Origin of the sequence: Roseixanthobacter glucoisosaccharinicivorans, from assembly GCF_043195095.2 — a bacterium.
In the GTDB taxonomy this organism is placed as follows: domain Bacteria; phylum Pseudomonadota; class Alphaproteobacteria; order Rhizobiales; family Xanthobacteraceae; genus NCEH01.
Window position 1 is genome coordinate 2,046,041 of record NZ_CM195538.1, and the last position, 56,061, is coordinate 2,102,101.

Annotated in this window: 53 protein-coding genes, 3 tRNA genes and 2 pseudogenes (2 of these 58 only partly in view); 26 read left to right on the plus strand and 32 right to left on the minus strand. The window is 65.8% G+C overall.

The genetic code is table 11. The annotated features are described in order from the left end of the window. The 5 genes from V5F78_RS09175 to V5F78_RS09195 all read right to left on the minus strand — a co-directional run. A protein-coding gene (locus V5F78_RS09175; RefSeq protein ID WP_394071757.1) for a valine--tRNA ligase crosses the window boundary here: on the minus strand, positions 1-362 show its 5' portion. It extends 2,425 nt beyond the left edge of the window; 362 of the gene's 2,787 nt are visible here — the first part of the coding sequence; the start codon lies at positions 360-362; its stop codon lies off the left edge, out of view. Between the two features lie 127 nt (positions 363-489). Beyond that, positions 490-1,083 carry a DUF2497 domain-containing protein gene (locus V5F78_RS09180; RefSeq protein ID WP_394071756.1) on the minus strand — a complete coding sequence of 198 codons (594 nt, stop codon included), beginning with the start codon at positions 1,081-1,083 and terminating at the stop codon, positions 490-492. 482 nt (positions 1,084-1,565) lie between these two features. Beyond that, complete coding sequence (locus V5F78_RS09185; protein ID WP_394071755.1) at positions 1,566-2,960, minus strand: TolC family outer membrane protein; 1,395 nt, start codon at positions 2,958-2,960, stop codon at positions 1,566-1,568. A gap of 160 nt (positions 2,961-3,120) precedes the next feature. After that, positions 3,121-3,792 carry a protein-L-isoaspartate O-methyltransferase family protein gene (locus V5F78_RS09190; protein ID WP_394071754.1) on the minus strand — a complete coding sequence of 224 codons (672 nt, stop codon included), beginning with the start codon at positions 3,790-3,792 and terminating at the stop codon, positions 3,121-3,123. A 145-nt stretch (positions 3,793-3,937) separates the two neighbouring features. Beyond that, entirely contained in the window at positions 3,938-4,501 is a 564-nt protein-coding gene (locus tag V5F78_RS09195; protein WP_394071753.1) for a hypothetical protein, read from the minus strand. A 241-nt stretch (positions 4,502-4,742) separates the two neighbouring features. Here V5F78_RS09195 and V5F78_RS09200 point away from each other — a divergent pair. The 5 genes and pseudogenes from V5F78_RS09200 (at position 4,743) to V5F78_RS09220 (ending at position 7,737) form a co-directional block, all read left to right on the plus strand. Continuing rightward, positions 4,743-4,816 (plus strand) — tRNA-Cys (locus tag V5F78_RS09200). 119 nt (positions 4,817-4,935) lie between these two features. Continuing rightward, positions 4,936-6,777: an ABC transporter ATP-binding protein gene (locus tag V5F78_RS09205; protein WP_394071752.1), complete on the plus strand. Its 1,842-nt coding sequence runs from the start codon at positions 4,936-4,938 to the stop codon at positions 6,775-6,777. A gap of 131 nt (positions 6,778-6,908) precedes the next feature. Next, positions 6,909-6,983: transfer RNA gene (locus tag V5F78_RS09210), tRNA-Asn, on the plus strand. Between the two features lie 206 nt (positions 6,984-7,189). Next, positions 7,190-7,339, plus strand: a pseudogene (locus tag V5F78_RS09215) (IS3 family transposase); the annotation flags it as partial. 74 nt (positions 7,340-7,413) lie between these two features. Continuing rightward, on the plus strand, positions 7,414-7,737 hold the full coding sequence (locus tag V5F78_RS09220; RefSeq protein WP_394071834.1) for an integrase core domain-containing protein: 324 nt from the start codon (positions 7,414-7,416) through the stop codon (positions 7,735-7,737). 47 nt (positions 7,738-7,784) lie between these two features. Here the strand turns inward: V5F78_RS09220 and V5F78_RS09225 are convergent, their stop codons facing one another. Both V5F78_RS09225 and V5F78_RS09230 read right to left on the minus strand, forming a co-directional pair. Further along, entirely contained in the window at positions 7,785-8,210 is a 426-nt protein-coding gene (locus V5F78_RS09225) for a GFA family protein (RefSeq protein ID WP_394071751.1), read from the minus strand. Positions 8,211-8,268: 58 nt separating this feature from the next. Continuing rightward, complete coding sequence (locus tag V5F78_RS09230) at positions 8,269-9,396, minus strand: MFS transporter (protein WP_394071750.1); 1,128 nt, start codon at positions 9,394-9,396, stop codon at positions 8,269-8,271. 151 nt (positions 9,397-9,547) lie between these two features. Here V5F78_RS09230 and V5F78_RS09235 point away from each other — a divergent pair, with 151 nt between their 5' ends. Next, a complete protein-coding gene (locus V5F78_RS09235; RefSeq protein WP_394071749.1) occupies positions 9,548-10,477 on the plus strand; it encodes a LysR substrate-binding domain-containing protein in 930 nt (309 codons plus the stop codon). A 103-nt stretch (positions 10,478-10,580) separates the two neighbouring features. After that, positions 10,581-10,804, plus strand: a pseudogene (locus tag V5F78_RS09240) (UvrD-helicase domain-containing protein); the annotation flags it as partial. A gap of 36 nt (positions 10,805-10,840) precedes the next feature. Here the strand turns inward: V5F78_RS09240 and V5F78_RS09245 are convergent. The 5 genes from V5F78_RS09245 to V5F78_RS09265 form a co-directional block, all read right to left on the minus strand. Further along, positions 10,841-12,313, minus strand: a complete 1,473-nt coding sequence (locus V5F78_RS09245; RefSeq protein ID WP_394071748.1) for a protein adenylyltransferase SelO — start codon at positions 12,311-12,313, stop codon at positions 10,841-10,843. Between the two features lie 887 nt (positions 12,314-13,200). Then, positions 13,201-13,292: transfer RNA gene (locus V5F78_RS09250), tRNA-Ser, on the minus strand. 64 nt (positions 13,293-13,356) lie between these two features. Next, positions 13,357-13,770 (minus strand): DUF6165 family protein, encoded by a 414-nt coding sequence (locus tag V5F78_RS09255; RefSeq protein ID WP_394071747.1) that lies wholly within the window; start codon positions 13,768-13,770, stop codon positions 13,357-13,359. Next, positions 13,757-15,748 (minus strand): tetratricopeptide repeat protein, encoded by a 1,992-nt coding sequence (locus tag V5F78_RS09260; RefSeq protein ID WP_394071746.1) that lies wholly within the window; start codon positions 15,746-15,748, stop codon positions 13,757-13,759. Before V5F78_RS09260 ends, V5F78_RS09255 begins: the two co-directional genes overlap by 14 nt. Before the next feature lie 127 nt (positions 15,749-15,875). Beyond that, entirely contained in the window at positions 15,876-16,580 is a 705-nt protein-coding gene (locus tag V5F78_RS09265) for a glutathione S-transferase N-terminal domain-containing protein (RefSeq protein ID WP_394071745.1), read from the minus strand. A gap of 301 nt (positions 16,581-16,881) precedes the next feature. On the opposite strand from V5F78_RS09265, the gene V5F78_RS09270 reads away from it, so the two are divergent. The 4 genes from V5F78_RS09270 (at position 16,882) to V5F78_RS09285 (ending at position 20,580) form a co-directional block, all read left to right on the plus strand. Next, a complete protein-coding gene (locus tag V5F78_RS09270) occupies positions 16,882-18,012 on the plus strand; it encodes a TRAP transporter substrate-binding protein (RefSeq protein ID WP_394071744.1) in 1,131 nt (376 codons plus the stop codon). Positions 18,013-18,184: 172 nt separating this feature from the next. Next, positions 18,185-18,784, plus strand: a complete 600-nt coding sequence (locus tag V5F78_RS09275; protein ID WP_394071743.1) for a TRAP transporter small permease subunit — start codon at positions 18,185-18,187, stop codon at positions 18,782-18,784. Beyond that, positions 18,784-20,109, plus strand: a complete 1,326-nt coding sequence (locus V5F78_RS09280) for a TRAP transporter large permease (RefSeq protein ID WP_394071742.1) — start codon at positions 18,784-18,786, stop codon at positions 20,107-20,109. Before V5F78_RS09275 ends, V5F78_RS09280 begins: the two co-directional genes overlap by 1 nt. Before the next feature lie 6 nt (positions 20,110-20,115). Beyond that, the gene (locus V5F78_RS09285; protein ID WP_394071741.1) at positions 20,116-20,580 is read left to right on the plus strand and encodes a DUF488 domain-containing protein; all 465 of its coding nucleotides are present in this window, start codon (positions 20,116-20,118) and stop codon (positions 20,578-20,580) included. Between the two features lie 59 nt (positions 20,581-20,639). On the opposite strand, the gene V5F78_RS09290 is transcribed toward V5F78_RS09285, so the two are convergent. The 4 genes from V5F78_RS09290 to V5F78_RS09305 all read right to left on the minus strand — a co-directional run bounded on the left by V5F78_RS09290 (position 20,640) and on the right by V5F78_RS09305 (position 24,696). After that, entirely contained in the window at positions 20,640-21,839 is a 1,200-nt protein-coding gene (locus tag V5F78_RS09290) for an MFS transporter (RefSeq protein WP_394071740.1), read from the minus strand. Between the two features lie 102 nt (positions 21,840-21,941). Continuing rightward, the gene (locus V5F78_RS09295; protein ID WP_394071739.1) at positions 21,942-23,627 is read right to left on the minus strand and encodes an NTP transferase domain-containing protein; all 1,686 of its coding nucleotides are present in this window, start codon (positions 23,625-23,627) and stop codon (positions 21,942-21,944) included. Beyond that, entirely contained in the window at positions 23,624-24,334 is a 711-nt protein-coding gene (locus tag V5F78_RS09300) for an XdhC family protein (RefSeq protein ID WP_394071738.1), read from the minus strand. The genes V5F78_RS09295 and V5F78_RS09300 overlap by 4 nt, the downstream gene beginning before the upstream one ends. Positions 24,335-24,372: 38 nt before the next feature. After that, complete coding sequence (locus tag V5F78_RS09305) at positions 24,373-24,696, minus strand: XdhC family protein (protein WP_394071737.1); 324 nt, start codon at positions 24,694-24,696, stop codon at positions 24,373-24,375. A gap of 117 nt (positions 24,697-24,813) precedes the next feature. Here V5F78_RS09305 and V5F78_RS09310 point away from each other — a divergent pair, with 117 nt between their 5' ends. Further along, complete coding sequence (locus V5F78_RS09310) at positions 24,814-25,860, plus strand: lysine-2,3-aminomutase-like protein (protein ID WP_394071736.1); 1,047 nt, start codon at positions 24,814-24,816, stop codon at positions 25,858-25,860. Here the strand turns inward: V5F78_RS09310 and V5F78_RS09315 are convergent. From V5F78_RS09315 to V5F78_RS09335, 5 genes are all read right to left on the minus strand, one after another. Further along, positions 25,830-27,080 (minus strand): vWA domain-containing protein, encoded by a 1,251-nt coding sequence (locus tag V5F78_RS09315; RefSeq protein WP_394071735.1) that lies wholly within the window; start codon positions 27,078-27,080, stop codon positions 25,830-25,832. The two genes, V5F78_RS09310 and V5F78_RS09315, sit on opposite strands and share 31 nt — an antisense overlap. Continuing rightward, on the minus strand, positions 27,077-27,997 hold the full coding sequence (locus tag V5F78_RS09320; protein ID WP_394071734.1) for an AAA family ATPase: 921 nt from the start codon (positions 27,995-27,997) through the stop codon (positions 27,077-27,079). Before V5F78_RS09320 ends, V5F78_RS09315 begins: the two co-directional genes overlap by 4 nt. A gap of 159 nt (positions 27,998-28,156) precedes the next feature. Next, the gene (locus V5F78_RS09325; RefSeq protein WP_394071733.1) at positions 28,157-28,957 is read right to left on the minus strand and encodes an FAD binding domain-containing protein; all 801 of its coding nucleotides are present in this window, start codon (positions 28,955-28,957) and stop codon (positions 28,157-28,159) included. A gap of 12 nt (positions 28,958-28,969) precedes the next feature. Then, positions 28,970-31,360, minus strand: coding sequence for a xanthine dehydrogenase family protein molybdopterin-binding subunit (locus tag V5F78_RS09330; protein ID WP_394071732.1), 2,391 nt, complete (start codon positions 31,358-31,360; stop codon positions 28,970-28,972). A gap of 123 nt (positions 31,361-31,483) precedes the next feature. Next, entirely contained in the window at positions 31,484-31,975 is a 492-nt protein-coding gene (locus V5F78_RS09335; RefSeq protein ID WP_394071731.1) for a (2Fe-2S)-binding protein, read from the minus strand. Between the two features lie 367 nt (positions 31,976-32,342). On the opposite strand from V5F78_RS09335, the gene V5F78_RS09340 reads away from it, so the two are divergent. From V5F78_RS09340 to V5F78_RS09370, 7 genes are all read left to right on the plus strand, one after another. Continuing rightward, positions 32,343-33,260, plus strand: a complete 918-nt coding sequence (locus V5F78_RS09340; RefSeq protein WP_394071730.1) for a branched-chain amino acid ABC transporter permease — start codon at positions 32,343-32,345, stop codon at positions 33,258-33,260. Beyond that, the gene (livM, locus tag V5F78_RS09345; protein WP_394071729.1) at positions 33,260-34,687 is read left to right on the plus strand and encodes a high-affinity branched-chain amino acid ABC transporter permease LivM; all 1,428 of its coding nucleotides are present in this window, start codon (positions 33,260-33,262) and stop codon (positions 34,685-34,687) included. Before V5F78_RS09340 ends, livM begins: the two co-directional genes overlap by 1 nt. Continuing rightward, positions 34,684-35,592, plus strand: coding sequence for an ABC transporter ATP-binding protein (locus V5F78_RS09350; RefSeq protein ID WP_394071728.1), 909 nt, complete (start codon positions 34,684-34,686; stop codon positions 35,590-35,592). The genes livM and V5F78_RS09350 overlap by 4 nt, the downstream gene beginning before the upstream one ends. Next, positions 35,589-36,308 (plus strand): ABC transporter ATP-binding protein, encoded by a 720-nt coding sequence (locus tag V5F78_RS09355; protein WP_394071727.1) that lies wholly within the window; start codon positions 35,589-35,591, stop codon positions 36,306-36,308. The genes V5F78_RS09350 and V5F78_RS09355 overlap by 4 nt, the downstream gene beginning before the upstream one ends. Positions 36,309-36,311: 3 nt before the next feature. Next, positions 36,312-36,767, plus strand: a complete 456-nt coding sequence (locus V5F78_RS09360; protein ID WP_394071726.1) for a DUF6867 family protein — start codon at positions 36,312-36,314, stop codon at positions 36,765-36,767. Positions 36,768-36,878: 111 nt separating this feature from the next. Further along, on the plus strand, positions 36,879-37,994 hold the full coding sequence (locus V5F78_RS09365) for a branched-chain amino acid ABC transporter substrate-binding protein (RefSeq protein ID WP_394071725.1): 1,116 nt from the start codon (positions 36,879-36,881) through the stop codon (positions 37,992-37,994). Positions 37,995-38,107: 113 nt separating this feature from the next. Beyond that, entirely contained in the window at positions 38,108-38,728 is a 621-nt protein-coding gene (locus V5F78_RS09370) for a glutathione S-transferase (RefSeq protein ID WP_394071724.1), read from the plus strand. A 5-nt stretch (positions 38,729-38,733) separates the two neighbouring features. Here V5F78_RS09370 and V5F78_RS09375 read toward each other — a convergent pair whose 3' ends face one another. Further along, positions 38,734-39,465, minus strand: coding sequence for a cytochrome c biogenesis CcdA family protein (locus V5F78_RS09375; protein ID WP_394071723.1), 732 nt, complete (start codon positions 39,463-39,465; stop codon positions 38,734-38,736). A gap of 312 nt (positions 39,466-39,777) precedes the next feature. Between V5F78_RS09375 and V5F78_RS09380 the strand changes: the two genes are divergently transcribed. Then, positions 39,778-40,770 carry a P1 family peptidase gene (locus tag V5F78_RS09380; RefSeq protein WP_394071722.1) on the plus strand — a complete coding sequence of 331 codons (993 nt, stop codon included), beginning with the start codon at positions 39,778-39,780 and terminating at the stop codon, positions 40,768-40,770. Positions 40,771-40,780: 10 nt separating this feature from the next. After that, positions 40,781-41,290 (plus strand): hypothetical protein, encoded by a 510-nt coding sequence (locus tag V5F78_RS09385; protein WP_394071721.1) that lies wholly within the window; start codon positions 40,781-40,783, stop codon positions 41,288-41,290. A gap of 7 nt (positions 41,291-41,297) precedes the next feature. Here V5F78_RS09385 and V5F78_RS09390 read toward each other — a convergent pair whose 3' ends face one another. From V5F78_RS09390 to coxB, 8 genes are all read right to left on the minus strand, one after another. After that, positions 41,298-42,041, minus strand: a complete 744-nt coding sequence (locus tag V5F78_RS09390; RefSeq protein WP_394071720.1) for an SURF1 family protein — start codon at positions 42,039-42,041, stop codon at positions 41,298-41,300. Continuing rightward, positions 42,038-42,421: a DUF983 domain-containing protein gene (locus tag V5F78_RS09395; RefSeq protein ID WP_394071719.1), complete on the minus strand. Its 384-nt coding sequence runs from the start codon at positions 42,419-42,421 to the stop codon at positions 42,038-42,040. The genes V5F78_RS09390 and V5F78_RS09395 overlap by 4 nt, the downstream gene beginning before the upstream one ends. Positions 42,422-42,520: 99 nt before the next feature. Then, positions 42,521-43,351 carry a cytochrome c oxidase subunit 3 gene (locus V5F78_RS09400; protein ID WP_394071718.1) on the minus strand — a complete coding sequence of 277 codons (831 nt, stop codon included), beginning with the start codon at positions 43,349-43,351 and terminating at the stop codon, positions 42,521-42,523. 150 nt (positions 43,352-43,501) lie between these two features. After that, positions 43,502-44,146 carry a cytochrome c oxidase assembly protein gene (locus V5F78_RS09405; RefSeq protein ID WP_394071717.1) on the minus strand — a complete coding sequence of 215 codons (645 nt, stop codon included), beginning with the start codon at positions 44,144-44,146 and terminating at the stop codon, positions 43,502-43,504. Positions 44,147-44,153: 7 nt separating this feature from the next. After that, positions 44,154-44,336, minus strand: coding sequence for a cytochrome c oxidase system small membrane protein (locus V5F78_RS09410; protein ID WP_394071716.1), 183 nt, complete (start codon positions 44,334-44,336; stop codon positions 44,154-44,156). A 3-nt stretch (positions 44,337-44,339) separates the two neighbouring features. Next, positions 44,340-45,272, minus strand: a complete 933-nt coding sequence (cyoE, locus tag V5F78_RS09415; RefSeq protein ID WP_394071715.1) for a heme o synthase — start codon at positions 45,270-45,272, stop codon at positions 44,340-44,342. 319 nt (positions 45,273-45,591) lie between these two features. Beyond that, on the minus strand, positions 45,592-47,202 hold the full coding sequence (gene ctaD, locus V5F78_RS09420; protein WP_394071714.1) for a cytochrome c oxidase subunit I: 1,611 nt from the start codon (positions 47,200-47,202) through the stop codon (positions 45,592-45,594). 162 nt (positions 47,203-47,364) lie between these two features. Further along, positions 47,365-48,195 carry a cytochrome c oxidase subunit II gene (gene coxB, locus V5F78_RS09425; protein WP_394071833.1) on the minus strand — a complete coding sequence of 277 codons (831 nt, stop codon included), beginning with the start codon at positions 48,193-48,195 and terminating at the stop codon, positions 47,365-47,367. A gap of 493 nt (positions 48,196-48,688) precedes the next feature. Between coxB and V5F78_RS09430 the strand changes: the two genes are divergently transcribed. The 4 genes from V5F78_RS09430 to V5F78_RS09445 all read left to right on the plus strand — a co-directional run bounded on the left by V5F78_RS09430 (position 48,689) and on the right by V5F78_RS09445 (position 54,129). Beyond that, complete coding sequence (locus V5F78_RS09430; RefSeq protein ID WP_394071713.1) at positions 48,689-49,267, plus strand: invasion associated locus B family protein; 579 nt, start codon at positions 48,689-48,691, stop codon at positions 49,265-49,267. Between the two features lie 169 nt (positions 49,268-49,436). Continuing rightward, on the plus strand, positions 49,437-51,272 hold the full coding sequence (locus V5F78_RS09435; RefSeq protein WP_394071712.1) for a monovalent cation:proton antiporter-2 (CPA2) family protein: 1,836 nt from the start codon (positions 49,437-49,439) through the stop codon (positions 51,270-51,272). 263 nt (positions 51,273-51,535) lie between these two features. Then, a complete protein-coding gene (locus tag V5F78_RS09440) occupies positions 51,536-52,963 on the plus strand; it encodes an MATE family efflux transporter (protein ID WP_394071711.1) in 1,428 nt (475 codons plus the stop codon). Positions 52,964-53,010: 47 nt separating this feature from the next. Continuing rightward, the gene (locus V5F78_RS09445) at positions 53,011-54,129 is read left to right on the plus strand and encodes a DUF937 domain-containing protein (protein WP_394071710.1); all 1,119 of its coding nucleotides are present in this window, start codon (positions 53,011-53,013) and stop codon (positions 54,127-54,129) included. 102 nt (positions 54,130-54,231) lie between these two features. On the opposite strand, the gene V5F78_RS09450 is transcribed toward V5F78_RS09445, so the two are convergent. Next, positions 54,232-54,537 carry a DUF1127 domain-containing protein gene (locus V5F78_RS09450; protein WP_394071709.1) on the minus strand — a complete coding sequence of 102 codons (306 nt, stop codon included), beginning with the start codon at positions 54,535-54,537 and terminating at the stop codon, positions 54,232-54,234. 161 nt (positions 54,538-54,698) lie between these two features. Between V5F78_RS09450 and V5F78_RS09455 the strand changes: the two genes are divergently transcribed. Next, entirely contained in the window at positions 54,699-55,580 is an 882-nt protein-coding gene (locus V5F78_RS09455) for a LysR substrate-binding domain-containing protein (RefSeq protein WP_394071708.1), read from the plus strand. Positions 55,581-55,582: 2 nt separating this feature from the next. Here V5F78_RS09455 and V5F78_RS09460 read toward each other — a convergent pair whose 3' ends face one another. Beyond that, positions 55,583-56,061, minus strand: the 3' portion of a protein-coding gene (locus V5F78_RS09460) for a DMT family transporter (protein ID WP_394071707.1). The gene runs 448 nt beyond the window's last position; the window shows 479 of its 927 coding nt (coding positions 449-927); the start codon falls outside the window, past its right edge; its stop codon occupies positions 55,583-55,585.

Sequence of the window (56,061 nt, forward strand, 5' to 3'; positions counted from 1 at the left end):
TTCCAGGCCCACACGCGCTCGATGAAGGCGGCGCGGCCCATCTCGCGGCGGCCCGGCTCCTGGCGCTGGGCCAGCTGGCGCTCCACCACCATCTGGGTGGCGATGCCGGCATGGTCGGTGCCCGGTTGCCAGAGCACATCCTTGCCGCGCATGCGCTCGTAGCGCGCCAGCACGTCCTGCAGCGTGTTGTTGAGCGCATGGCCCATGTGCAGCGAGCCGGTGACGTTCGGCGGGGGAATGACGATGGAAAAGCCGGGCGCGTCCTTGCGCTCGGGCCGCCCGCACCGGAACGCCTGCGCTTCTTCCCAGGCGGCGGAGATGCGTGCTTCCACGGCGGCGGGATCGAACACTTTTTCCAGCATGCGCAAAGCTCCACGGGCGCGTCGCGCCCGGCATCGTGATCTTGAGACGTGCGCCTTAAAGCCGTACGGCGGCCCCGCCGTCAACGGGGCCGCCGCACAAGGGGCAATTTCCGGGTGCGCGTGAGGGTCAGCGCGCGGTGCGCGACACCCGCTCGATTTCCGCGCGAACAAGGCGCTCGACGATGTCCGGAAGATTGGCGTCCAGCCATTCCTTGAGCATCGGCCGCAGGATCTCCTTCACCAGATCCTCCACCGTGCGCTCATGGGTGGGCAGCACCATGTCGCCGAGCGATTCGAAGGCGGCAGCCACCGCCGCATCCACGGCGGGCGAGAGAAGATCCTTGCGGCGTGGGGCATCGCCGAACGGGCGGGTGGACGATTCCGACGCGCGCGGCGCGGCCGGGCGGGCGGCGCCGTCGCCACGAGGCGCTGAGGGCTGCGCGGGCTGGGTGTGGGGCGCGCGAAGCGGGGCGCCGCCTGAAGCGGGATAATCGGCCATGTCCTCATCCTCGCGATACGGTGTGGCGGCCGCCGGGCTGACCCCTTCCCATCCATCGGCCGGATCGTCATAGCGATCCAGGCTGGCCGAGAACGCATCGGCGAACGGATCGGCCTCCAGGGGATGGCGCGCCGCGCTCTCGCGGGCGGTGTCCCGCGGCGGCTGGGGCCGGGCCGGTATTGGCCGGGCATCGTCCGAGTCATAGACGCTGGGGCGGGGCATGTCCTGTCCTGAGGCGTCGGGCCGCAAGGCCTCCTGCCGGGTGGGCGCTGGACGGGCAGGATCTTGCCGGCCTGCCTCCTGCCGCGGAGGCTCTTGGCGCAGAGCTTCTTGCCGTCCCCCATCCGCCCGCGCGGGCTCGGGGCGGAACGCTTCCCCGCGACGCGGCGGTTCGGGACGGGGTGAAGGCGCGAAGCGCGTGTCGTCCCCCAGCCCGCGACGGGGCGGAATGTCCTTTGCAGGCGTCGCGGTGTCGCGGCGGGCGGGCGCATCGTCGTCCGAGATGATCCGGCGAATGGAGGCCAGGATCTCGTCCATGGAGGGTTCTTGCGGCTTCGGGTTTGCGGACATGTCTCGACCTCGGCCGAAGACGTCCTTCAAACCGCGCGCAACGCTACGATTGATCAGGGACGCCAGAATCGCACCTATTTTTCAACATGGCATCACGACGCGCCCCGGCGATCAAGCCCGCTGACGCATCCGGCTCACTTTCCGTCGGGGGTACGCAAGCCGAACCAGCTGTCCCGCACCTGCTGGTAGTGCACCTTCGGGTCGTAGACCGGAACCTTCAGGCCCAGCGACAAGGCATCCAGCTTGCCGACCACCGAGACCAGGGAATAGGCCGCCACGACCCGGTCGCGCTGGGCGATCACCAGCGCCGACTTGGAATTGGTGAGGTCGGTCTGGGCGTTCAAAACGTCGGTGGTGGTGCGCTGGCCGACGCGCCATTCCTCGCGCACGCCTTCCAGGGCGAGCGTATTGGCGGCCACCTGGGATTGCGCCGCCTCGATCTGCGCCTTGGCGGCTTCGAGCGCGCCCCAATATTGCACGCCCTGGGTGCGGACCGCGTCGCGGTTCACATCCACCTCGATGCGGGCCTGGGAGAGATATTCCTTCGCCTGGCGGATGGCGGAATATTCCGCGCCGCCCTGGTAGATCGGCACCGACAGGTTGAGCGTCACCGCCGCGCCGAAGTTCGAATCCACGGCCTGGCTCTGGTCGTAGGATTGCAGCACCTGGCCCTGCACGTTCAGGTTCGGCGCGAGGCCGCCTTCCGCCATGCGGACTTTGAAGTTCGCGGCATCCACAGCGAACTGCGAGGCGAGGATCGCGGGGTTCTGCGCAAGCCCCGCGCCGATCACACCGTCGAGCCTGGGCGGCAGGCGGCGTTCCACGGCGGTGGAGGGCGGCACCAGCTTGCCCGGCTCCACGCCGATCACCTGATGATAGACCGCGCGATAGGAGGAGAGGTTCGCGATCGCCTGCGCCACCTGATATTGCGCGCTGGCGACGCGCGCCTCGGCCTGCGCCACGTCGGTGCGGGTCACTTCACCCACGTTGAAGCGGTCTCGGGTCGCGCGCAATTCCTGGTTGAGGGCGGCGAGATTCTGCTGCTGCAATTCCAGGAGCGCGATGCCCTGGATCACGTCCATGAACGCGGTCACGCCGTTCAGCAGCACGCTCTGCTCGGTGTTGCGCAGCAGCTCGCGCTGGCCCTTCACCTGCGATTCGGCGTTGCGGGTCGTGTTCGCGGTGAGAAAGCCGTTGAAGATGGTCTGCGTCACGGTGAGGTTGGCGGAGCGCGGCACGAGGGAACCCGTGGTGCTCACACCCGCCGCCTTGGAGCGGGCATATTCGCTGCCCGCGCTCACCCCGGCCGTGATGTTCGGCCGATAGCCGGACAGGGCCTGCGGAACGTTTTCGTCGATGGCCCGTGTACCAGCGCGTTGCGAATTCAGGGTCGGGTTATTGATGTAGGCGGCCGCCAGCGCGGCTTCGAGAGTCTGGGCGGACGCAGTGGCAGACCAAGCCGTGGCGCCAAGGGCGGTGGCGGCGGCCAGCACAAGGATGCGTCGGCGAACATGTGTCGCAAGCGACATGAAAATCTCCCCGACCGACGCGAGGCCGCACGACAAAGAGTGCGGCGCCTGACGCGCGGAACTTAAGCTGACCTTAACTGCCTGTCCGATCGGAGGGAACCGATCGGTTCGATCCGTCGGTGCTTTTCCGAACCACCGCGGCAGAAGCGCCACAGGTGGATCAGAAAGTGAAGCGCGGCGGGGCTTCGAAGCCGGCCAGCAGCGGCACGGCGGCGTTGAATACGACCCGCTCGCTCATGGCGCCGTTCACCTTGGTGAACACCGCAGCACGGCCGGCGCCGCCACGGCCCACCACGGTGACGAGCCGGCCACCTTCCTTGAGCTGGGCGAACAGAGCTTCTGGCACGATATCGACCGACCCGTTGATGAAGATCACGTCGTAAGGCGCCTCGGGCGCCCAGCCGGCGGTCAGCGTGCCCTGGAAGGCGGCGACGTTCGCCACCGAGAGATCGGCAAGGATCGCGGTCGATTCGGCGATCAGCTCGGCATCGTCGTCGAGCGCGACCACCTGCCCCGCGAGCCGTCCGAGGATGGCCGCCGAATATCCGGTGCCGACGGCGATATCGAGCACCAGATCGTCCGGCTGCACATCGGCCAGCTGAAGCAGCTTGGCCAGAACCATCGGCTCCACCAGATAGCGCGCGGGCGAGCCGGCGCGGGCCGGGCGGATGACCAAATCGTCGTCGATATAAGCGAGGGACTTCAGATCCGAGGGCACGAAGCGCTCACGCGGGATCTCGAGCATCGCGCTGACGATCCGCGGATCGGTCACATCATTGGCGCGAACCTGGCCGTCCACCATGCCGCGACGCAATTCGGCGAAATCGATCATCTCTGGCCCTCCGACCGCTGCCGTGACGGTTTAACCCTGACCTGCAAGAGCCACAGACCTGCCACTTTTGCAAGTCGCCGGAACGCGAGCTCAGCGGCTCGCGTTCCGGCACCGCGCGGCGTGCGCGCACGGGCCTGTCAGGGCGTCACTTGGCTGCCGTATCGGCAATGCCGGCGATCGTGATCTGGCGGAAGATCACATGATCGCCGACCTTGATCTTCTTGAACTCGTCCTTGCCTTCGGGAATCTGAACCGCGACCGCGTTGCCGCCCGGGCCCTTGACCGTGACGGTGCGGGTGTCGAGGGCGACAGCGGTGACGGTGGCGGCGATTTCGCGGCGGTCGGTGACGATCACGCCCGGGCGTGCGCCTGCGGGGGCGCCGTCCAGCGTCTTCATGTCCACGGGAATCGGCGTGCCGTCGTTGGGATGCACGACCTGGATCTCGGTCGCCTGCTCCATGCCCGCGGTGACGATGTCGCCGACCTTGATCTGCGGGAAGTTCTGCATCTCGTCGCCGGCCTTCAGCGCGATCCAGTTCCCTTCCGGGCCCACGAGCGTGATGACGCGGGTCTTGGTATCCACGGCGGACACCTTGGCCGAGATCGTCGTCTTCACCACGAAGGCGACGGTGAGAATCGGATCGGCGGCAAGGGCGAGCGTCGGCAGCAGCGCAAGCGCGCCGGCGGTGAGGAGTTTGCGCATATTCATGGGCTTGGTCTCCCGAAGCGTCCATCTTCATGCGAGATGGAGCCCGGGTGGCTTGCCGCATGGTCAGGATCTGCGCAAGCGCCAAGCCTGAGCTTTTCCGTCGCGCCCCGCCGATGCTGGCAGGGCCTGCGGCGTGCCCCGGGCCAGGGCCGCGCGGAACCGCGCGAAAGCAGATGAGAGACGGCGGCCCACAGGCCCCCTTGCCCCAGGCGGCCGACTGCTTTAGTTAGCGCCGCTACGAGGCCACGTGGCGGAGTGGTTACGCAGCGGACTGCAAATCCGTGCACCCCGGTTCGATTCCGGGCGTGGCCTCCAGTTTCGTGCGCGGCACTTTCCCCTTGTGCGATGCCCATCTCGCCCGGATGCACGAAACTGAACCGCCGCTCACGCGGCGAAGCATGGGCGTGGCACGCGGATCGTGCCCGGAGATTTTGATGAGCATTTCGCCGCTGAAGCGCCTTGGCGCCTACATGCAAAAAGATGAGACCATGCGGCTCATCAATCGCCTGTTCATCTCCGACGGCCGCCGCCACTGGAAAGGATATGCGACAGCATTCAGCTTCATGGGGCTGATGGCCGCCTCCACCGGCGCCATGGCCTATCTCATGAAATCGGCGGTCGATTCGATTTTCGTCCATCCCACCGCTGAAGCGGTCTGGGCGGTGGCGATCGCGATGATGCTCCTCTCCACCATCAAGGGCGTTTCCGCCTACGCCCAGTCGGTGACCATGGCGCGGGTCGGCAACCGGATCGTCGCCGACAACCAGAAGCGGATCTTCGACCGCCTTCTGGACCAGGACGTGACCTATTATGCGGCGCGCCACACCGCCGACATCACCATGCGCTTTTCCATCGGCGCGAACTCGGCCCGCGACGCGCTGAACCTCGTCATCACCTCCATCGGCCGCGACATGCTCTCGCTGATCGCCCTGGTGACGGTCGCGGTCCTTCAGGACCCGTTCCTCGCCATCGTCGCCCTGGTGGTGATGCCGATCGCGGTCATGGGCACGCGCAAGCTGGTGAAGAAGGCCAAGAACATCTTCAAGCGCGAGTTTGCCAGCGGCATCAAGCTCAACACCACCGCCATGGAGTTCATCCAGGGCGTGCGCACGGTGAAGGCCTATACGCTGGAAACCATCATGCGCGGCCGCGTCTATAGCTATGTGGACGATGTTGAGCGCGCCTCCAACAATCTGATGAAGACCCAGGCCAAGTCGAGCCCGCTGATGGAAACCCTCGGCGGCTTCGCCATCGCGGGCGTGATTCTCTATGCCGGCTACAACGTGGTCGTGCTGAACAAGACGCCCGGCGAATTCTTCTCGGTGCTCACCGCGCTCCTCCTAGCCTATGAGCCCGCCAAGCGCCTCGCCCGCTTCAATGTGGAGCTGGCCGGCATGATGGTTGGCACGAACATGCTGTTCGAGATCCTCGACACGCCGGGCGCCGAACAGGAGCCGGCGGACATGCCGCTGCTTCCGGTCGGCCCTGGCCGGGTGGATTTCAAGGATGTGGAGTTCGCCTACCGCCCCGGCGAGCCGGTTCTGCGCGGCATCTCGCTGACGGCCGAACCGGGCCAGACCACGGCGCTGGTGGGCACGTCCGGCGGCGGCAAGAGCACCATCATCAGCCTGATCGAGCGCTTCTATACGCCCACCTCCGGCGCCGTCACCATCGACGGGCAGGACGTGACGCGGTTCAAGCGGACCTCAGTGCGCGCCGCATCCGCCCTGGTGAGCCAGGATGTCTATCTGTTCTCGGGCACGGTGAAGGAAAACATCGGCTTCGGTCGTCCGGACGCCACCGAGGACGAGATCATCGAGGCGGCCAAGGCGGCCCATGCCCATGACTTCATCATGAGCTTCGAGCACGGCTACGACACCCAGGTGGGCGAGCACGGCGCCCAGCTCTCCGGCGGGCAGCGCCAGCGCATCGCGATTTCCCGCGCCTTCCTCAAGAACGCGCCCATCCTGCTGCTGGACGAGGCCACCGCCGCGCTCGACAGCGAATCCGAGGCGGAAGTGCAGAAGGCGCTGGTGGCGCTGCAGAGCCGGCGCACCACCATCGTCATCGCCCACCGGCTCCAGACCGTGGTGCGCGCCGACAAGATCTGCGTGGTCGACGGCGGCCATGTGGTGGAAAGCGGACGGCACGACGAGCTGATGGCCAAGCGCGGGCGCTATTACAGCTTCTACCAGATGCAGTTCGCCCACGAGAACGAGCACAAGGACGAGCATAAGGACGCCGCCGGCCAGGCGCCGACATTGCTCTCGGCCTGAGGCCTTTTAAAACAATGGCTTGGGGGAGATACCCCCAGGCTTTTCACAAGCCCCGCACAATTATCGCGGTTTATGTCTTCACAAGCCGGCACACGGTTGCTATATCGCCGGCCTCGCAAGTGAGCACCTGTTCCCCGGTAGCTCAGTGGTAGAGCAACCGGCTGTTAACCGGTTGGTCGCTGGTTCGAATCCGGCCCGGGGAGCCACTTCAAATTGAAACTGCGAAGCCGTGCGCCGCAGTTTCCACCCCAGGATTTCTTTAGCGCGTCCGAGGTGATTTCGTTTCGCTCTTGCAGCCTTCCGTCGGCTCGCTCGAAATCCGCCGGGGTGGCATCCCTCGTCCGCTTCAATTCCGCGATTCGTCCCTTCAGGTTGGAATCAGTCAGGTCCGCGAGTCGGTCGCCGCTTCCGCATGCTCACGGTCGTGAAGGACGACACCCGAGAATGCCTTACTCTGGTGGCTGACACATCGCTCTGCGGCGGCTGGGTGGCCAGGGAACTGGATCGCCTGATGGCTGAGCGCGGCCGGCCGAAGATGATCGTCAGCGACAATGGCAGTGAGTTCACCTCCAACGCCATCCTTGCCGAGGCAGACGCGGCACAGGTCGAGTGGCCCACATCGGGCCGCGAAAGCCGATGCAGAGTGCCTTTATCGAATGTTTCAACGGGGCCGCTGCGCGAGGAGCTTCTCAACGAAGCTCTGTTCTCGGCGCTGAGCCAAGCCAGAGTCGCCTTGAGCGTGCGGGGGACAGCTACAATGTATCACGTCCCCACTCCGCAATCGGCTGGCAGACCCCGTCCGCCTTCGCCACCATCTTTCGCCCGCGACGGGATCGACCGCTGCTCCAAGCCGGAAGCTCCGCGCCATCCCACCTCACGCCGCCGAACAGGGCAGATCCAACTGCCGGAGCGAACTCGCCGCTGAATAGAAGGTGGGGGCAACATCACAGACCAAGATAACGGTGCTGGCGCTTTTACGCATCCTTGCGCCTGCGGATCCGTCACGGTCACCCCGCCGGAATGAAACGCAGGGTGCCGGCTCGGCGCGTTGGCTTTCCGGTGTCGCTCGTGTGGTTGACGCCGTCCATGACGGGCACCTCAAGGAAATCGAACGGGCTTGTTCCGTCGAGGCAGGCGACGTTGACAGCGTACAGGCTCTGATCGGATCGTCTTTGATGGTGCGTGTAAATCCCGCAGCGCGAACAGAAGAAGTGCTGCGCGGCTCCACTATGGAAGCGGTAGGTCGTCAGCATCTCCTCGCCCTCGAGGATGCGGACGCCGCCCATTTCGGCCATCACGACGACGGCCCCGCGCATGCGGCAATAAGAGCAGGTGCAGCGTCGGATCGAATTGAAGCCGTCGCTGAGCGCGACCTCGAAGCGCACGGCCCCACAATGGCATTGGCCAGCCCGGGCGTTGGTATCTCTTGCCATGTCGTTCCTTCTCGAAGCCTCACGCGGCGCGGGCCTGCATAGGACTGACGGCCGCCGCTCACCGTCCTGCCAGCCGTGGACCGAGGGCAAGGGCGAGCGGCAGATTGAAGAGCGCCACGGCCGCGGTGCCCAGCGTCGCGATGACGGGGCCAGCCTGGTCGCCGATCGCGCCGAACAGCAGCGGCGACAACGCCCCGGACCCGATCACGCCCGTATAGAAGATGGCGAAGGCGCGCTCGGTCCGGCCAGCGGGCGCCAGTTCCGGCACGGTGCCGTAGAGCACCGAGGAGGTGCCGTTCAAAGTCAGCCCAAGCAGCGGCAGGATCATCAGCAGCGGCAGAAGCGGCAGGACAGCGGCTAGCGCGATCATGAGAGCGGTAAGGCCCTCGGTGGTCAGGGTAACGCCGACGACGCCCCAGCGCTGGGCGAGCCAACCGCAGGCGAGCTTGCCCGCGGCGCCGCCCAGGAAAACCAGGGCGAGCGCCGTCCCGATGAGCGGTTGCGACGCGCCTTTCAGCTGCAGCAGAAACGGCAGGAAGGTGAGGAAGCCCATGCGCACCCCCGTGTCGACCATCCCGATGGAGAGCAGCAGCGGAAAACCACGACCGCTGCGCCCCGACATTCGGGGGAGCGAGGCGGAAGGCGGAGGCGCCGGCTCGATTCTCGGCATGAACAAAGTGAGCAGCACAGCGACGGCAACGCCCGCAAGCGCCAGCAGCCAGAGCGCGGGCCGCCACGGCGCGATGGCAAGGCCGAGGGACAGCGCGGCGGGAATGATGGCCTTGCCCAGGTCGCCCGTGAAATTATAGGTGCCGAGCGGCCCGCGCGCCGCCGTTCCATAGGCGCGCGCCACCGCGCTGGAGGCGATCGGATGCTGGACGCTGGAGCCGGCGCCGGAGACGAGCAGCGCGGCATACAGGCCCATGGCCCCGCCGCTGAAGCCGGCCAGGGCATAGCCGGCCGCGGCGAGCACCGTCCCGAGGATCAACACCCCCCGTCCGCCGACATGGTCGGCGAGCCAGCTCGCCGGCACCTGCAGTGTGGCCATGGCGCCGGCATAGAGACCGCGCAGCAGCGCGAGCGCAACATAATCGAGCCCAAACTCGGCCCGCCACACGGGAAGGAGCACGTAGATGGCGTCGGTGTATCCGTCGTGCAGTGCGTGCGCGAGCCCGGAAAGGGCCAAAGTGCGCCTGCGGGTCGGCGGCGCACAGGGTTGCCCCGGGGAGGTGGTGGTGGAAGCAATGTTGGATGAATTTGTCACCTCACGACTGTGCGCCTGTTAGAATGCGCGGCGCAAACCACTAATTCGCGGCACCGACGTCAGATAAACTCACATGAGAGCCCCCTCCAAAGATCGACCTCTGCCCCCTCTGAACGCCGTGCGCGCGTTCGAGGCTGCAGCGCGCCGGTCGAGCTTCAAGGACGCCGCTGCGGAGCTCGGCGTCACCCATGGCGCGGTCAGCCGGCAGATCCGGCTTCTGGAGGAGTGGCTCGGCCCGCCGGCGCTGTTCCGCCGCCTGAGCCACGGCGTTGCCCTCACAACCGAGGGGCGGGCGCTGCTCGGCGAAATCCAGCCTGCGCTTGAGCGCATCGCCCGGGCGGCGGCGATGCACGGCAGGGAAGCCAGCGGAACGGTGGTGCTCAAGGTCAATGCCCTCGCCACCTTCAGCTTGCGCTGGCTGGTGCCGAAGCTCGGCCGGCTGCGGGAGGCGCATCCCGACATCGCCATCGAGCTGACGACCGGCAGCGAGCCGGTTGACGGGCTGGCCGGCGACTATGACCTGATCATTCGCGGCGGACCGGACGCCTTCCACGGCTTCGAGGCGTGCCTGCTGCTCCCGGAGAGACGGCTCCCCGCTTGCAGCCCCGCGCTATTGCAACGCCAGCCGCTGGACGAGGTGGGGGATTTGGCGCGGCACACGCTTTTCCACGTCGCCAGCATGCCCAGGCTCTGGCGCGACTGGCTGGCGAAGGCCGGGCATGGTTCTCTCGAACCAGAGGCGATGCTGACGCTGGATCATTTCTATCTGTCGATCCAGGCCGCCGTGGACGGCCTCGGGGTGGCAATGGCACCGTCCACCCTGATAGAGGACGACCTGCGCGCCGGGCGGTTGATAACGCCCTTTCCACACCTCTGGCTGCCATCGCGCAGCTACTTCGCCTACACCCCGATCGGCTCGCCACTGCGCGGCGCCAGCGACAGAGTATGCACCTGGATCGAAGCCTTCGATGGCGCTGCCGCCTCGCAAATCGGCGAGCAGTAAAGATCGACCATCTTAATAACCGTTTCTGGCGCGAAAACCCCGTTGCGAGCATAACGGGATCTAGGAACCTCCACGCACCGACGCTGGTGCGGGAAGTGAATCTTTGGCCGCGACCGCTGAGTATCTTGATGCCCTCAATCTGCAGATACGGCAGGCGACCGAACATGTGGCGTCACGCGAGCAGTCTTCTGCCGCGACGCCCTTATTGATCATCGCCGGAGGCGCGTCGGGCAAGACGAATACCCCGGCGCACTATGTCGCCCTCTCATCGTCAAGGGCGCTGACCCGCGTCGCATCCTGCTCGTGATCTTCTCCCACCGAGCCGCCAGAAGGGCGCCGTCTCCTCGCAGGCAGGAAACAGCGTTACGTACCACAGAATGTCCGCAGGACCTGTTCATCCGGACGCGGCGGCGCTTCGTAAACCGCATCTCCGGGCTGGCCCGAATAGGGCGTGGCCAGGACGCGGACGAGATCATGAAATGGCGCATAGTCGCTCTCATCCACGGCCGCGCGGATCACGGATTCGATCTGGTGATTGCGCGGGATGAAACGCGGATTGACCTGAAGCATGGTGCGCGCCCTCTCCTGCGGGGATACAGGGTCCCGCAGCAGACGCGTCTTGTATCGATCGTACCAAGCCTCGAGACGTTTGGGATCGGAGTACAGGTCAGCCAGGCCGAGGGGAGCACTTTCATCTGCGGGCAGCCGTGACAGGCTTCGGAACGTGAGGGTGAAGTCCGCTTGTCCCTCGCGCATTGCCTCCAGGAGATCCTCGATAAGGTCGGCGTCCTCGGGCTTTTCGGTCGAGAGCCCGAGCTTCTCCCGCATCCGGCGCAGGTGGGCCACTTCGAACAATTCCTTGAAACCGCCGAGCATCTCCTGCGCGGCCACGAGCGCTCGGTCCGGGTTCTCATGGATCAGAGGCAACAGGGCTTCGGCCAGCCGCGCCAAGTTCCAGGCTGCGACGCGGGGCTGGTTGCCGAAGGCGTAGCGGCCGAATTCGTCGATCGAACTGAACACCTTTGCCGGATCGTAGGTGTCCAGGAAGGCACAGGGGCCGTAGTCGATGGTCTCGCCCGAAATCGCCATGTTGTCGGTGTTCATCACGCCGTGGATGAAGCCCAGCGACATCCACTGCGCGACGAGGCTTGCCTGTGCGCGGACCACATGATCGAACAGGGCAAGGTATCGATTGTCGGCGTCGGCGGCATCGGGGAAATGCCGTGCGATGACATAGTCCGCCAGACTGTGGAGCGTCGCGGCGTCACCGCGTGCGGCGGCATACTGAAACGTCCCCACCCGGATGTGGCTCGAGGCGACGCGGGTGAGAACAGCGCCCGGAAGCCCGGTCTCGCGCTGTACCCGGTCGCCGGTGGCGACGGCCGCAAGAGCGCGCGTAGTGGGGACGCCGAGGGCGGCCATCGCCTCGCTGACGATGTATTCGCGCAGGACTGACCCCAGGGCCGCGCGCCCGTCGCCCCGTCGCGAATAGGGCGTGCGCCCCGCTCCCTTCAGCTGGATGTCACGCCGCGTGCCGCTCCGGTCCACCACCTCCCCAAGGAGGACGGCGCGACCGTCCCCGAGCCGGGGAACGAAATTGCCGAACTGATGTCCGGCATAGGCGAGCGCGATCGGCATGGACGCGTTCACGACCGTATTTCCAGAGAGCGTTGCGAGGCCGTCTGCGCTCCGCAGCCATTGCGTGTCCAGGCCCAGTTCCTCTGCCAACTCGTCATTCAGCCGGATCAGGACCGGCTGCCGGACGGCGGTCGGGTTGACGGCTGAGTAGAGGCTCTCTGGAAGCGAGCTGAAAGTGCTCTCGAACGCAATCGCCATGACCGGACCAGTCTGCTGTGGCTTTCGTAATCCGCATAGATGGGCACGGGCGGCAAACCGGACAACCACCGGCGCCGCCTCGCAGCCCGTGGGGTCCTTCGGAACCGCAGACATCACCCGCACGAAAAGCGAAGGGCCGACCTTTTCGGGGACGGCCCTTCCATTGTCCTGCCTGGAATGGGCAGCTCAGGCGAACCCGGCCCCCGGGGCGGAGGTCTTGCTCATGAGGACTGCCACGTGCGGCAAGTGACAATGAGACATCTGACCACCTCCTTTCAGTTGTTGAACGATGCTCAGGATGTGGTGACGCGCTTTCCGATGTCAATGGACGCTGCGCAAAGGCTCGAAGCGCGATCCAGCTGGTCTGCGCCTCCCATCCTGTGGTCCGCGCTGGTTGGTAATCCAAGCGCAGGAGAATCGCCTGCCATGTCGCGCGCAACCGCGCTTGCGGACCAAATCGAGGCCGAATTGGCCAAGTGCCTTAAAGAAGCGTTGAAGGACTCCGGCAGCAACTCTGCTATCGCAAAGCTCGCCGACGAGGTTTCGCAGGCCCAGGTCCAGGCAGCGCTGAAGAACACCTCGGGGCTGCCTCCACCCGCAGTGCCTCCGAAGCGGAAGAGCCAACCAAGCCGCTCCGCGCGCTACTCGTCAGTGGCGATGCGACGATTGAAAAGCTCGCGGCCGGAAATCCGCAAAGGAATGGTGATGGCTCGCGACGAGCTGGCGGTGTGGCTTTCACCCTGCCCAGTGCGTGGCCCTCGTTTTGTCGCCGCTCTCGTTCCCACGTGTTCGTGTCTACTCAGACGCACGCGATGGATTGCCTATGGAGCTCAGGTTCACCCAAATCGTATTTTTTTGTTTATACTGAAGGGCTTAGCCAAAATATGTGGCGGAGACGGAGGGATTCGAACCCTCGAGACCCTTTTGGGGGTCTGCTCATTTAGCAAACGAGTGCCTTCAGCCTCTCGGCCACGTCTCCATTGCGCTCACGTATGCCGAACGAAAGACGGCTTTGCAAGCCGCCGCCGCCCTTGTCCTCGCAATTAAGTGCCGGCGTAGGATTTCTCTTCCACGAACAGCGAGCCGGAACGAGTGTTGATTTCCTTCTTGATCGCCGCCCGCCGATCATTGGTCACATAGACCGCGCGCGCCAGTTCCACGAACTTGGCGTCAAAGCGTTTTTCCGCTTCGAGCTCGCGCAGCGCGTCCTCGATCTCCCACAGCGTCTCGTTCACGCGCTTGATTTCGGCGCTCAGCGCCTCGAACCCGGCGCTCAACGCATGCATGTCCCGCAGCCGCGCCAGCGCGGTCAGCTCCCGCACCACATTGGCGCGCTTCGCCGGATCGGAGATGCGTTCCGCCTTGATTTCCAGAATGGTGATCTTGTCGATCAGCTCGCCTGCGGACACCGGGGCGAGAATCTCTACCGGCGCCGGCACAGCTTCACTTGGGCTCATGATTTTCCGCCTTACCCATCTCCACCCCAGCCGCGATCGCGGTGAACACGCCGCCCCACTGTCCCGGCTGCTCCTGGCGCACGACACGCACCGAGGGATAGAATACGTTTTCCGCGCCGTCGCCAGAAAAGGCAAAATGGGTTGCTCCGCTCGCCGCGAGCAGCACCGGGCGGTTCATTGCGGCCGCAAGGTGCGCCAGCGGCGCGTCGACACTGACGAGCAGGTCCAGGTGATGGAGCAGCGCAGCGCTGTCGAGGAACGTGCCATCCGCGTCAAAATCGCTCTCAAGGCGCAGAATGCGCCCGCGGAACGGCACGCGATCCATCTGCGCCGCCGACGGGCCCTGCTGAAGCCCCACAAGTCGCACACCCTCGATCGCGGCGAGCGGCGCAAACGCGTCCAGCTGAGCGCTGCGCAGAGGCTCGACGCGGCCAGCATCCTCGCTTTGCCAATGGATTCCGATCACGAGATCGCCGGCGGAACGCGCATGGCTCCAGGCTGAAAGGCGCTCCGGCGCCGCATGGAGATAGGGCACGCGCGGCCACAGAGCCGGATCGGGCGCAATAAGCTGAGGCAAGCTTGCCAGGGCGACCCCCAAGAGCCCCTCTTCCGCCGGATCAATCTGCGCCGCCTCGGGCAAGACCACGACACGGGGATCAAGGGACGCGAACAGTGCGGCATCAGCCGGTTCGGCAACCAGAAGGCGCGGCTCGATGCCTCGGTCGGCCAGCAGAGGCAGCAGGCGAGCCAGGGCGATCGTATCGGAAAGCCGTTCGCCGGCGGCGACAACGAGGACGCGCGGGCTCCCCGTGCCATCCCAGATCCCGACGTTGCGCGCCGCGAGACGGGCACGCGCCGACTGCGCCGCGGCATCGAGTGCGGCCCAGACTTCGGCCCAGGCACCGCGCGCCAGCGCCTCGTTCGCGCTGGCATCGAGCGCGTGGGCGTTGTGAGCGTCGAGGTGCAGAGCCTTGTCGACGGCGGCCCGGGCATCGCCGCGCGCGCCGAGATGGGTCAGGAGGCGGGCGCGGGCCAGCAGGGCCTCGGTGAAAGGCTGCTCCTTCGCCAGCAAGGCGTCGAGATCTTCCAGCGCGCCCTCGGCATCGCCCAGGCCCTCGCGCGCCATGCCCCGTTCGAACAAGGCGGCCGAATCGCCCGGCATGGCCTCAAGCACGGCGGCGCTTTGCTGGTGCGCCTCCGCAAAGGCGCCGAGCCGGCGCAGGAGAAAAGCGTAACGCAAACGAAAATCCGGACGCTGCGGGGCGCGTTGCACCGTCTGCTCATAGGCCGCGCACGCGCCCTCCAGATCGCCGAGCAGAAAACAGCACTCGCCCAGCAGATGGTGCGCATCGACGAAGTCGGGGGCCAAGCTTATGGCTTGCTCGGCAGAGGCACGCGCCTCGGCGGCGGCGCCGCGCTCGAGCAGGATGAAGCCCTTGTTGACGGGGTGGACCGGCGACCAGGGCTGCAATTCCAGCAACCGTTCGCAATCGGCGAGCGCCGCCTCGGGATGGCCCGCACGCACCAGGGCGACGGAACGGTTGGCAAGCGCCTCCACCGCCAACGGGTCGAGTTCCAACACCCGCGAATAGGCCTTGGCGGCGGCCTCGTGGCGATCCAGCGCGCCGAGCGCATTGGCCGCCTGGAAATGGGCCTCGCCCAATTGGGGCGCGAGCTTGATGGCGCGCTCGGCAGCGGCAAGCGCCTTCTCGAACTGGCCGACGCCCTGGAGCGCGACAGCCAGCAGAATCGCCGCGTGAGGATCCTTCGGCACGAGATTGGCGGTGCGCCGTGCGCTCGGCAGGGCCTCGTCCGCATGGCCGGCCTGGATCAGCGCCATGGCCAGCATACGATGGGCGTCGACCAGGGCAGGCTGTAGCTGCACCGCGAGGCGGAATCCCTCGATTGCCTTGTCCATTTGCCCCGCCCGGGCGAACGCAGAGGCTTGGCCAAGTATGGTGCGCGGATCGGGCGACATGGAAAAAGCAACTCCTGGACCTTGCTGCCGTGCATGGTCCGAATGCCCGTCCACGGGCGCCGGGGCCACTGGCGACGGTCGCATCTAAGCCGACCCCGCGCAAAAAGCGAGGGGGAGGCTTACGCCTTCATCGTGCGCGCTGCCCGAACAGGATGCTCTGGGCTTCCTTGTCCTTGGAAAGGTCCGGCTTGCGTTCCTCGGCGCTCACCGCAAGGCCGCGCTGAACAGCGGGGCGCATCTTCACGGTTTCAAGCCAGCGCTGGAAATGAGGGAATTCCTCGATCTTCTGGCCCTGGCGTTCCCAGAGCTTCGCCCAGCCGACGCAGGCCATATCGGCGATGGAATAGTCGCCCGCCAGGAATTCGCGATCCTTCAGGCGCGTGTTCATCACGCCATAGAGGCGATGCACCTCATTGGTGTAGCGATCAATGGCATACGGGATCTTCTCGGGCGCATAGATGCGGAAATGGTGAGCCTGCCCGGCCATGGGGCCGAGGCCGCCCATCTGCCAGAACAGCCACTCGTCCACCTCCACCCGCTTGCGCTCCTCGGCGGGATAGAATTTGCCGGTCTTGCGGCCGAGATATTGCAGAATCGCGCCCGACTCGAACACCGAGATCGGCGCGCCGTCCGGGCCGTTGGGATCAAGGATCGCGGGGATCTTGTTGTTGGGTGAAATGGCGAGAAATTCCGGCTTGAACTGATCCCCCTTCCCGATGTTCACCAGCTTCACGGTGTAGGGCAGTTCGCATTCCTCGAGCATGATGGCGATCTTCCACCCGTTGGGGGTGGGCCAGTAATGAAGCTCGATGGGTTGCTGGATTTCGGCCATTTCAATGCTCCCCGCTCGACCGGGCAGACCCGGCGAAGGCGGATACAGGTATTCCGCCGCGCGCCTCGCGGCAAGTATCGCGCGCGCGTCGCACCCCGGTCCGGCAAAAATGCGCCTTGCTGATCCCCGATCCAGGCTGCGCGGGCCGACTTGGGCCGGCGGTCCGAATATTTTTGATCGGACTAGACTAAAGTCTATTGCCGTAACGGCATGACGTAGCGTCTGCTAAGGCGTTCGGGGGAATGGTGCGCCAACACCGCAATGGTTCCAAAGAGAGCCGTACCCCCTTAGGGAGGATACATTGACCGACACTTCCAAAGTGAATGATTCCGCGCGTCCCTCGCGACGCGGCTTTCTCACGGCAGCGGCCGCAACTGCGGCGGGCGCCGCCGTCATCGCAGCCCCGGCCGTCCATGCCCAGGCGCCGATCAAGCTGAAATTCCAATCCACCTGGCCGAACAAGGACATCTTCCACGAATTCGCGGGCGATTTTGTTCGCTATGTGAACCAGATGGCCGGTGGGCGCGTGGAACTGGAGCTGCTCGCCGCTGGCGCGGTGGTTCCCGCATTCCAGGTGCTGGACGCGGTCAGCTCCGGCATCATCGACGGCGGACATGGCGTTTCCGCCTATTGGTACGGGAAGAACAAGGCGTTCTCCTTGTTCGGCACGGCGCCCGCCTTCGGCTGGGATGCCGACGAACTACTCGGCTGGGTGCGGTATGGCGGCGGTCAGCAATTGTACGACGAGCTGACCCAGCAGATCCTCAAGCTGAATGTCGTGGGCATGCTCACAGGGCCGATGCCGACGCAGCCCCTCGGCTGGTTCAAGGCGGAGATCACGAGCCCCGACCAGATGAAGGGCATGAAGTACCGCACCGTGGGCCTGGGCGCCGACCTGTTCAAGGAAATGGGAGTCGCGGTCACCATCGTGCCGGGTGGCGAAATCGTGCCGGCCATGGACCGTGGCCTGCTGGAAGGCGCGGAGTTCAACAATCCCTCCTCCGACACCGTGCTCGGCTTCCCCGACGTGTCCAAGGTCTACATGGTGCAGAGCTATCACCAGGCCCTGGAATGCTTTGAGGTCCTGTTCAACAAGGCCAAGTTCGAGAGCCTGCCCAAAGATGTGCAGGCGATCATCCGCGGCGCTTCGGACGCGGCCTCCTCGGACATGATGTGGAAGGCGCAGGACCGCTATTCCAAGGATCTCGAGGCGCTCAAGGCGCGCGGCGTGAAGGTCATCACGACGCCGAAATCGGTGCTGGAAGCCCAGCTCAACGCCTGGGACAAGGTGATCGCCAATCTCTCCGCGGACCCGTTCTTCAAAAAGGTGGTCGACAGCCAGATGGCGTGGGCCAAGCGCGTGGTCGGCTTCCGCCTGCAATATGAGGCGGATAGCGCTTTCGCCTACAACCACTTCTTCCAGAAGGCCTGACGCCGGCGCGACACCGCGCGCCGGGCGCCCGCGCCGCGCCTGCGAAGCTGCAACCGCCCCTGGCCAGCGCCATGGGCGGTTGCGCGCATGAGGCACGGACAGGCGCGTCGTGGCGCGTGCATCGCGATGACGAGGGGCACCGTCATGGCTGCCGAAGCGGAGAATTCGCGCAATGCAAGCGTTTCTGATCGGTATAGATAAGTTAAATACCTTTGTTGGAAAGCTGTTCGCCTGGGTCATCGTCATCCTGACCGCCGCCATCTGCTACGAAGTCTTTTGCAGATATGTGCTGCGATCCCCCACCTCGTGGGCTTATGACGTCTCCTACATCCTGTACGGCACTTTGTTCATGATGGCGGGCGCCTACACGCTTTCGCGCAACGGCCATGTGCGCGGTGACTTTCTGTATCGCAACTGGCCGCCGAAGCGGCAGGCTGCGGTCGATCTGGTGCTCTATTTCCTGTTCTATTTCCCCGGGATTATCGCGCTCATCTACGCGGGCTGGGGCTATTTCTATCTCTCCTACCTGCTCAACGAACATTCCTCTTTCTCGCCCGACGGCCCGATGATCTGGCCCTTTAAAGGGCTCATTCCCATCACCGGCGTCCTAATGTTCCTGCAGGGCGTGGTCGAGGTGATCCGTTGCATCATCACCTTGCGGACCGGAGTCTGGCCCGATCGACTGCACGATGTCGAGGAGATGGAAAAGCTCATTCTTGAAGACGCGGCCAACAAGACGGATGCCGAAGCCATCGGCAAGGGGGCACTGTGATGTTTTTATCGGATCCCGCCCTCGGCATTTTGATGCTCGTTCTGTTCCTCGTCTTCCTCATGCTCGGCTTTCCCATCGCCTTTACGCTCATGGCGCTCGGCGTTGGATTTGGATACATCACGCGCGGCGATACGGTGTTTCAATTGTTCGTCCAACGCACCTACAGCGTCATGGCGAACGACGTCCTGATCTCGATCCCCCTGTTCCTGTTCATGGGCTATGTGGTGGAACGGGCCAACATCCTCGATCGCCTGTTTCGGGCGATCCAGCTGGCGGCAGGCTGGGTGCCGGGATCGCTCGCGGTTGCGACCCTGATCACCTGCGCCATGTTCGCGACTGCCACCGGCATCGTCGGAGCGGTGGTCACGCTCATGGGCCTGCTGGCCTTTCCGGCCATGCTGCGGGCTGGCTACGACACCAAGATCGCCGCCGGCGTGGTGTGCGCGGGTGGTTGCCTCGGCATTCTGATCCCGCCCAGCGTGATGCTCATTCTCTACGGCGCCACCGCCGGCGTTTCGGTGGTGAAGCTGTATGCCGCCGCGTTTTTGCCCGGCCTCATGCTGACCGGGCTTTACATGGGCTATGTCATCATCCGCGCAATGCTGAACCCGGCGCTCGCGCCGAAGCTTCCGCCGGAAGCGAAGGCGCGCTCGTTCGGAGAGATCGCGTTCGCCCTGGCGAGCTCGTTCTTTCCCCTGGCGATCCTCATCAGTGGCGTGCTCGGGGCGATCATCTTCGGCCTCGCAACGCCGTCCGAGGCAGCGGCCATCGGCGCGGCGGGCGCTGTCCTGCTCGCTCTCGCCTATCGCACCTTCTCCGTGAACAAGCTGAAGGAGAGCGTATTCCTCACTGCGCGCGCCTCGGCCATGGTGTGCTGGCTGTTCGTCGGCTCGGCGGTGTTCTCGGCGGTGTTCGCATTGCTGGGCGGACAGAGGGTGGTCGAGGAATTCATCCTCGCGCTCAACCTCGGGCCCATCGGCTTCCTGCTGCTGACCCAAGCCATCATCTTCGTGCTGGGCTGGCCGCTGGAATGGACCGAGATCATCGTGATCTTCCTGCCCATCTTCCTGCCGCTTCTGGACGACTTCGGCGTGGACCCGATCTTCTTCGGCATCCTGGTCGCGCTTAACCTCCAGACCTCGTTCCTGTCGCCGCCAGTCGCGATGGCACCCTTCTATCTGAAGGGAGTGGCACCGAAGAACGTCTCCATCGACCAGATCTTCTCCGGCGTCATGCCCTTCCTCTATCTCGTCATTTTCGCAATGATCATGCTTTATGTGTTCCCTGGCATCGCGCTGTGGTTGCCGAAGGCGCTCTACGGATGAGGATCAATGGCGAACACCAAGGCGACCGAACTCTTCACCGTCGGCTATGAGCAAACGACGTCCGGCGCGTTTCAGGACACCCTGACCCGCGCCGGCGTCGATCTGCTGGTGGACGTGCGCGCGGTGGCCGCCTCGCGCCGTCTGGGCTTTTCGAAAACCGCGCTGGCCGCAGGTATCGCGGAGCGCGGCATCGCCTATGTGCATTTGCGGCCGCTAGGCACCCCGAAGGAGGGCCGGCTTGCGGCGCGCTCCGGAGACCACGATACGCTGATGCGGATCTATGACGCCCATATCGCCACGGACCAGGGCCGCGCGGCGCTGGAGGAGCTGGCGACGCTCGCCCAGGGCCGCCGCATCTGCCTCATGTGCTATGAGCGCCACGTGGAAGGCTGCCACCGCTTACGCCTCGCGCAATTTCTCTGTGAACGGCTCGACCTGCCCGTGACGCACCTCATACCCGAGCCGTTCTGACCGCCCTGGCAGCTTCCGCCCGACGGCGCTCTGAGACCCGCGGGCTCTGAGCCGTGGTATCAGGCCCGCGTGCGCGGCAAGCTCATCACGAGCCCGAACGAGAGCAGGCAGCCAATCGCACCCGCGAGGAACATGGAGCCATAGCCGAAGGCCGCTACCAGAATCCCCGCGACCGGACCGGTGACGCCGAGGGCGATGTCGAAGAAGGCGAGGAAGCCGCCGACCGCAAGGCCCCGGCTTTCCGCCGGCACGCGCCGCACCGCCTCGACGCCCAAAGCGGGAAAGATCAGCGAGAAGCCGATCCCCGACAGGGCGGCGCCGGCCAGCGCGAGGCCAGGTCCGGAGGCGATCCACAGCATGATCTGCGCCGCAGCCAGGATCAGCAGCGACACCGCGGCCACGCCGCGGCCGCCGATCCGGTCCGGCAGATGCGCCAGGAACAGGCGCACCCCGATATAGGTCCCGCCAAACAGGAACAGCCCCGCCCCGGCATGAGGCCAGCCACGGCTGGCGAACACCAGCGCCAGGAACGTGGCCAGCACCGCGAACGGCGCCGTCGCGAGCGCCAGAGCCACGCCGTGGCGCCAGATCAGCCCCAGCACATGGTGAAAGCCGAGCCTGCGCCCGGGCATCGTGGGCACGGCGGCCACCAGGAACACCATGGGCAGGGCCACCAGCGGCGCTATGGCCGCCACCGCCGCCACGCCGGCAAAGCCATAGACGGCATGGATGGCGAGCCCGATGGGCGCACCCATGCCGATGGCGGCATAGAGCGCGATACCCTGCCAGGCCATGACCCGCCCGGTATTGGCAAGGCCGACGCGGCCGATGCCCCAGGCCATGGTGCCGGTGAGGAACAGGCTTTCCGCAAGGCCGAGGCACAACCTTCCGGCCGTCAGCACGCCGAGGCTTGCAAAGGGCGTCGATATCTGGAGGGAGCCGAGATAGAGCAACCCGGCCACCACGGCGAGCGGCAGGCCCACCACCACGGCCATCTTGGCGCCGTAGCGATCGACCGCTGATCCGGCGAACTGTCGCGTGAGCAAGGTTGCAAAGGACTGGATGCCGACGGCAAGGCCCGCCGTTGCGATGCTGAAGCCAAGCGTGTCGTGCACGTGCAGCGCCAGCACGGGCAAAGGCACCGCGATCGCAAGGGCGCTGAAGAACACGACCCACACCAGCGGCAGCAGGCGCAGCAAAACCGTGCGGGACGACAAGGGCACGAGCTCGGAATCGGGGGAATTGGGAGGATTTAACATCACATCGCGCTTTCAGGCAGGGCGGCCAATGTGGCCGCACCACGTTGCGCGTTGGTTGACGTCAGACGCTTACGGAGGGAATTCACCCTCGTGGCGGGAGGTCTAAGACTTGGCATGGTGCAGGTCAAGAGCATCGGTCCCTTGCGCCGGCAGCTCTCCGGGGGCGTGCTCGGGAACCTGAGCGCGGGCACGCGACAGCGCCTCCGGCGTGTCCACGTCGAGGAATGCGCCGGGCCCCTCGACCTCAATCTCCACCACCGCCTCAGCGTGCGCGGCGATCAGATGTCGGGCACCCACGTCCCCTTCCAGTTTGGCCAGGGCATCGAAAAAACGGCGATCCCACAGCACGGGATTGCCGCGTCGGCCATCGGCGACCGGCAGCACGATCAAGCGACCCGCATCGGGATCGAACGCCTCCACAAGAGTGTCGAGGATCTGCGGCCCCACCAGCGGCATGTCGCCAAGCATCACCAAGGCCGCCCCTGCCCCGTCCGGCACCGCCGAGATGCCGGCGCGCACGGAGGTGGACAAGCCCTCGGCAAAGGCGGGGTTATGGACGAATGTCACTGGCAGGCCGGCGAGGATGCGTTCCACCCGCGCGCGCTCATGCCCGGTCACCACCAGCACCGAGGATGCCCGCGATGCGAGTGCGGCCTCGACCACGCGGCGCACGACCGGCCGGCCGCCCACCTCCTCCAGCAGCTTGTTGGGACCGCCCATGCGCGTGCCCCGGCCCGCCGCCAGCACGATGGCGGCCACGGGCGGCTTTTCCTCCGCCATATCCTCACTCCCGGCTCCACCGCGCGGTTGCGGCCGCGTGATGATTTCGCCCAACAGGCCGCCGACTCCCCAGCCGCCGATGTCCGATGCCGTGAGCGGCACATCCGCGAGGCATCGCATCAGCACCCAGTCGAAGCCGTTTTCCTTCGGGCTGCGCGCGCACCCTGGCGCGCCAAGCACCGGAATGCCGTCGAGGACGCCCAACATCAGGAGATTGCCCGGATCCACGGGCATGCCGAGCCGCTCCACCCGGCCACCAGCCGCTTCGAGGGCGGCGGGAATAACGTCGCGCCGATCGACGATTGCGGATGCGCCGAACACAATGATGCATTCGGCCCCTTCAGCCCGCACCCGCTCGATCGCGACGGCCAGTTCTGGAGCCGCGTGCGGCACGCGCAGATCAGCGCAGAGCGCGGCGCCAGCCGGCGTCAGGCGTTGGCGCGTCACGCGCAGGGTCTTTTCCACCACCTTGTCGGCCAGGCCCGGAAGCAGGGTGGAAATCATCGCCACCCGCCGGCGACGGAACGGAGCGATACGAACCGCCGGCCGCGCCAGCGCCCGCGCCGATTCCATCAATTCCGGGGAGATGGCGTAGGGTATGATCTTCACCGTCGCCACCATGTCGCCCTCGGCGATGGCGCGGAACGGCTCCAGCGTGGCGAAGGTCACCGCTTCGTCCAACGCATTCAGCGCATCGACGATCGCGCGGTCGATTTGCAAGATCCCGGCGTGCGTGGCGAACAGATTGGCGCGGCCGGTGAACGCGGCGGCCGCGCGCAGCCCATCGCCGCCCAGGCATGCGGCAAGGCGATTGGCGGCGGCATCCTCCGAGACGTCTCCCGCCTCAAGCTGGGCCACGACCACTTCGGCCAGCCCCGCCGCCTGGAGTGCCGTAATCTCATCCGGCCCAATCCGCGCGCCCTTTTTCAGGGTGAAATGCTCCGTCCGCACGGAATGGGCGAGGATGGCCCCCTGCGCCAGCGCCGGTGGGACGGGTCCGAATTTCACGCCGCAGCCTCGGTCCTGGCCGGTGCAAGGCTGCCCTTGCGCAGTGCGCCGATGATCTGGGCGAGAACAGAGACCGCGATCTCCTCCGGGCTCGCCGCGCCGATGTCGAGCCCGATGGGGGCATGGATGCGGCCGATCTCCTCTTGCGAGACCCCGAGCGCGGAAAGACGCTCCACGCGCTTGGCATGGGTGCGCCGCGAGCCGAGGGCTCCGACATAAAAACAGCCGGCCTTGAGCGCGGCTTGGAGCGCCGGTTCGTCGATCTTCGGATCATGGGTCAGAGCCGCGACGGCCGTAAAGGCGTCGAGGGTCACTTCCTTCAGCGCCTCATCCGGCCATTTGGCGATCACGGTCGTATCCGGAAAGCGCTCGGGCGTTGCAAAGGCGGTGCGCGGGTCGATGACGGTGAGGTCATAGCCGGCGATCCGGGCGAGCGGCGCCAGCGCCTGGGAGATATGGACTGCCCCGATCGCCACGATGCGCGGGGGCGGCACCTGAACCGTCAGGAAGACCCGGCCATTCGGCGTTTCAAGGATGCCGCTCTTGCCGCTGGCCAGCGCGGCGCGCAGCGACGGTTCAAGCGCATCGCCCGAGACGGCTTCGCCGGCCACCAGCCGCTGCACCCCGGTTTCAAGTTCGGTGACAAGCACGGCGGCGCGGCGAGCGGCGCGCGCGGCGGTGAGCTGGGCGAGGATTTCGAGGTTCATGATCGCGCTTCCTAAGCTGCGGGAGAGGGCGACGGCGCTCAGTCCACCCGCTCGACATAGACGCGGATCGCGCCGCCGCAGGAGAGCCCCACGCGCCACGCTGTTTCGTCGGCAACGCCGAACTCCAGGATGCGCGGCTTGCCGGATTCAATGACGTCCATCGCCTCGCTGACCACCGCGCCTTCCACGCACCCGCCGGAGACGGAGCCGAGGAATCCGCCATCCTGGTCCACGGCCAGATGGCTGCCCACCGGGCGGGGCGCTGAACCCCAGGTCTCCAGGACGGTCGCGAGCGCGACCTTCTTGCCTTCGCGGCGCCAGCGCAGGGCGCCTTCGAGGACATCCTCGTTCGAGCTGGTCATGGAATCCTCCTGCGGAGTACGATTCTGGCAATCAAGCCGCGTTACCTATATAGGGGCGGCCCCCGCGTATTGAGCCTTCAGACGCCACATCACGGAAAATTTCCGTCGGAAACTCTTATGTCCACCCTGCGCACCGCCGACGACATCATCGCGGCCGGCCTCGTCCCGGAGGCGCGGCGGGAGGAGCTGGATCGGGTCGGGGCGCGCTATGCGGTGGCGATCACGCCCGACCTTGCGGCATTGATCGCGCCCGACGATCTCGCGGACCCCATCGCGCGCCAGTTCGTGCCGGACCGGGCCGAACTGGATGTGCAGCCGATGGAATTGGCGGATCCCATTGGCGATGAAGCCCATTCGCCCGTGCCGGGCATCGTGCACCGCTATCCGGACCGGGTCTTGCTGAAACTGGTGAGCGTCTGCGCCGTCTATTGCCGCTTCTGCTTCCGGCGCGAGATGGTGGGGCCGGGCGGGGATGCCGCGCTCAGCCCGGCGCAATTCGATGCGGCCCTCGCCTATATCGCGGCCACCCCGGCGATCTGGGAAGTGATCCTCACAGGGGGCGACCCGTTCATGGTCTCGCCGCGCCGCATGGCCGAGGTGGTGCAGCGCCTCGCTGCCATCAACCACGTGAAGGTGGTGCGCTTCCACACGCGCGTGCCGATCGCCGCGCCCGAGCGGATCAGCGATCCGCTGATCTCTGCCCTGAAGGCTCCGGGCGTCGCCTCCTATGTTGTGGTCCATGCCAATCACGCGCGCGAACTCCAGCCGAGCGCGCGCGCGGCGTTGGCGCAAATCGTGGATGCTGGCATCCCGGTGCTGTCGCAATCGGTGCTGCTCAAGGGCGTGAACGATGACGCGCAGGCATTGACCGACCTGTTTCGCGCCCTCGTGGAATGCCGGGTGAAGCCTTATTACCTGCATCATCCCGATCTTGCGCCCGGCACGGCCCATTTCCGATTGCCGATTGCCACCGGCGCAGAATTGATGCGCGCCCTTCGCGGCCGCGTTTCGGGCGTCGCATTGCCCACTTATGTGCTCGACATCCCCGGCGGCTACGGCAAGGTCCCGCTGACTCCGGGCTATCTTGAGCCCGGCGGGGGGGCGGTGCGCGATCATTGCGGGGACGTGCACGCTTATCCGCCCGCCATGGCGGAGGAAGCGTGAGGCAGGACGCCGCGCGCGTGTGGACGCCGCGCAAGCGCATCCGTCTCCTCGGCGAGCGCCGTTACCAGAGATTCCAGGCTCGCCAGATTATGCACCGGGCGGAAGGCATCCACGTGAGGCAACATGGCCCGGATTCCGCGCGCCTTCGGCTCGAAACGGTCGTAGCGCAGCAAGGGATTGAGCCAGATCAGCCGGTGGCCGGACCGCCGCAGGCGATCCATCTCCACATCGAGCATGGCGTCGGCGTCGCGCTCCAGCCCGTCGGTGATCAGCAGGACGATGGGATTTTGTCCCATGACGCGGCGCGACCAGATCTTGTTGAAGGCCCGCAGCGAGGCGGCAATGCGCGTGCCGCCGGACCAGTCCCGCGCCGCCTGGCCGGCCTTCTCCAGGGCCTCGTCCGGATCGCGATGGCGCAGCACGCGCGTGACATTGGTGAGCCGCGTGCCGAACAGGAACGTGTGAACTCGCCCGCGCCGTTCCGTCAGTGCATGGAGGAAATGCAGCACCGGCCGCGAATAGTCCGCCATCGAGCCTGAAATATCCACCAGCGCCACCACCGGCCGCGGACGCGCCTGCGGCCCGCGCCTGCGTAAGGCCATGAAGGCGCCTCCGCTCGCCAGCGAGGCCCGCAGGGACGCTCTCAGGTCTAACGTCGTGCCTTTTCGGTCCGCCTTCAGGCGGCGGGTCGCGATCTCATTGTCGGGAAGACGCAGGCGAGCGATGCGGCGACGCGCCAGCGCCAGTTCCTCGGCGGTCATCTGGGCGAAATCCTTGGTCCGCAGCACATCCGTGCTGGAGGCGCTGAAATGGGCCTCCACTTCGATCTCGCTCTTCTTGGTGCGGTGCTCGCGGCCGACGCCGGCAAACAGCGCATCCTCCACGCGCTTGCGCACTTTCGGCTTGTCCTTCGCCTCGGCCCCGGGCGCGGGCGGCGAGAGCATGGCGATCAGTCGCTCGGACTGCGCGCGCCGCCGCCAGAACAGCTCGAACGCCTGGTCGAAGATTTCCTGATGCTCGTGGCGGCTGACGAACACCGCCCGCAGCACATTGTAGAAATCCTCCCGCGCACCGACGCCCGCGACACCCACCGCCCGCACCGCATCCAGCACCGTGCCGGGCCCGACCGGAAGACCCGCGGCGCGAAGCGCGCGGCCGAAATAAGCGATATTGTGCGAAAGTCGGCCCTCGCTCCCGGCCGCCGGAGCGGCGCCGCTCATTCGCGCGGCCGCAGGGCCTCGCGCGTTTCCGCGATCAGCCGTTCGATCCGCCCGGCATCGGTGCCGGCGATGTCGTCCTGATATTTTAAGAGCACGCCGAGCGTATCTCCCACCACGGCGGGATCGAGCGCCGCAGCATCAAGTTCCACCAGAGCCGACGCCCAGTCGAGAGTTTCCGCGACACCGGGCACCTTGAACACGTCTTCCTTCCGCAGCGCCTGGACAAACGCCACCACCTCGCGCGACAGGCGCTCGGGCAAGCCCGGCAGGCGCGCCCTCAGGATTGCCAGTTCGCGCTCCGCCGTCGGGTAATCGACCCAATGATAGAGACAGCGGCGCTTCAGGGCGTCATGGATTTCGCGGGTGCGGTTGGAGGTGAGGATGATCAATGGTGGATGGGGTGCCTTGATGGTTCCAAGTTCCGGGATGGTCACCTGAAAATCGGAAAGCACTTCCAGCAGGAACGCCTCGAACGCCTCGTCGGTGCGGTCCAGCTCGTCCACCAGCAGCACCGGCGGGCCGGCGGGATCGGGCATCAACGCATCCAGCAGCGGCCGGCGCAGCAGATAGCGTTCTGAGAACACATCGGAGGCGATAGCGCCCTTGTCGCTCTCCCCGGCGGCTTCCGCGAGGCGGATCGCGATCATCTGCGCGGCATAGTTCCATTCGTAGACGGCGGCGGAAAGATCGAGTCCCTCATAGCATTGCAGACGGATTAGCCGCCGCCCCAATGCCTTCGCAAGCGTACGCGCCACCTCCGTCTTGCCGACGCCAGCCTCGCCCTCCAGGAGCAGCGGGCGGCCCATGCGCAGCGCCAGGAACAAGACCGTCGCAAGCGCCCGGTCGGGCACATAACCGGCGCCTGAGAGAAGGGTTTCTGTCGCATCAATTGAGGAGGGAAGCGCAACAGCGGTCATGGGGCCAGCCTAGGTCTCAGCATTCACTCTTGTCCCGATGCTGTGGCTGGCCTTGCCGATTTTCGCAAGCGTACACCCGCCGATCGACAGCGCCCGAACGGCGCCGAACCGACCAGAATGTAGGTGACCTAGCGGGGAAACGCCGGGCTGGCCGGCGCATCAGCCGGCGATTGCCGCCACCGCGCGCTTGGCCATGACCTTGACGAGTTGCGCGCGATATTCCGCACTGCCGTGAAGGTCCGCCATGACGTCGGACGGATCGAGCGTCAGCGCGTCCAGCGCAGACGGGGAGAAATCCGCCGCCAGGGCCGCTTCCGCATCGCTCCAGCGGAATACGCCGCCCTGCCCGGCTCCGGTCACCGCGACGCGGACGTCGCCCTCACGTGTGGCCACGAACACGCCTGCCATGGCATAGCGCGAGGCGGGATTGCGGAACTTGCGATATGCCGCGCGCGCGCCCACGGGAAATTCCACCGCGAGGATCACCTCATCCTCGGCCAAGGCGGTTTCGAACAGGCCGGTGAAGAAATCCTCGGCGGCAATGCGGCGGGCGCTGGTGACGATGGTGGCGCCGAGCGCGAGGCAGGCGGCGGGATAGTCGGCGGTGGGATCATTATTGGCAATGGACCCGCCGATGGTGCCGCGGTTGCGCACTGCCGGATCGCCGATCAGCCCGGCAAGCTCCGCCAATGCGGGAATGGCTTCCGCCACCATGGGCGACGCCGCCACGTCCGCATGGCGCGTCATGGCCCCGATGGTCAGGAAATACTGGCTTTGCTCGATGCGACTCAGCTCGGGAATGGCCGCAAGATCCACCAGGACCGCCGGCTGGGCGAGCCGCTGCTTGAGGGTCGGCAGCAAGGTCTGGCCACCCGCCAGCAGCTTCACGTCCTCGCCCGCTTGCAGCGCGGCGAGGGCTTCATCGAGGCCGGCGGGGCGCTGATAATCGAAGGCATACATGGTGCGTCTCCCTCACTCGGCCGCGCGGCGGGCGATCTGGCCCTGCGCGATCTTCCACAGCGTCGCGGGCGTCGCCGGCATGGGTATATCCTCCGTGCCGAGCGCATCCGTCAAAGCATTGATGACGGCCGGCGGCGCTGCGATCGCGCCGGCCTCCCCGCAGCCCTTCATGCCGAGCGGATTGGACGGGCAGCGCGTTTCCGTCATGTCGACGACGAACGAGGGCAGATCGCCAGCGCGGGGCATGGTGTAGTCCATGTAGGAGCCGGTCAGCAATTGGCCGTCGGCATCATAGCGCACGCCTTCCAGCAGCGCCTGGCCCACGCCCTGGGCGATGCCGCCGTGGACCTGCCCTTCCACGATCATCGGATTGATGATGGAGCCGAAATCGTCGACCGCCACCCATTTGATGATTTCCGTCGTCCCGGTCTCGGGATCCACCTCGAGTTCGCAGATATGGCAGCCGGCGGGAAAGGTGAAATTGACGGGGTCGTAGAATGCCCCTTCCTTCAGCCCCGGCTCGATCTCCGAGGTGGGGAATTTGTGCGCCACATAAGCGTTCAGCGCCACCGCGGCAAAGGCAAGCGAACGGTCGGTGCCGCTCACGGTGAAATGGCCGTCCTTGAACTCGATGTCGCCTTCCGAGGCCTCGAGGATGTGGGCGGCGATCTTCTTCGCCTTGGCCTCCACCTTGTCCAACGCCTTTGAGATGGCGGACATGCCCACCGCTCCAGAGCGTGAACCATAAGTGCCCATGCCGAACTGCACCTTGTCGGTGTCGCCATGGACGATGGTCACCTGGTCGATGGGAATGCCGAGGCGAGCGGAAACCAGCTGGGCGAAGGTTGTCTCATGGCCTTGGCCGTGGCTGTGAGAGCCGGTGAGCACCTCCACATTCCCGGTGGGATTCACACGCACCTCGGCGCTTTCCCACAGGCCGACGCCCGCACCCAGCGAGCCCACGGCAGCGGAGGGAGCGATGCCGCAGGCTTCGATATAATTGGAAAGCCCGATGCCGCGCAGCTTCCCGCGCCTGGCGGCTTCCGCCTTGCGGGCCGGGAAATTGGCATAGTCCGCCAGTTCCAGCGCCTTATCGAGCGAGGCCGCATAGCCGCCGATATCGTAGGACAGGATCACCGGCGTCTGATGCGGAAAGCTCGTGATGAAATTGCGCCGCCGGAACTCGGCCGAATCCTGCCCGATCTCACGCGCCGCCTTCTCCACGATGCGCTCCACCAGGAAGGTCGCTTCCGGGCGGCCGGCACCACGATAGGCATCCACCGGCGCGGTGTTGGTATAGACCGCGTCGACCTCGCAATAGATGGCCGGGATATCATACTGGCCGGACAGCAGCGTCGCGTAGAGATAGGTCGGCACGCAGGACGCGAAGGTGGAGAGATAGGCCCCCATATTGGCGGTGGTCTTGACCCGGAAGCCGATGATCTTGCCCTCGGCATCGAGCGCCAGTTCGCCATGGGTGATGTGATCGCGCCCATGGGCGTCGCACAGGAAGGCCTCGGAGCGGTCGCAGGTCCATTTCACCGGCCGGCCGACCCGCTTTGAGGCCCAGGCGCAGACCGTCTCTTCCGCATAGATGAAAATCTTTGAGCCGAAGCCGCCGCCCACGTCCGGCGCGATGACCCGCAGCTTGTTCTCGGGCGCAAGACCCACGAAAGCGGACAGCACGAGGCGCGCCACGTGCGGGTTCTGGCTGGTGGTCCACAGCGTGTAGGCTTCATCGCCCGCATCATATTCGCCGATGGCCGCGCGCGGCTCCATGGGATTGGGGGCGAGGCGATTGTTCACCAGGTCGATGGTCGTCACATGCGCAGCGCGGGCGAAGGCGGCCTCCGTGGCCGCCTTGTCGCCCAGTTCCCATTCGAAGGCGGTGTTGTGCGGCGCCTCGTCATGGATCTGCGCCGTGCCGGCGGCCTGCGCCGATCCGAGATCCGCGGCGGCAGGAAGCACCTCGTAGTCCACCTCGATCGCGGCGGCGGCGTCCTTGGCGGCATTCAGTGTCTCGCCGATCACCACCGCCACATGGTCGCCCACGTAGCGCACCTTGTCCTTGGCGAGCGCGGGGTGGTGACCCGCCTTCATGGGCGAACCGTCCTTGGAATGGATCATCCACCCGCAGATCAGGCCGCGAATACCGTCATCCGCCAGATCCTGGCCCGTGAGGATCGCAACCACGCCCGGCATGGCGGCGGCGGCGGTCGTGTCGATGCCGCGAATACCTGCATGCGCATAAGGTGAACGCAGGAAATAGGCGTGGGTCTGCCCGGGCCGGGCGAGATCGTCGGTGTAGCGGCCCTTGCCGGTGATGAAGCGGCGGTCTTCCTTGCGGCGCACCGGCGCGCCGAGCGGCGTCACCTTGCTGGAATCGAAGCTGTTGGCGTTCATGGCGTCCTCCCTGGGGGACTGGCGGAACTTGAACTCCGGGCAGAGCGCTCGCGTCTTGGCGGCCAGCGTCGCGGCACCGGGCATGGACAACCGGGCACAGGCCCGACAACGTCACGTGTGGCGTTACTCGGCGGCGTGCTTCAGCGCGCCACCCATGGACCGGGCGCCTGCTTCCACCGCCTTGACGATATTGTGATAGCCGGTGCAGCGGCACAGGTTGCCGTCCAGATGGGCGCGGATCGTCGGCTCGTCGAGATCGGCGCCGTGGTGGGCCACGAGATCCAGCGCCGTCATGATCATGCCCGGCGTGCAGAAGCCGCATTGCAGGCCATGATGCTCGCGAAAGGCTTCCTGCATGGGATGGAGGGTCGCCCCGTCGGCGATTCCCTCGATGGTGGTGACGGTGTGTCCATCCGCCTGGACGGCAAGCATGGTGCAGGATTTTACGGCCGCACCGTCCAGATGCACCACGCAGGCGCCGCACTGGCTGGTGTCGCAGCCCACATGGGTTCCGGTCAGCAGCAAGTGTTCCCGCAGGAATTGGACCAGCAGGGTCCGCGGCTCAACATCCGCAGAAACCGCCCGGCCGTTCACTGTCATGGCAATTTGCGTCATTCGCGTCCTCCCGCAGCGGGCGAAACGCCCGTGCCCACTCGCGCTTTGGCCCGCCCGCACCTTTTATTTGTTCCAGTGTGGGTCGGCCAAGGCGATGCGGTCAAGGGCGATCGCGAGCGCCCGAACGCGATTCCGGAGCGGCCGCCCTGCCCGCAACATGAGTGGGTCCGGAGAATGAAAATGATGTGACGGGACGCAACCGGCTGTTGCACGATGCTTCGCCTGTGGGAAACTCGCCCGAACGCTCCGGCGGCCACGTGCCGATTTGTTTCCAGCGCCGTGCCGCGCTATGAGTCGAATGGAAAAGCGCCCAAACACCAGGCACGATGAAGAAATAGGCGCACTCCAACACAGGGGCATCGGACGGATGGATATCTTCCTCCAGCAGCTCATCAACGGGCTGACGCTCGGCTCCATCTACGGCCTTATCGCCATCGGCTACACGATGGTCTTCGGCATCATCGGCATGGTGAACTTCGCCCATGGCGACGTGTTCATGGTGTCGAGCTTCATCGGCCTCACCTGTTTCCTACTGCTGACCACGGTGCTCGGGATCACATCCGTCTTTCTGGTGCTGGCGATCGTGCTCGTGGTGGCCATGATCTTCACCGGCCTCGTGAGCTGGACCATCGAGCGCCTCGCCTATCGCCCGCTACGGGGATCGTTCCGCCTCGCGCCCATGATCTCCGCCATCGGCATGTCGATCCTGCTCTCGAACTTCGTGCAGGTGGCGCAGGGTCCGCGCAACAAATCCATTCCACCGCTGGTGACGGACGTGATCGTGCTGATCGACCGGGACGGCTATCAGGTCACCGTGGCCTACAAGCAGTTGATCATCATGGTAGTCACCGCCGTGTGCCTCGGCATCTTCTGGTTCGTGGTGCAGAAAACCTCGCTCGGCCGCGCCCAGCGCGCCTGCGAGCAGGACCGCAAGATGGCGGCCCTGCTGGGCGTGAACGTGGACCGCACGATCTCGCTCACGTTTATCATCGGCGCCGCCCTGGCAGCGGTGGCGGGCACCATGTATCTGATGAATTATGGCGTCGTGAACTTCTCGGACGGGTTCGTTCCTGGGGTTAAGGCGTTCACGGCGGCAGTGCTGGGCGGCATTGGTTCGCTGCCGGGTGCGGTGCTGGGCGGCTTGCTCATCGGCCTCATCGAGACCTTCTGGTCCGCCTATTTCACCATCGAATACAAAGACGTCGCGGCGTTCTCCATCCTCGCGATCACGCTCATCTTCATGCCCCAGGGCCTGCTCGGCCGGCCGGAAGTGGAGAAGGTTTGATGCAGGCCGGCGTGTCTGCGGGAAGCCGCGAGGCCGTGTTGCCGGTCGCGTTGAAGGACGCCGCCATCAGCGCGGTTCTCACATTCCTGGTGCTCACGCCGTTGGTGGGCCTGCGCGCCACGGAGGATTCTGGCGGCCCGCTCATTCTCACCTATCGGTTCGGGCTGGTGCTCATCTTCGCCGCCATCGTCGCGGTGCTGCGCTTCGTGCTGCATCTCACGCTCTGGCGGCCGGGCCGCATCAAGGGCGGACGCGGCAATGCGGCACTCGCGGCCCTCGCCGAAAAGGCGGAACCGCTCGCGAAGCCGGTGTTCTTCGCTTTTGCCATCGCCTTTCCCGCCCTGGCGATTCTGGCCGCCGGCGACCTCGGGTCGAGCCGCTATTATATCGACCTCGGCATCTACATCATGACCTATGTGATGCTCGGCTGGGGCCTGAACATCGTTGTGGGCCTCGCCGGCCTACTGGACCTCGGCTATGTCGCCTTCTATGCCGTCGGCGCCTATGCTTTCGCCCTGCTTTCCACCAGCGTGCCGCTGAACGATTTCCTGGACGGCCATCTGGGAGAGGGATTCTGGGCCGCCTGGTCGTTCTGGCTGTGCCTGCCCATTTCCGGCCTCCTGGCGGGCTTCTGGGGGCTGATCCTCGGCTTTCCGGTCCTGCGGCTGCGGGGCGATTATCTCGCCATCGTCACCTTGGCCTTCGGCGAGATCATCCGCCTCGTGCTGATCAATTGGGTGGATCTGACGAACGGCGGCGCGGGCATTTCCTCCATTCCCGCCATCACGTTCTTCGGCATTCCCTTCACCTCGGGCGACGACGGGTTCGCGGCACTGTTCGGCCTGCCGTTCAATGCGATGCACCGAATCATCTTCCTGTATTTCGTGATTCTCGGCCTTGCCGCCCTCACCGCCCTCGCCACGGTGCGGCTGCGGCGTATGCCCGTGGGGCGCGCCTGGGAGGCGCTGCGCGAGGATGAGATCGCCTGCCGCTCGCTCGGCATCAACACCACGCTCACCAAGCTGACCGCGTTTTCCATCGGCGCCATGTTCGGCGGCTTTGCCGGCGCCTTCTTCGCGGTGCGGGTGCGGTTCGTCTCGCCGGAATCCTTCACCTTTATGGAATCGGCGGTCATTCTGGCGATCGTTGTGCTGGGCGGAATGGGATCTCAGATGGGGGTGGCGGCCTCGGCCATACTTCTGATCGGGGGCATGGAATTGTTGCGCAACCTCACGTTCCTCAAGGACCCCTGGCTGCTCGGCCCCGATTTCGACCCCACCCTCTACCGCATGCTCATCTTTGGCTTTGCCATGGTGGCGGTCATGGTCTGGCGGCCACGCGGGCTGGTGTCCAGCCGGCTCGCCACCATTTTCCTGAAGGAGCGCAAGAAGGTCTCGGGCGATCTGGTGAAGGAGGGCCACGGATGAGGCCCTGGGAGAGCGACCCCATCCTTCTGGTGGACCATCTGAGCATGCGTTTCGGCGGCCTGGTCGCTGTCGGTGACGTGTCGCTGCGCGCCGGGCGGGGGGACATCACCGCCGTGATCGGCCCCAATGGCGCCGGCAAGACGACGGTGTTCAACTGCATCACCGGCTTCTACAAGCCGAGTTCGGGCCGGCTTGCTCTGGCCCATGGCGGGGCGCCCACCGCGGCCGAGATCGACGCCTTGACTCGCAACGGCCTCGCCGCCGCGCGCACCAAGGCCGGCGCCCTGTTCCTGCTGGAGCGTTTGCCGGACTACAAGGTCGCCTCCCAGGCCAAGGTCGCCCGCACGTTCCAGAACATCCGCCTGTTCTCCGGCATGACGGTGCTGGAAAACCTGCTGGTGGCTCAGCACATGAGCTTGACCGAGACCGGGCTTCTCTCGCCGTCGGCGCTTTTCAACCTGCCGAGCTGGCGGAGGCGGGAAAAACGGGCGGTGGACCATGCCCTTCACTGGCTGGAGCGCATCGCCCTGGTGGATCGCGCGGATGATCCGGCCGGAGACCTGCCCTATGGCGACCAACGCCGCCTGGAGATCGCCCGGGCCATGTGCAGCGAACCGGCGCTGCTGTGCCTAGACGAACCGGCCGCGGGCCTGAACCCGCGTGAATCCGCCGCCCTCAACGCCCTGCTCCTGGCGATCCGTGAGGAGAAGACCTCGGTGCTGCTGATCGAGCACGACATGTCGGTGGTGATGGAGATTTCCGACCACGTGATCGTGCTGGAATATGGCCGCAAGATCGCCGATGGCACGCCCGCCGAGGTGCGCTCCGACCCACGCGTCATCGCCGCCTATCTGGGCGTGGACGAGGATGCCGTCGAACAAGTGGAAGCGGAGGTGGGCCCATGAGCGCCCTGCTCTCGCTTGCCGGGGTGAAGACCTTCTACGGCAAGATCATGGCCCTGCGCGGTGTGGATCTGGAGGTGAATGAAGGCGAGATCGTCACGCTCATCGGCGCGAACGGGGCCGGCAAGTCGACGCTCATGATGACCATCTGCGGGTCGCCGCGCGCCCAGGAAGGAACCATCCTATTTGCGGGGCAGGACATCACGCGCATGCCCACCCACGAGATCATGCGCCTGAACATCGCCCAGTCCCCGGAAGGGCGGCGCATCTTTCCGCGCATGAGCGTCTATGAAAATCTGCAAATGGGTGCTGCACTCTCCGGCGGGGTGCATTTCGCGCAGGATCTGGAACGCATGTTCGAGATGTTCCCGCGCCTCAAGGAACGCCTGCACCAACGCGGCGGCACGCTCTCCGGCGGCGAGCAGCAGATGCTGGCGATCGCCCGCGCGCTGATGAGCCGGCCGCGCCTGCTGCTGCTGGACGAACCCTCCCTCGGCCTTGCGCCGCTCGTGGTGCGGCAGATCTTCGATGTGATCCGCGACTTGAACCAGACCGAGGGCCTGACCGTATTCCTGGTGGAGCAGAACGCCTATCACGCGCTCAAGCTCGCCCATCGCGGCTATGTGCTGGTGAACGGTGCCATCACCATGGCCGGCACGGGCCGCGATCTGCTGGAGCGGCCTGAGGTAAAGGCCGCTTATCTGGAAGGAGGCGCGTGAGCCATGGCAGACCTGCCACATCCCGGTCGTCCCACCTCGCCCATGATCCTTCTGCCGATTCTCGCGCTCGTCGCCATTCTGGTGCTCTTCATCGTGCGGCCGAGCGCGGTGGTGGAAGTCTCCACCGGCGATTTCATGCTGGTGACGTTGTTCCTCGGTGGCAGCGCGGCCTGGCTCACGGGGCGGGCGGTGGCAAAGGGATGGAAGCCGTTTGTCCTCGTGCTCGCCTATGCGCTGCTGCTCACGGCGGCGGTGCGCTTCTGCCATTTCGCGCTGTTCCAGGGCACGCTGTTCGCGCTCGACCATTATCTGGTGGAAGCGGTGCTGCTGTTTGCCATCGCCGCGCTCGGCTTTCGATCGGTGCGCAAGCAGCAGATGACCGCGCGCTACGATTGGCTTTACGAATCCGCCGGCCCGCTTTCCTGGCGCAACAAGGCCGGCACGGATGAAACGGCGTGATCCATTTGGCGTGTCGACAGGGAACGGGAAACCGGCACAATGGCTGCCGGACGCACGCTCTGCCGGCGCGGTGAGGGTATTTATCGCCCGGTATAACCAGAGGAGAACAGGATGAGGAAGCTGTTACTTGCCGGCCTCGCGGTCGGTGCCGGCCTCGCCCTTGCGGCGGCCGGATCGGCGGCCTATGCGCAGGCGCCTCTCAAGATGGGCGCGGGCGGTCCAATGACCGGCCCGAATGCCGCCTTCGGCGCGCAGATCAAGACCGGCGTCGAACAGGCGGTGGCGGACATCAACGCCGCCGGCGGCATCAACGGGCAGAAAATCGAGCTCTCGATCGGCGACGACGCTTCCAAGCCCGAGCAGGGCAAGTCGGCGGCGAACAAGTTCATCTCCGACGGCGTGAAATACGTGGTCGGCCACTTCAATTCGGGCGTCTCGATCCCGACCTCGACGGATTACGAGGAAGCCGGCGTTCTCCAGATCAGCCCGGCCTCGACCAACCCGCAGTTCACCGAGCGCAAGATGTGGAACACGTTCCGCACCTGCGGCCGCGACGACCAGCAGGGCGCGGTCGCCGGCGACTACATTGTCGCCAATTTCAAGGACAAGAAGGTCGCCATCGTCCACGACAAGACCCCCTACGGGAAGGGCCTTGCCGACGAAACCCAGAAGGCCATGAACAAGGGCGGCGTCAAGGAAGTGCTCTATGAGGGCATCAATCCTGGCGAGAAGGATTATTCCGCCCTGGTTTCCAAGCTGAAGGCGGCGGGTGTGGACCTCGTCTATTACGGCGGCCTCCACCCCGAAGCCGGCCTGCTGGTGCGGCAGATGCGCGACCAGGGCTTGAAGAGCGTCCTGTTCTCCGGCGACGGCATCACGGACAAGGAGTTCTGGTCGATCGCCGGCCCCGGCGCCGCCGGCACGCTGATGACCTTTGGTCCCGATCCGCGCAAGAATCCCGCTGCGAAGGAAGTGGTGGACAAGTTCAAGGCCAAGGGCATCGACCCGGAAGGCTATGTCCTTTACTCCTACGCTGCGGTGCAGATCATTAAGCAGGCGGCCGAGGCGACCAAGTCCACCGACCCGAAGAAGCTCGCCGACTACATGCATTCCGGCGCGACCTTCCAGACGGTGCTCGGCCCGCTCTCCTTCGACAAGAAGGGCGACATCACCAAGAAGGATTATGTCGTCTATATCTGGAAAGACGGCGCCTATAGCGAAATCTGACCGCGCCGCGGCCAGCCGATGAAAGGCCCGCGCTCCGGCGCGGGCTTTTTTCATGGCACACGCATCTTCGGCGGCGCCTATCGCACGCCGCTGCACTGAAACGAGGACACGCCATGCTGAAGATCTGGGGACGCCTCAACTCCACCAATGTGAAGAAGGTGGTCTGGGCCGCGCGGGAATTGAACCTGCCCTACGAGCACGCCAATGCCGGCGGGCCGTTCGGCATCGTGAACGAACCCACCTATCGTGACCTGAATCCCAACGGCCTCGTCCCCTGCGTCGAGGATCAGGGCCTGGTCGTGTGGGAATCCAATGCGGTGGTGCGTTATCTCGCCGCCCGCTACGGCGCCGGCACGCTGTGGCCGGAGGATCCGGCACTCCGCGCCATCGGCGACAAATGGATGGATTGGACCTCCACCTCATTGGCCGCGCCGTATCGTGATGTGTTCTGGAACATGGTCCGGCTCGGCCCGGAACAGCGCGACCTGGCGGCGGTGGAGGCCGGGATCGCCGCATGCGCCGCACTTCTGGCGCGGGTGGATGCCGCGCTCGCGCACCATCCCTATCTGTCGGGCGACGCGTTCGCCATGGGGGACATTCCGCTCGGCTGCTTCGCCTATGGATGGTTCGAAATGCCGATCGCCCGTCCGCCGATGCCCCATCTGGAAGCCTGGTATGCGCGGCTGAAAGACCGTCCCGCCTATCGCGACACGGTCATGACGCCGCTCACCTGATCGGCTCAGCCGATGGTGGAAAGCGCTGGAAACGTCTCGATCAGCCAATAGGAAACGCTGGCGATCCAGCCGGACATGAAGGCGATGCCGGTGAGCACCAGCATCGCCCCCATCACCTTTTCCATCACCGGCAGAAGGCGACGCATGTGGCGCAGGCCGTCCAGGAACGGCCGCACCGCCACCGCAGCGAGCAGGAACGGCACGCCGAGCCCGGCGGAATAGATCGCCAGCAGGCCCGCGCCCTTTGCGACCGTCGCCTCCGATCCGGCGACCGCGAGGATCGCGCCCAGCACTGGCCCAAGGCAGGGGGTCCAGCCGAAGGCAAACGCGAGGCCCATCACGAACGCGCCCCACAGGCCGGCGGGTTGGTTCACGTGCGGCCGGGCGGTGCGCGACAGCAGATGGATCTTGAACACGCCGAGAAAATTCAGCCCCATCACGATGATCGCGATGCCGGCAATGATCGACAGCACCTCCTGGTGCGCGCGCAGGACCTCGCCCACCGCCGAGGCGCCCGCTCCCAATGCGACGAACACCACGGTGAATCCGCTTATGAACAGCAGCGCGCCGAAGATCGCGCGGCGGCCCACCTGCTGCAAGGGTTCCGCCTTGGAGAGGTCTTCCAGCGTCGCGCCACCAAGGAAACACAGGTACGGCGGCACCAGAGGAAGGACGCAGGGAGACAGGAAGCTCGCGAGGCCCGCGGCGAAGGCGGCAGGCAGCGTGACATCAGCCATGGGAGGGTTGCACCCTTCGTACGCGAAACCGGACCCCGCCGCGGTCGCAAAGCGGCGGAGCTTTCGCCGCATGTCATGGGCCGGAACGGCGCCACCGCACAAGAGGGCGGGGCCCTCCCCTCCCTGCCATGTGATCTGCCGGTTTGCCGCAGGCCCGCGATCCGCAGGTTTGTGATCCGCAGGTCTGTGATCCGCGGCGCACGGGCGCCGTGCAGCGACGCGGCCCGGCCCGATCACCACGTTTTCCCGATTTCCTGAAACGGGGAAACGCTCTAGTGCTAAGCCACGGTAGCCCGCTGATCCGGACGCGATATGCTCAATCTCATCACCGATGTGCCGGGCCTCCAGGTTGGCCACGCAACCGACCTCGCACTCGGATCGGGCGTGACGACAGTGCTGTGCGACGTCCCGACCATCGCCGCCGTGGACGTGCGCGGCGGCAGCCCCGGCACGCGCGAAACCGATCTCCTGGCCCCTGGCGCCAGCGTGCAGCATGTGGATGCGCTGTTCCTGTCCGGGGGCTCGGCCTTCGGTCTCGATGCAGGCTCAGGGATCATGTCCTGGCTTGCCGAACGGGGACGAGGGCATCCCGTGGGCACGGTGCGGGTACCCATCGTTCCAGGCGCGATCCTGTTCGATCTGCTCAATGGGGGCAACAAGGCTTGGGGCCGCCATTCCCCCTATGCTGCCCTCGGCTATGGCGCGGCGGCTGCGGCACGCGCCGGCGACTTTGCACTCGGCACGGTCGGCGCCGGCACGGGAGCGACCACGGCTTATGTCAAGGGCGGGCTCGGCTCGGCTTCCGCCGTCACGCCGGGCGGCCACGTGGTGGGCGCCCTTGTGGCGGTCAATGCGGTGGGCAGCCCGCTCATCGGCACTGGCCCCCACCTGCGCGCGGCTCCGTTCGAACGCGACGGTGAATTCGGCGGGCGCGGCATGCCGCAGCATTGGCCCGACGATGCCTCGACCCTCGCCATGAAAGGCGCCACGCCGCGCGCCAACACCACGGTCGCGGTGGTCGCAACCGATGCGGTGCTTACCCGTGCGCAGGCGCGTGCCTTTGCCGTGATGGCACAGGATGGCTTGGCTCTGTCGCTGTTTCCGGTACACACGCAACTCGACGGCGATTGCGTGTTTGCCCTGGCGACGGGGCGCAAGGAACTCGATCCCATCCGCCACGCCGAGGCCGAGCTTGGCGCGACGGCCGCCTGCGTCCTCGCGCGTGCGGTTGGGCGTGCCATATTCGAAGCCACCACCTTGCCTTATCCCGGTGCCCAGGCCGCCTGGCGCGACCGTTTCCGCTGAAGGACACTCGATGCCCCGCCTCCCCTCCATCCGCCCGGTCCGGCACGACAATGACGATGCGCCCCGGCTGTCCGGCCTCCTGGCGATCATCTTCTGGTGTGCGTGCGGCATTACGGCGGTGCCGCTCGCCGGCATCTTCACCCTGATCTCGGTGCTCGGACCACAGGCGGCCTGGTCGGCGATCGCGGATTCTCTGTCCGCGCCCGGCGGTTCGTCGCAGATGCTGCGGTTTGGCCTGCTCCCGCAGGTGGTGCTGTTCGTCTGGGCGATCGGCTTCGTGATTTTGACGGTGCGGCGCTCGGCGCGCACGCGGTCCATTGCCTCCGTCGCGCTCGTGGTATGGCTGGTCGTCACCGCCTTCAGCCAGTTCGCGATCCGCGATCTTCTGGCGCCCGACGGCCTGACCGTGGGCGATCTCGCGGCCCTGCTTCCCGCCCTGCTCGCGCAAGGCGTGGGGGTCGCGGGATTTGTCGGCTACATGCGCGAGGGCGAGCGCCCGCGCCGCTATTACGGCGCCTGACAGGCGATCACAACAGCCCCCGGCGCCGCGAAAAGACGAACGCCACATAGACCCCGGCGAGCGTCACGGCCAGCCCGTACCAGGTCAGCGCATATTCAAGATGCCGGTTGGGGAACGTCAGCCGGGTCTCCCCACCCTGGGGGAGGCCGCCGGGATTGGCGCTGGCATCGGCGTCGATGATGAAGGGCGCAACCTTGGCCAACCCGCGGGCGGAGGCGATCTCCGCCGGGTCGCGCCGGAACCAGGCATTATGGGCGGGATCGTTGGCGGGCACGAACCAGCTCGCCTCCTCGGGCATGCGCAGCAGGCCGGTAACGGTCACCGTCCCCTGGACCTGCCCCTCGCGGCGACTTTCGGGCGCGCGACGATCTTCGGGAACGAAGCCGCGATTGACCAGGATCGCCGATCCATCCGGCAGCATCAGCGGCGTCAACACCTGGAAGCCGGGCCCCTTGAACGATCCTTTCGGATCGGACAGGACGGTATAGATCAAGGTTTCCTTGCCATGGTCGAACGTGCCGGTGGCCCGAACCGGCTGATACTCGTCCAGCTCGCGCGACACGCTCGGCCATTGAGACGCAGGCAGCACTGCGTGTGGCGGCTGCGCCGCGCGCGTCTCGACCTGGGCGATGAGTCCGTTCTTCCAGCTCAGCCGTTCCAGCTGCCAGGAACCGAGACCGACCAGCACCATAAGCGCGGCGAAGGTGGCCAGGGTGGGCATCAGCAGCCCGCGACGCGAGGACCCGCTCATTCGCCGTCGCGCTGCTCCAGTCGCCCTTCGGACGCCCGGTTCGCATATTGCATCGCCACCAGCACGCCCTTGAACGGGCGCAGCAAGCCCAGTGTGACGATCAGGATTCCGGGGATCCAGAGCAAGGCATGCACCCATAGGGGCGGTTCGAACGTGACCTCGACCCAGAAGGCGAGCGCAACCACCAGGAAGCCGCCGATGAGAATGACGAACACCGCCGGCCCGTCACCGGCATCAATGAAGGAATAATCCAGCCCGCAGGCATCGCATTCGGGGGCGAGCTGGAGAAATCCCTTGAACAATTTTCCCTTGCCGCAGCGCGGGCACCGGCAGGACAAGCCCGCGACGATGGGCGAGACAGGGCTGTAATAGGGTTCCATGGATATCCCCGTTCCGCGGCCGCGGCCGTCTTCCAAACAAAACGGGGCGGCTCACGCCGCCCCGCCGATTCCTGAAAACCCGTGGGGCCCCTGCAAACCTCAGTGGGCGGATGCGCCGGCGCCCCACACATAGATGAAGGCGAACAGAAACAGCCACACCACATCGACGAAGTGCCAGTACCAGGCAGCCGCTTCGAAGCCGAAATGCTTCTGCGGGGTAAAATCCCCGGCGACCGCGCGCAGCAGGCACACGAGCAGGAAGATGGTCCCCACAATCACGTGGAACCCATGGAACCCGGTCGCCATGAAGAAGGTGGCGCCATAAATGTTGCCCGAGAAGCCGAAGTGCACGTGCAGATATTCAAACGCCTGGCAGGTTGTGAACAGCACGCCCAGCACGACCGTGAGCAGCAGGCCCCACTTCAGGCCCTGGCGGTCGTTCTCCAGCAGCGCGTGATGCGCCCAGGTGACGGTGGTGCCGGAGGTCAGCAGCAGCAGCGTGTTGAGCAGCGGCAGATGCCAGGGATCCAGCGATTCGATGCCGTGGGGCGGCCACACGCCGCCGGTCACCTCGAAGCGCGAATAATTAATCGCCTCGCCGGAAAACAGGGCCGCATCGAAATAGGCCCAGAACCAGGCGACGAAGAACATGACTTCGGACGCGATGAACAGGATCATGCCGTAGCGCAGGCCGATCTGCACCACCGGGGTATGGAAGCCCAGATGGCCCTCGCGGATCATGTCCCGCCACCAGCCGAACATGGTGTAAAGCACGCCCAGGAAGCCGATCCCCATTGGGATGGCGGTGCCGCCGTGCATCCACACCACCGCGCCCGCGGTGAGGATAAAGGCCGAGATCGAGCCCACGATGGGCCACGGGCTCGGCTCCACCATGTGATAATCGTGCTGCTTCACGTGTCCCTCGGCCATTTGAAGCGGCCTCCCCTTCCAGCATTAAAATTCTACCAGGACCTGCCGCCCCGTCGCAATGCGACGGTTACGTCCAGTCCCACCAATCACGTGCCCGGGCTTGCGGGCCTTAATCCATGTCTGCCCCGCCGCCACAGGCGGGACACAGGCTCACAGAGCCTTCTTCGCACTCTCTCCCGCCGGCTCGGGCGCACGCGCGACCGGCGCCGCAGGCTTGGCCGCGGGGAAGAACGTATAAGACAATGTGATGGTCTTCACCGAGTTGAGTTCCGGATCGTCCGCGATCGCCGGATCAATGAAGAACACCACGGGCATGTCTGCCTTTTCATTGCCGTGCATGGTCTGTTCGGAGAAGCAGAAGCACTGCATCTTCACAAAATAAGCGCCCGCCGGTGCCGGCATGACATTATAGCTTGCGTTGCCATAGGTCTCGGCCGACGAGAGATTGCGCGCGAGGTAATAGACCATTTTGGTCTCGCCCACGCGCACGTTCACATCCGCCTGTTCCGGCTTGAATTCCCAGGGCAATCCCGGCGCGATATTGGAATCGAAGCGGACCTGGATGGTGCGGTCGAGCACTTTGTCCGGCGCCGCCGTACCCACCCGCGTTGCCCCGCCGAAACCCGTCAGCGAGCAGAACATCGCGTAGAACGGAACGATCGCATAAGCCGCGCCAACCATGCCCACCGCGAACGCAAGGCACGCCAAGGCCACCGGCATATGCCGCAGGCGGCGCCGCTTCGGGGCGGCGGCGGTGCCCGGTTCGGGCAAGGGGGGCTGGGCGGCAGTGCTCATTCCATCCTCACAGCGGCCGGTTCAGCACGGCCGGACCCATTTTCACGATGGTGACCACGTAGAAGAGGATCACCAGGAAACCCAGCACCGAAGCGATCGCCACCGAGCGCGCCCGCCGCCGCCGCTTCTGCTCATCGGTCAGCACGATGCCCTCACCCTCGGGCGCGCGCTTTTCCTTTTCATCCACCACGCATCACACTCCCACCAGCGCTTCGACCAAAAGCGAGGCGAAGAGCAAAAACAGATAAAGAATGGAGAAGCCGAACAGCTGCTTGCTCGCCTTCACCGCGGCTGCGCCTTCGCGCACCCGATAGACCTTCACCGCGAGCCAGACCATGCCGGCGCCCAGAACAGTCGCCACCGCGCCATAGCCATAACCGGCATAGCCCAGCGCGACCGGCGACACGGCGAGCGGCACCAGGAACAGCGTGTAGAGCAGGATCTGCCGGCGCGTCTCGTCGGGACCCGCCGTCACCGGCAGCATGGGCACGCCGGCTCGGGCATAATCATCGGCGCGATACAGCGCCAGCGCCCAGAAATGCGGCGGGGTCCAGAAGAAAATGATCGCGACCAGCAGCAGGCTTTCAAAACCCACGGAGCCGGACGCGGCGGCCCAAGCCACCATGGGAGGAAACGCACCGGCCGCGCCGCCAATCACGATGTTCTGCGGCGTCGAGCGCTTCAGCCACATGGTGTAGATCACCACATAGAAGAAGATGGTGAAGGCCAGCAGCGCTCCCGCCAGCACATTGACCAGCAGCCCCAGCACCACGACGGAAAACGCCGAGAGCGTCAGACCGAAGGCCAGGGCTTCCTGAGGCGTGACACGACCGCCGGGAATGGGACGGTTCCTCGTGCGCGACATGACGGCGTCGATATCGGCATCCCACCACATGTTCAACGCACCGGCCGCGCCCGCGCCGACCGCGATGCACAAAAGCGCGGTGAAGGCGATGACCGGGTGCACATGGTCCGGCGCGCGCACCAGGCCGACCAAGGCGGTGAAGATCACCAGCGACATCACGCGCGGCTTCAGAAGCGACAGGTAATCGCGCGGCGAGGCGAGGCCGAGGCCCACTTCTCCACCGCCCGCCGTCTGGTTCAAGCTCACGCTCACGTCACTCATGCGCACTGGTCCTGTCATACGGATCTTGCTCGGAGCCCGCCCGCTGGCGTCACCCCTTCTTACACGTCAACTAAGCCGGCCGTGCGGCGTGCGCAGAGCCCGTATGCCGCCGCCAGCCAGAGAGACCAGATCGGTGAACACCAGAAAGGCGGACACCGTGGAGGCGACACCGGGTGGGCATATGGCCGGGAGGCATCCGGGGTCATTTTGCCTGCTCGGTCCGGCATCCAACTCCGCGTCTACGGCCGTTAAACCCTTGCCTCGAAACGGAACCGGCGCGGGACCCCGCGCCGGTTCGCCCCGAAGGAAACGCCGCCGCTCACTTGATGCGCGGCAGAACCTCGAACTGATGGAACGGGGGCGGGGAAGAGAGCGTCCATTCCAGGGTGGTCGCGCCAGGACCCCAGGGGTTGGGGCCAGCCAGTTCCTTGCGACGGAAGGCCACCACAATGCCGGTCAGGAAGATCAGCACGGCGAAGCCGGAGATATAGGAGCCGATGGACGAGATGTAGTTCCAGTGCGCGAACGCGTCCGGATAATCCACATAGCGACGCGGCATGCCGGCGAGGCCAAGGAAATGCTGCGGGAAGAACACCAGGTTCACGCCCACGAACGTGACCCAGAAGTGCAGCTTGCCCCAGAATTCCGGGATCATGTAGCCGCTCATCTTCGGGAACCAATAATACCAGCCCGCGAAGATGGCGAACACGGCGCCGAGCGACAGCACGTAGTGGAAATGGGCCACCACATAATAGGTGTCGTGCAGCGAGCGGTCGATGCCGGCGTTGGAGAGCACGACGCCGGTCACGCCGCCGACGGTGAACAGGAAGATGAAGCCGATCGCCCACAGCATGGGCGTGCGGAACTGCACCGAACCGCCCCACATGGTGGCGATCCAGGAGAAGATCTTCACGCCCGTGGGGATGGCGATGATCATGGTCGCGGCGACGAAATAGGACTGCGTCGAAGCGGAGAGGCCCACCGTGTACATGTGGTGCGCCCACACCACGAAGCCGACCACGCCGATCGCCACCATCGCGTAGGCCATCCCGAGATAGCCGAACACTGGCTTGCGCGAGAAGGTCGACACGATGTGGGAGACAATGCCGAAGCCCGGCAGGATCAGGATGTACACTTCCGGGTGGCCGAAGAACCAGAACAGATGCTGGAACAGGATCGGATCGCCGCCGCCGGCCGGATCGAAGAAGGTGGTGCCGAAATTACGGTCCGTCAGCAGCATGGTGATGGCGCCGGCGAGCACAGGCAGCGACAGCAGCAGCAGGAAGGCGGTGATCAGCTGGGCCCAGGCGAACAGCGGCATCTTATGCAGCGTCATGCCCGGAGCGCGCATGTTGAAGATGGTGGTGATGAGGTTGATCGCCCCGAGGATCGAGGACGCGCCGGCGATGTGCAGCGCGAAGATCAAGAGATCCATGGCGGGGCCGGGATGGCCGAGCTTGGAGGACAGCGGGGGGTAGATCGTCCAGCCGCCGCCGAAGCCGTTGGAGCCGGCGGCGCCCTCGACGAACAGGGAGATGATCGCCAGCCCGAAAGCCGGGGGCATCAGCCAGAAGGCGATATTGTTGATGCGCGGGAAGGCCGTGTCCGGCGCGCCGATCATCAGGGGGATGAAATAGTTTCCGAAGCCGCCGATCAGCGCGGGCATCACCATGAAGAAGATCATGATGAGGCCGTGGCCCGTGGTGAACACGTTGAAGGTCTGCGGATTCTTGAAATATTGCAGGCCCGGCTCCATCAGTTCCAGACGGATGCCAATGGACAAGGCGCCACCCACGATCCCCGCCACGATGGCGAAGATCAAGTACATGATGCCGATGTCCTTGTTATTCGTCGAGAACACCCACCGCTTCCATCCCGTGGGATTGTGCTCGGCATGTGCCGCGTCGTGCGCGATAGCCTCGGTGGCCATGAGTCTAGTCCTCAATCTCTTGACGTTGCCGTCTTATCTTTAAGCGTCATCGGGTCGTGTCTGGTCCGCGCGGGGACCCTTCGATCTTGCGCGCGAGGAGGCTTGAGGCCCACTCGCGCGGTGTCTTTCTTCGGCCAGCCCGAAGCGAACGCGGCGAATGCCTCAGTTGGCAGCGTCCGCGAGCATAAGCGCACCGGTGGCCGGCACCTGAACCGTGCGCACGTCCGAGGGCGCCGCCGAGAACTTCTGCTTGGCCTGGGCGATCCAGGTATCGAATTCGGCCTGGCTCACCACCCGCACCGCGATCGGCATGAAGGCATGGTCGCGGCCGCACAATTCCGAGCACTGGCCGTAATAGATGCCTTCCTTGGTGGCCTTGAACCAGGATTCGTTGAGGCGGCCCGGCAGCGCGTCGATCTTCACGCCGAACGAGGGTACCGCGAAGGAATGGATCACGTCGGCGGCGGTGACCTGGATGCGCACCGTCTTGTTGACCGGCACGATCACCTCATTGTCCACCGCCAGAAGACGGGGCTGACCGGCCTTCAGGTCCTTTTCCGGAATCATCAGCGAATCGAAGCCGAACCCGCCGTTATCGGGATATTCATAAGACCAGTACCACTGATGGCCCGTGACCTTCACGGTCATGTCCGCCTGCGGAATGTTCAATTCCAGATGGAGCAGGCGGAAGGACGGGATCGCGATCGCGACCAGGATCATCACTGGGGCGACGGTCCAGATCACTTCGATCAGCGTGTTGTGGGAGGTCTTGGAGGGCACCGGATTGGCCCGCTCGTTGAAGCGGACCATCACGATCGCAAGCAGCACCATCACGAACAGCACAATGGCCACGATGATGGCGAGCACGAAATTATTGAACGAGTGGATGCTCGCCATCACCGGCGTCGCGGCATCCTGTAGGCCGATCTGCCAATCGGACGGCTGGCCCATACCGGCCCACGCAGCCGAGCTCAGCGAAATCGCGGCGACCATCGCGGCCACGGCGAGAGCACCGGTGCGAATGAACGAAATCATGGTAATCTGCTCTCCCTGCGCGGCGCCGTCGCTACCGCAAGCGCAGCGGTGATCGGTAGTTGGCGGACGCCGTAAGCGCGCTCGGATGGCCGGCGCATTCTTGACTTAAATCAAACACAAATCACTGCCTCCCGCAATTGCGGCGCACAGGCGCACGATGCGACACAAGGTCGGACTCCCCCCCTGCGGCAAGCCGCCGGCAAAAGAATTCCGCAGCCAGATTTCCCGCCGCCGTGGACGCAGGTTTGTGCCAAGCACGACCTTCGGAGCGGGCCGGCAGCCCCCGGCTTGGCCCTTCTCCATCAATTCTCCGTTTTATTCCGCAAAGCGCCGCCGCATTCTTGACATGGACGGTCAGCCTTTTAAGCCAAAACGCACGGGCGGCACGCTACGCCCGTATTTGACAGTCGCGGCCCGTTTTGGATCGCCGCCAGTTTCGGAGCCGGTGCCCATGGAGTTCATGTTGTCGCGGGGCCTCGCCCGCACGGATCGGCGCCTCGATGGCGCCCGCATGGTGCTGCCTGGCCAGGTGTTCCACGCCCTCTTCCTCGCGGCGTTTGGGTTTTGCGCGCTGCTCGGCCTCTCAGTGCCGGCGGCCGCGCAGGGGGTGGTGAAGCAGGTCTATGGCGACTGGCAGATCCGGTGCGACACCCCTCCGGGCGCGCAAAGCGAGCAGTGCGTGCTGCTCCAGAGCGTGCAGGCAGACGACCGGCCGAATGTCGGCCTCACCGTCATCATTCTGAAGACCGCCGACCAGAAGAGCCGCCTGCTGCGTGTCCTCGCGCCGCTTGGCGTGCTGATTCCCTCCGGCCTCGGCCTCAAGATCGACGATACCGACGTGGGCCGCGCGGGATTCGTGCGCTGCCTGCCCAACGGCTGCGTCGCCGAAGTGGTCATGGATGACGCCTTGATCGGCAAATTGCGCCAGGGCAAGCAGGCCACCTTCATCATTTTCCAGACCCCGGAAGAGGGCATCGGCATCCCGCTCGGCCTGAACGGATTCGGCCCCGGCTTCGACGCCCTCAAATAAGCCCGTTGCCCTAACGCAACAGGCGGCCGCAAGCGCCTGTCTATTGTCACAATTCTCTTGGTGGCCGACGCCGCCCCGCCTTTAATGATGGGTGGCTCAAACGGCATGGTTTGGCCATTGTTGCTCTGCACAAGAGCGGCCGGCGCAAGCTTGGCAGAAGGCATGGCGGATGCACGGAGACGACCACACCCTGTTCATCAGCGCCCTCGCCTTCCTGGTGGCGGCCGTGGTGGCCGTGCCGGTGGCGCGGCGGCTGGGTCTCTCGCCGGTGGTCGGCTATCTGGCGGCCGGTATCGCCATCGGCCCGGCGGGCTTCAATGTCGCTGATCCGACAACGGTGATCGCGGTCGCAGAACTCGGCGTGGTGCTGCTGCTGTTCCTCATCGGGCTTGAGCTTCAGCCTTCGCGCCTGCTGTCCATGGGGCGCTATATTTTCGGCCTCGGCACCGCGCAATTGCTGATCACCGGCATGGTGATCGCGCTTGTGTCCTGGCTGCTGGGCTTCGGCATCGCCGGCGCCATCGTCACCGGCATGGCACTGGCCATGTCGGCGACCTCAATCGCCCTGCAATTGCTGGGCGAGCACAATGATCTGTCGTCCGGCTACGGGCAGCGCGCGTTTTCGATCCTGCTGTTCCAGGATATCGCCATCGTGCCGCTGCTCGCCCTGGTGCCGCTGCTGGCCCCCGGCGAGAGCGATCTTGGAACCGATGCGACGGCGACCCTTCTGAAGGCGGCGGCGGCGCTTGCGGCGGTCAGCGTGATCGTGGTGTCGGGCAGGTTCCTGCTCAATCCGCTGTTCCGCCTTTTGGCCCGCTCCGGCGCGCGCGAGGCGATGACGGCGGCGGCGTTGCTGGTGGTGCTCGGCGCGGCCGGCCTGATGGCGACCGTAGGACTTTCCATGGCCCTCGGCGCGTTTCTCGCCGGCCTGCTGTTGTCGGAAAGCACCTTCCGCCATGAGCTGGAGGCCAATATCGACGCCTTCCGCGGCCTGCTGCTGGCAGTGTTCTTCATGGGCGTCGGCATGTCCTTGGATCTCACGGTCCTGTTGCCGCACATCCTCCCCGTGGTGCTCGCGGCGCTGATGATCACCGCGATCAAGTTCCTGGTCGTGTTTCTGCTCTATCGCACGGATCACCGCACGGACGCCGACGCGCTGCGGGCCGGGGCGGTGCTGATGCCGGCGGGCGAGTTCGCCTTCGTTCTGTTCCCGCTGGCGCTGTCCAACGGCATTCTCAACCGCGAGCAGGCGGAGCTTCTCACCGCCACCGCCGCGCTCACCATGATGATCGGCCCGCTGGTGTTCGCCGGAATCGGGCGGCTTCTGCCGCGGCTGCGCCATGCCGAGCCAGAGCCGGAGCCGGACGATTTCACCGACGCCAACGGGCGCGTGCTGGTGATCGGCTTCGGCCGCTTCGGGCAGATCGTCTCGCAATGTCTGCTGGCGGAAGGCGTGGGCGTGACCATCATCGACAATGATGTCGAGATGATCCAGAGCGCCGGGCGCTTCGGCGTTCATATCTATTACGGCGACGGCACCCGTCTCGACGTGCTGCGGGCGGCGGGCGCCGACCAGGCGGAAGTGATCGCTGTGTGCGTGGACGATCGGGAGGCCGCCGACCGCATCGTCGATATCGTGCAGGCCAACATGCCCAATGCCCGGCTGCATGTGCGCGCGTTCGACCGTGTCCACGCCATGGCCCTGCTGCGTAAATCGGTCGATTACGAGATGCGCGAAACGCTCGAATCGGCGTTCGCGTTCGGCGGGCGCACGCTGGAGGCGCTGGGTTTCGACCAGGAGACGGTCACAGCTCTCGTTGCCGACGTGCGCGCCCGCGATCGCCAGCGGCTGGAGCTTCAGGTTCAGGAAGGGCTGTACGCCGGCATCGAGCTCGCCGGCCAGAAGGTGGAGCCGGAACCCCTCACCGATCCCAACAAGCCGGCCAAGCCCCTCAATCCCGAGGCGCAGGACGTGCTGGCCCACGAAACCGAATTCTCCGGCTGACGCTTTGCGGTCGCGATTCCGGTTGCGCCGGAAGTCGCGACGCGTGGTGGCGCAGGCGTGCATGGCCTCACCTGGAAAATTTCCCTGGGCATGACCACGTGCGAAGGCTGCCCGCCATGATCCAGCGCCGAATCCGGCGCGCGATCCGGTTTCCACTGCGCCGGAAAACACCCTAGAACGGGCGTCGTGCCGGTCGCAGCCGCGCGCGATTCGCCTGCGTGCAACCCGCCGTCCAACGCCGCCAACCAAGCCCCACGGACCGCATGAGCGCAGCGCCCGCGAAATTCCTCCACGGATCCATCATGCGCCATGTGGCGGTGATGGCGGCCACGGGCTCGATCGGCCTTGTGGCGGTGTTCGTGGTGGATCTGCTGAACCTGTTCTACATCTCGCTCCTCGGCGAGGCGGAACTGGCTGCCGCCATCGGCTATGCCGGCACGATGCTGTTTTTCACCACCTCGGTAGCGCTCGGCATCATGATCGCGGGCTCGGCGGTGGTGTCGCGCGCGCTTGGCGCGGGCAACCGAGAGGACGCCCGCGCGCTCGCGACCATCGCGGTTGTCTACATGGTGCTGGTTTGCGTGGTCCTGACCGCTGTCTCGCTGCCGCTCATCCGGCCGCTGCTGTCGCTGCTCGGAGCCCACGGTCGCACACTCGACATCGCCGACGGCTTCCTGGTCGTGGTCACCCTGTCGACGCCGCTGCTGGGCATCGGCATGGTCTGCTCGGGACTGCTGCGGGCGACCGGAGATGCGGGGCGGGCCATGTGGGTGACGCTCGGGGGCGGCCTTCTGACGGCCGTGCTGGACCCGATCCTCATCCTCGCCCTGGGCCTCGGCGTGGAGGGCGCCGCCATCGTCTCCGTCGCGTCGCGCCTGTTCATGGCGCTCTACGGATTGCAGGCGTGCCACCGCAGGCACAGACTGTTTCGCCGGCCGACCTTCGCCATGTGGCATCGCCACGCCGGGCCGATCTCGGCGATCGCCATTCCCGCCATTCTCACCAATGTCGCGACGCCTGTGGGCAATGCCTATGTCACCGCCAAGCTCGCCCCGTTCGGCGATGGCGCCGTGGCCGCTTTCGCCGTGATCGGGAGGGTGATTCCCGTCGCCTTCGGCCCGCTGTTCGCGCTCACCGGGGCGGTCGGGCCGATCTTCGGGCAGAATTTCGGCGCCGGCCTGTTCGATCGCCTGCGCACGACGCTTCGGGACAGCCTGATCCTGACGCTGCTGTATGTGTGCGCCGTTTGGGTGCTGCTGGCGCTGCTGCGCAATTTCATTTCCTCGGTGTTCGGCCTCACGCCCGAGGGCCAGCAGATCGTGGCCTTCTTCTGCCTCGTGACCGCCGGGAGCTTCATCTTCCTCGGCGGATTGTTCGTGGCGAATGCCGCGTTCAATAATCTCGGCGCCCCGCTGCTCTCCACATTCTTCAACTGGGGGCGCGCCACCCTCGGCACCATTCCCCTGGTGTGGATCGGCAGCGACCTGATGGGGGCGAACGGGGTGATTCTCGGCCAGGCCCTCGGCGCCGTGGCTTTTGGCATCGCCGCCATGATTTTCGCGTTCCGCGTGATCGAAAGGATCGCCGCATCGCCCCCGCCGGTGAGCGATCGGGGGCCCGCGCCGCATCTTTCCACCGTGGAATTGCCACCGTTATCTTCGCCGCACGATGCAACCGCCATCGAGCCGTGATTTTGGCGAGACGATGGCGTAGAGTCGCGAACTCGGGAGGCCGCTAAATGGACCAGTTCGTGCAATTGCTGAGAGCCGCTCAAGGTGGGCAGGGCCTTGAGAATCTCGCTCAGATCTATGGCCTCACGGCACAACAGGCGCAGAAGGCGGCGGAAGCCGTCATGCCCGCCTTCGCGGCCGGCATCCAGCGGGCCATGCAATCGCCCGAGGGGCTCGCCAGCCTCATGGTGCTGATGATGCGCGGCCCGTACGGCGGCCTTTACGATCGCGCACCCGCGGCCCCGGATCAATATTCGCAGGCCGGCGCCAATGCGCTCGACGCGCTTTTCGGTTCGCCGGAGATCAGCGCGGCAGTGGCCAATCATGCGGCGGCCAGCACCGGCCTCGCCACTGCCGTCGTGCGCAAGATCATGCCCGATTTCGCAACCTTGGTGATGGGCGGCCTGACGAAATCGCTCGCCGCCTCGGGCGCCATGAACCAGATGCTTGCGGCCATGCTGGCACGGGCCAACGGGCTCCCCGTACCCACCGGCAATCCCTGGGTGGACGGGCTTGCGACCTGGATGAACAGCGCCATGCCGCGCCAATCCCAGAGCACCGGCAATCCCTGGGTGGATGCGTTCGCGCAGATGATGCTGCAATCCCCTTGGACCGCCGGCAATGCCGGCGCTTGGGGTCAGTCTGGCATGGGCGCCGCCTGGCCCGGCACCGCGCGGTCCCAGCCGAACCCATACCGGGCACAGGCCGAGCGTTCCGCCGCTGCGAGCCAGGATGTGTATGGCAATGCCGCCAATGCGTGGCAGGAACTCATCGCCGCCATGATGGAGACCATGACAGCGGTGTCCGGCGAAGGCGCTTCGCGTCAGGCTTCCCAGCGGGAGGTTGCCGCAGCCGCAAAACCCCTCGCCCTGCCGCCTCCCCCGCCTCCGCCGGAGCCGCTGGCGGCGCTCGGACAATGGCCGATGCAGGATTATTTCGCGCAATTGTTCGCCCAGGGCTTTCCGCCGACCGTGGGCACGGGCGGCAATGATCCGGCAGCACCGTTCGCCAGCCTCGCCGCCTTCTACCCGTTTCCCGATTTCTGGAGCCAGATGCTCGGCCGTAGCGCGGCCCATGGCCATGCCTCGCCCACGAAGGCCGGGGCGCGGCCGACCCGCAAGGGCTGAGTGACCCGTCCGAAAAAAGAAGGCCCGCGCCGGTTGCGGCCGGCACGGGCCCAGATGGGCGGTCGCGAGGGGCTTTGACCGCCAATCGAAAATCCGGTGAGATCAGCGCGCGCCGCGCGTCCTGAGCCAAGCCGCCGCGCGGCGCTCCACCGCCCGCCGCACCAGCAAGACCGAGGGGTCAGTCCAGAGCGGCTCAGCCGCCGCGTCGCGGACGTCGCCGCGCGTCAGGCCGATGTCGCGCAGCATATGCTCGTCGAGGGCGCCAAGGGCGCGTACGGCGCGACGATGCTCCATGGCGCGAATCACGTTCTGTCCCAGGCCAATCACCTGCAGCAGGAACGTTGCCAGCACTGCGCCGAGGGGCGCGACACCGGCTGTGCGGATTTCGCCATGTGTATTCATCGTCATCTCCATCTCCCGACGTCTGTCCGTTCTGCTCCCTGAAGCTTCGGGGGGACCACCCGTTCTCGCCGCGCTGCGGCGTCCCGGTTGTGCGACCATGCGTAAAATCAAGCTAGCGAATGTTTTTCATCTGAAATATCATCAACGCTGATAGATCGAGATCGCCCATGACCATATTGCTCGACACCGATCAGCTGCGGACATTCGTTGCCATCGCCGAAACCGGCAGCTTCACGCGCGCGGCCGAAGTGGTTCACAAGACCCAGTCGGCGGTCTCCATGCAGATGAAGCGCCTGGAAGAGCGGGTCGGCCGCCCCGTATTCGCCCGCGATGGCCGCGCCTCACGGCTGACTGAGGACGGCCAGCGCCTGCTGGACTATGCGCGGCGCATTGTGAAGCTCAATCTGGAAGCGGTTGCGAGCTTTGCCGATGCAACGCTCTCGGGTCGCGTCTGCCTGGGCGTGCCTGACGATTACGCGGATCGCTATTTGCCGGAGATCATGGCCCGCTTCTCCCGCACACATCCTTCGGTGGAACTTACCGTCATCTGCGAGCCGAGCTGCGAGCTGGTCGAGCGGATCAAGGCCGGAACGCTCGATCTTGCCATCATCACCTACACCGAGACCTCGGCGCGCGATTCGCAGGTCATCCGGCGCGAGCGGCTGCTCTGGGTCGGGTCCGCGCGGCATGCCGCCCATCTCGAAACCCCGGTACCGCTGGCCCTCGGCCGGCCCACCTGCGTCTGGCGGGACGCCGCCGTGACGCGCCTCGCCGCCTGCGGCCGCGCCCATCGCGTGCTCTATACCAGCCCCAATGCGGGCGCGGTTTCGGCCGCCGTCCTGGCGGGCCTCGCGATCAGCGTCTTTCCCGAATCGGCATTGCGGCAAGGCATGCGCGTACTCGGCCCCGCGGACGGCTATCCGCCCCTTCCGCCCTGCGACATCGCCTTGCTGCGCAATCGCCATGAGCCGAACACGCTCGCCGATGCCCTCGCGCTCCACATCATCCAGGGGCTCGACAATGTCACCGAGTCCGACGCGGCCGAATAGCCTCAGCCCGCCGCCGCGCGGCCCTTGGTCAGCACCACCACATTGCCGGCCAGCACCAGGGCGACGCCGACGCCGGCTTCCAGGGTCCAGTGATAGCCCTCGAACACGGTGGAGATGAGAAGCGCCACCAGCGGGAACAGCACCGTGCCATAGCCCGCGCGGCTCGCGCCGATGCGGCGGATCAATTGCAGGTAGATGGCGAAGCCAAGCAGCGTCGGTCCGACGATCAGATAGGCGAGCGCGCCGAGATAGCGCGGCGTCCATTCCACCTGGATCGGCGCGCCGGAGGCCAGCGTCGCCAGCAGAAACACCAGGCACCCATAGGCCATGCCCCAGGCCGTGGCTGAAAACAGCGGCAGGCCGCGTCGCGAAACCACACCGGTCAACAGGCTGCCGAGCGAAAACAGCACCGTGCCGGCGATGGCCAACGCCAGCGCCACCAGGACCGCAGCGTCGAAGCCGGTTTCCACAAGGCTGGGTT

Bases quoted from the DNA above. Each gene is read 5' to 3' on its own strand.
- V5F78_RS09360 (WP_394071726.1), top strand. From the start codon at position 36,312: ATGGCAGACCTGCCACATCCCGGTCGTCCCACCTCGCCCATGATCCTT.
- V5F78_RS09395 (WP_394071719.1), bottom strand. From the start codon at position 42,421: ATGGAACCCTATTACAGCCCTGTCTCGCCCATCGTCGCGGGCTTGTCC.
- cyoE (WP_394071715.1), bottom strand. From the start codon at position 45,272: ATGAGTGACGTGAGCGTGAGCTTGAACCAGACGGCGGGCGGTGGAGAA.
- V5F78_RS09450 (WP_394071709.1), bottom strand. From the start codon at position 54,537: ATGACGATGAATACACATGGCGAAATCCGCACAGCCGGTGTCGCGCCC.
- V5F78_RS09205 (WP_394071752.1), top strand. From the start codon at position 4,936: ATGAGCATTTCGCCGCTGAAGCGCCTTGGCGCCTACATGCAAAAAGAT.
- coxB (WP_394071833.1), bottom strand. From the start codon at position 48,195: ATGGTCGCCGCGATTTCGCTGAGCTCGGCTGCGTGGGCCGGTATGGGC.
- V5F78_RS09385 (WP_394071721.1), top strand. From the start codon at position 40,781: ATGCCCCGCCTCCCCTCCATCCGCCCGGTCCGGCACGACAATGACGAT.
- V5F78_RS09440 (WP_394071711.1), top strand. From the start codon at position 51,536: ATGAGCGCAGCGCCCGCGAAATTCCTCCACGGATCCATCATGCGCCAT.
- V5F78_RS09220 (WP_394071834.1), top strand. From the start codon at position 7,414: ATGCAGAGTGCCTTTATCGAATGTTTCAACGGGGCCGCTGCGCGAGGA.
- V5F78_RS09275 (WP_394071743.1), top strand. From the start codon at position 18,185: ATGCAAGCGTTTCTGATCGGTATAGATAAGTTAAATACCTTTGTTGGA.
- V5F78_RS09235 (WP_394071749.1), top strand. From the start codon at position 9,548: ATGAGAGCCCCCTCCAAAGATCGACCTCTGCCCCCTCTGAACGCCGTG.
- V5F78_RS09315 (WP_394071735.1), bottom strand. From the start codon at position 27,080: ATGAGCGGCGCCGCTCCGGCGGCCGGGAGCGAGGGCCGACTTTCGCAC.
- ctaD (WP_394071714.1), bottom strand. From the start codon at position 47,202: ATGGCCACCGAGGCTATCGCGCACGACGCGGCACATGCCGAGCACAAT.
- V5F78_RS09330 (WP_394071732.1), bottom strand. From the start codon at position 31,360: ATGAACGCCAACAGCTTCGATTCCAGCAAGGTGACGCCGCTCGGCGCG.
- V5F78_RS09445 (WP_394071710.1), top strand. From the start codon at position 53,011: ATGGACCAGTTCGTGCAATTGCTGAGAGCCGCTCAAGGTGGGCAGGGC.
- V5F78_RS09255 (WP_394071747.1), bottom strand. From the start codon at position 13,770: ATGAGCCCAAGTGAAGCTGTGCCGGCGCCGGTAGAGATTCTCGCCCCG.
- V5F78_RS09355 (WP_394071727.1), top strand. From the start codon at position 35,589: ATGAGCGCCCTGCTCTCGCTTGCCGGGGTGAAGACCTTCTACGGCAAG.
- V5F78_RS09280 (WP_394071742.1), top strand. From the start codon at position 18,784: ATGTTTTTATCGGATCCCGCCCTCGGCATTTTGATGCTCGTTCTGTTC.
- V5F78_RS09195 (WP_394071753.1), bottom strand. From the start codon at position 4,501: ATGAATATGCGCAAACTCCTCACCGCCGGCGCGCTTGCGCTGCTGCCG.
- V5F78_RS09430 (WP_394071713.1), top strand. From the start codon at position 48,689: ATGGAGTTCATGTTGTCGCGGGGCCTCGCCCGCACGGATCGGCGCCTC.
- V5F78_RS09325 (WP_394071733.1), bottom strand. From the start codon at position 28,957: ATGTATGCCTTCGATTATCAGCGCCCCGCCGGCCTCGATGAAGCCCTC.
- V5F78_RS09285 (WP_394071741.1), top strand. From the start codon at position 20,116: ATGGCGAACACCAAGGCGACCGAACTCTTCACCGTCGGCTATGAGCAA.
- V5F78_RS09380 (WP_394071722.1), top strand. From the start codon at position 39,778: ATGCTCAATCTCATCACCGATGTGCCGGGCCTCCAGGTTGGCCACGCA.
- V5F78_RS09435 (WP_394071712.1), top strand. From the start codon at position 49,437: ATGCACGGAGACGACCACACCCTGTTCATCAGCGCCCTCGCCTTCCTG.
- V5F78_RS09335 (WP_394071731.1), bottom strand. From the start codon at position 31,975: ATGACGCAAATTGCCATGACAGTGAACGGCCGGGCGGTTTCTGCGGAT.
- V5F78_RS09190 (WP_394071754.1), bottom strand. From the start codon at position 3,792: ATGATCGATTTCGCCGAATTGCGTCGCGGCATGGTGGACGGCCAGGTT.
- V5F78_RS09375 (WP_394071723.1), bottom strand. From the start codon at position 39,465: ATGGCTGATGTCACGCTGCCTGCCGCCTTCGCCGCGGGCCTCGCGAGC.
- V5F78_RS09310 (WP_394071736.1), top strand. From the start codon at position 24,814: ATGTCCACCCTGCGCACCGCCGACGACATCATCGCGGCCGGCCTCGTC.
- V5F78_RS09365 (WP_394071725.1), top strand. From the start codon at position 36,879: ATGAGGAAGCTGTTACTTGCCGGCCTCGCGGTCGGTGCCGGCCTCGCC.
- V5F78_RS09265 (WP_394071745.1), bottom strand. From the start codon at position 16,580: ATGGCCGAAATCCAGCAACCCATCGAGCTTCATTACTGGCCCACCCCC.
- V5F78_RS09185 (WP_394071755.1), bottom strand. From the start codon at position 2,960: ATGTCGCTTGCGACACATGTTCGCCGACGCATCCTTGTGCTGGCCGCC.
- V5F78_RS09320 (WP_394071734.1), bottom strand. From the start codon at position 27,997: ATGACCGCTGTTGCGCTTCCCTCCTCAATTGATGCGACAGAAACCCTT.
- V5F78_RS09405 (WP_394071717.1), bottom strand. From the start codon at position 44,146: ATGAGCACTGCCGCCCAGCCCCCCTTGCCCGAACCGGGCACCGCCGCC.
- V5F78_RS09350 (WP_394071728.1), top strand. From the start codon at position 34,684: ATGAGGCCCTGGGAGAGCGACCCCATCCTTCTGGTGGACCATCTGAGC.
- V5F78_RS09300 (WP_394071738.1), bottom strand. From the start codon at position 24,334: ATGAACCTCGAAATCCTCGCCCAGCTCACCGCCGCGCGCGCCGCTCGC.
- V5F78_RS09400 (WP_394071718.1), bottom strand. From the start codon at position 43,351: ATGGCCGAGGGACACGTGAAGCAGCACGATTATCACATGGTGGAGCCG.
- V5F78_RS09245 (WP_394071748.1), bottom strand. From the start codon at position 12,313: ATGGCGATTGCGTTCGAGAGCACTTTCAGCTCGCTTCCAGAGAGCCTC.
- V5F78_RS09390 (WP_394071720.1), bottom strand. From the start codon at position 42,041: ATGAGCGGGTCCTCGCGTCGCGGGCTGCTGATGCCCACCCTGGCCACC.
- V5F78_RS09290 (WP_394071740.1), bottom strand. From the start codon at position 21,839: ATGTTAAATCCTCCCAATTCCCCCGATTCCGAGCTCGTGCCCTTGTCG.
- V5F78_RS09370 (WP_394071724.1), top strand. From the start codon at position 38,108: ATGCTGAAGATCTGGGGACGCCTCAACTCCACCAATGTGAAGAAGGTG.
- V5F78_RS09305 (WP_394071737.1), bottom strand. From the start codon at position 24,696: ATGACCAGCTCGAACGAGGATGTCCTCGAAGGCGCCCTGCGCTGGCGC.
- V5F78_RS09260 (WP_394071746.1), bottom strand. From the start codon at position 15,748: ATGTCGCCCGATCCGCGCACCATACTTGGCCAAGCCTCTGCGTTCGCC.
- V5F78_RS09180 (WP_394071756.1), bottom strand. From the start codon at position 1,083: ATGCCCCGCCCCAGCGTCTATGACTCGGACGATGCCCGGCCAATACCG.
- V5F78_RS09340 (WP_394071730.1), top strand. From the start codon at position 32,343: ATGGATATCTTCCTCCAGCAGCTCATCAACGGGCTGACGCTCGGCTCC.
- livM (WP_394071729.1), top strand. From the start codon at position 33,260: ATGCAGGCCGGCGTGTCTGCGGGAAGCCGCGAGGCCGTGTTGCCGGTC.
- V5F78_RS09455 (WP_394071708.1), top strand. From the start codon at position 54,699: ATGACCATATTGCTCGACACCGATCAGCTGCGGACATTCGTTGCCATC.
- V5F78_RS09225 (WP_394071751.1), bottom strand. From the start codon at position 8,210: ATGGCAAGAGATACCAACGCCCGGGCTGGCCAATGCCATTGTGGGGCC.